This is a genomic window from Thiobacillus sp. 65-1402, from assembly GCF_001897685.1.
Taxonomy (GTDB): domain Bacteria; phylum Pseudomonadota; class Gammaproteobacteria; order Burkholderiales; family Thiobacillaceae; genus Thiobacillus.
The window spans coordinates 1-56897 of record NZ_MKUG01000001.1; the positions used below are offsets into that span (position 1 = coordinate 1).

A 56897-nucleotide genomic window follows, 5' to 3' on the forward strand; every position below is an offset into this window, starting at 1 on the left:
CACGTCTTTCGTCGCATGCATGACCTGGCAAATGGCGCTATTGCACCTGGACTCGGTCCGCAGGGCACGCACCGGCCAGCGGCTGCTGAGATGCAGCGCGCGGCGGTCGAACTCGTCCACTTCATCCGCGGGGATGCGCAGAATGAGTTCGCTGCTGGTGAATCCCAGCAGTTGACGGATGGCCTTGGACACCACGTCCAGGGTGTTGTCCAGGTCGAGCGAGAGCATCGCTTCCTGAACCATGCGGTTGCGTATCTCGAGTTCCCGGTTGACCTGGCGGATTTCCTGCTTGGAAAGCTTCAGCCGGCGGTTGATCTGGGCCAGCGAATGACGCGACGTCTCGATCGTGCGCAGCGCCAGCAGGAAGCCGACGAATACCGACAGCATGATGCCGAGGTAAAACAGCAGCTTGACGCCGTGCCACATCCACCAGGCCAGGTTCCACATGCTGGAAAAGCTGAACAGATAGGCGCTTTGCGCAAACACTACCAGCAGGCTGAACACCAGCAGCGCCAGAACCTGGTTGTGCTCGCGGAAATAGCGGTAGAACGCTATGGCCGCCAGCGCATAGAGCAGCCCGGCCAGATAATGCGTCGCATGGAGGACGGAGGAAAACCTGAGATTGCTTGCGGAATCGGGAAACAGGCTCGGGATGAAATAGCGGTAGAGCGCCGCCACCAGTACGACCACGGCCATACCGGCCGCGACCGTCGCCAGATCCGCCCTGGAAAAGCCATGATTGCGTTCGACCGCGATGCGGGCCGCCACGCCGGCGAAAATGAAGGCGCCGCCCAGAAAGGTGGAGAGCGTGTGGTACAGGACGAAACGCGCCTGCTGGGTATGGGGATCGCTCCAGGCATGCAGCATGTCGAACACGCCCATGGCCAGAAAGCCCAGGCCGAACAGGACCATGCTGGGGTCGCACCGCTTCAGGCAGGTCGACAGGATCATGCCGGCAATGGTCAGCGCCGTCAGGCCGCAGAACGCCTCGACCAGCAGATGGCTCTGCGGTTCGATGAAGATGTGTTGCTGGAAGGTGAGGGGCGCCTGCGAAAAAATCAGCACCGGCGCGCCCACCAGCAGCAGCAGCCAGACAAAGACGCCGATCTCCGGCAGGCTGAGCAGTGCAAGGCGCGCGCTGGCCGCACGCCTGATGTCGGCCAGAAATGCGGCAGTGAACGGGGCGGGAGATTTAGCGAACATGGTCTTCACCGTCGTCAAGCCGATGGGCTTTCATTTTACGTCGCGAACCGGGACTGGGCCATAGCGGCCCGCCCCGTCGAATCGCTCAGGCGGCCGCCGCAACGAACCGGTCCGGCCAGCGGGTGGCCAGCCAGCGGAACAGGATCGGGATGACCACCAGGTTCAGCAAGGTGGAGCTCAGCATGCCGCCCAGCAGCACGATGGCAAGCGGGCGTTCCATCTCCTTGCCGGTGGGGTCGCCGAGAATCAGGGGCGTCACCGCCAGCGCCGCCGTCAAAGCGGTCAGCAGGATCGGCACCAGGCGATCGCAGGCGCCCTTGACGGCGATCTCGGCCATGCTCAGCTGCGGCTGCGCCTGCATCAGGTGCTGGTAGCGGGAGATGAGCAGCAGGCTGTTGCGGGTCGCCACGCCAAACAGCGCCACCATGCCGATCATGGACGACACGTTCAGGGTTTCGCCCGCCAGGGCGAGGGCGAACACGCCGCCGATCAAGGCGAACGGCAGGTTGAGCATCACCAGCATCACCAGCGACCACTGGCGGAAAGCCTGGAACATGATGAGCGTCATCAGCACCAGGGCGGCGCTGCCGGACAGCAGCAGGTTGCGCGTGGCGCGCTGCTGGCCCTCGAAATCGCCGCCGATTTCCAGCGCGTAGCCGGGCGGCAGCTCGACCTTCTCCTTGATGCGGGCCTGGGCTTCGCGCACCACCCCGTCGAGGTCGCGGCCTTCGGTGTTCCATTGCACCACGGCGCGGCGCGCGCCGCTGTCGCGGTTGATCATGTAGGGCTCCTGCACGACCTTGATCCGCGCCAGATCCCGCAGCGGCACCACCACGCCCTCGGGCGAGATCAGGGGCATCTCGCCCAGCGTGCGGATGTCGGCACGGGCGGCTTCGTTGACGCGCAGGAACAGGTCGAAGGTGCGATCCTGCTCCAGCACCTTGGATGCCGTCACGCCGTTGAATGCCTGTTCCACCTGGGCCACGATGGACGCCGGCGTGAAGCCATAGGCGGCGGCGTCGGCCCGGTCGACATGCACATCCACTCCCGGCACCAGGATCATCGGCTCCATCTGCAGGTCGACGATGCCGGCAACGCCCTGCACCGCCTGATAGATCTCCTGCTGTTTCTGCTGCAGCACCGCGAAATCCTGGCCGTACAGTTTCACCGCCACCTGCGAGCGCACCCCGGAGAGGATTTCCGACATGCGATGGGTGATGAATTGCGAAACGTTGGTCGACATGCCGGGAATCTGCGCCAGCTGCTCGCGGATGCGCTGCATGACTTCCGGCACGTTGGGCGTTCCCGGCTTCAGCGCGATGTCGAACTCGCTGAAGTTGACCGGCTGGGCGTCCTCGTCCAGCCGCGAGCGGCCGGCGCGCTGCGCCAGGCTGGCGACCTCGGGCATTTCGCCGATCAGTTTTTCCACCTCGCGGCCCATCCGCAGGTTTTCCTCCAGCGAGGTGCCGGGCATCATGGTGGTGGCGATCACCAGGTTGCCTTCATGGAAGGGCGGGATGAAGGAGCGGCCCAGCCCCGCGAAGGTGACCGCGGCCGCCACCAGCAGCACCAGCGTGCTCGCGGCGACCGGCAGCGGCCACGCCTGCAGGTGCTGCAGCAGGCGTCGATAGCGCGCCAGCAGGAATTCCGAGATCGGACCCAGTCCGTATTCGCGCGTCTGCTGCTCTTTGCCCATCAGGTAGTAGCTCAGCACCGGCACCAGCGTGATGGCCACGATCAGCGAGCTGGCGATGGCAGCCAGGTAGGCGATCGCCATCGGCTGGAAGATGCGGCCTTCGATGCCCTGCAGGAAAAAGATCGGAGTGAACGCCACCAGGATGATGAGGGTGGCGAAGACCACCGAGTTGCGGATCTCCCGCGAACCTTCGTAGACGATGTCCAGGGCCGGCAGCGGCGCGTCGGCCAGCTTGTTTTCGCGCAGGCGGCGCAGGATGTTCTCGACGTCGATGATGGCGTCGTCCACCACCTCGCCGATGGCGAACACCAGCCCGCCCAGGGTGAGCGCATTGATGCTGATGTCCAGCGCCCACAACACCAGCACCCCCGCCATCAGCGAGGTGGGGATGGCGATCAGGCTGATCGCCGTCGGCCGCCAGCGGAACAGGAACAGCAGCAGCACCAGGGCGACGATGATGGACGAATGCAGCAGGGCGTCGCGCAGGTTGTCGATCGAGGCGTCGATGAAACTGGCCTGGCGGAACACGTTGGGGATCAGCTGCACATCCTTGGGCAGGTTCTCCGCCATGCTGGCCAGCACCTTTTCCACGTTGCGGGTGGTCTCCATGGTGTCCGCGCCCCACAGCTTGGACACCGTGCCGATCACCGCCGGGCCGCCGTATATCTGGCCATCGCCCCGCTTCACTTCGCTGCCGAAGCGCACTTCGCCGACGTCGCCGATGTGGATGGGCTGTCCGCCGCGCATCGCGACCAGCGTATCGGCCACGTCGCGCAGACTTTCCACCTTGCCGTTGGCGCGGATGAAATATTCCTCTTCCGAACTGGGGTAGACGAACCCCCCCGGCGCCACCAGATTCGCGCTGCGCAGCGCCTGCGCCACCATGTCGGTGGAAACTCCGTATTTGCGCATGCGCAGGGGGTCCAGCAGCACCTGGTACTGCTTCACGCCGCCGCCCACCGCGACCACCGAGGCCACTCCGGGCTGCGCCAGCAGCCGATTGCGGATGTCCCAGTCGACCAGGGTCCGCAGTTCGTGTTCGCGGTCGCTGCCCGACCAGTCCACCAGTCCGAACTTGAGCAGCCAGCTCACCGCCGAGGTCACCGGCATCATCTGCGGCGCCTGGGCGCCGGAAGGCAGCTGGCCCTGCACGGTCTGCATGCGCTCCTGAATGATCTGGCGCGCCCGGTAGATATCGATGCCCCACTTGAACACAATGGTGATGCGCGACAGTCCGACCGACGAGTTGGAGCGGATCTGGTCGATGTAGGGGGCGCCCTGCAGCACGATCTCGATCGGCCGGGTGACCAGCGTCTCCACGTCCTTGGCGGAGTAGCCGGGCACCTCGGTCTGGATCTGCACTTGCGGCGGCGCGTATTCGGGGAACACGTCCACCGCCATGCTCAGTGCCGCGACGATGGATGCGCCAGCCAGAATCAGATACAGCAGAACCACCGTCAGGCGGTTCCTGAGAGACCATCGGATAGCCCAGTCAAACATGTGTCAGCCCGTCGTTAAGTCAGTGATGATGATCGTCATGGCTGTGGCCGCCGGCGTTCGCCCCGGCCCCTGCCGAAATGCGGTAGAGGCCTTCCAGCATCATTTTTCCGGCCACCACGACCTTTTCGCCCGCCCCCACGCCCTGCACCTGAAGCAGTTCGGCGGTTTCGTCCAGCACCACCACGGGCTTGCGCAGATAGCGGCCGGGCGCCGCCTGCACGTACACCGCCGGGGCGACGCCCTGGCCCAGCACGGCCTGGCGCGGAACCCAGGTGCCCGAGCGGCTGCCCAGCTGCAGGCTGATGTTCACGGTCTGGCCCACCGCCATGCCCGCCGGCGTCCGCCCGAGATCGACCAGGAAACGCGCACGCTGGGTAACCGGATCCACCACCGGCAGCACCTGGGCAATCGGGCGCTCCAGCTGGCGGCCGTCGGGCAGGCCGATGCGCACCGACAGGCCGGGCCGCAACAGCGCCCGCTGGTCGGGATAGATATAGCCCTCCACCCACAGCGAGGCGTTGGCTGCCACCATCCGCGCCACCGCCCGGCCCACCACCACGAACTGCTTCATGGTTTTGTCCCCGGCGTTCACCAGGGAGCCGGGCTGCACGAACAATTCGGTGATAAAGCCGTCGCCGGGCGCATCGAGCATGATGTGCTCGACGACCTTGCCGTGATCGATCAGGTCGGCAACCTGCTTGTCGCTCATGCCCCACCAGCGCAGGTTTTCCTTGGCATCCTTGAGGTAGTTCGGCAGCCGCCCCTCTTCGCGCAGCACCTGCAGCTTGGCTTCGTTCTTGAGGAACTCGAGGTAGCCCTTCTGGGTGGTGATGAACTCCGGATTGAAGACGGAGGCGATGGGCTGGCCCTTGCGCACGCTGTCGCCCACCCGCACATAGACTTCCGCCACCTGGCCGCTGACGGCGATGTTGACGTCGACCATGGCCTGGCTGTTGGGGACGACCAGGCCATAGGTCTTGATCGCCGAGGCCTGCGGGCCGGTCCGCACCGGGGCCAGGCCAAACAGGCTTTGCTCCCGTTCCTTCGCGCTGGACGGCAACGTCACTTCGGCGCCGCCTGCAGGCGCCGGCGCAGCCGTTGCCGCAGGCGCGGCCTGGCCGAACATGCGCGGATCGCTATGTCCCTGCGACAGGGGCGCCAGCGCGACGCCGATGCCGCCGCAGGCCAGCAGGCAAACGCCCTGCAGCCACGTCTTCCGCCACGCGGATGACCCAAGACCCCGCCGTCCTGCCAGCTCAATGCGCATGATCAGCCCCCTCCAGACTCACGCTCGCCTGCAAACCAACCAAGAGATCCACCCCTGCCGGCGGATTGCCGACCAGTTTGAGCCGCACCCGCTGGCGCTGGTTGACCGGGTTGGCAAAGGCATAGATCTGCTGCACCACCGCCGGCATCGCCACCTGGCCACGGCGGGTGTCGGTCACGTAGACCGTGGCGCGCTGACCGGGTTTGAGCCTGGCGGCCTCGCGGACCGGCAGGCTGGCCTCCACCTGGATGGCCGACGGGCGCGCGATCGTGAGGATCGTGGTGCCGGTGGCGGTGTACTGGCCAACCTGCCCGCCGGTATTGAGAATCTGGTTGTTGACCACGTTCAGGCTGTAGATGAAGCCGGCAACCGGCGATTTGATGCGGATGCTCTTCAGCGGCTCGCGCTGCTTCTCCAGCAGCTTGATGTCGTCCTCCGACATGCCGCGCCACCCCAATCCCATGCGCGCGTCGATGAGCTTCTCGTTGCCCGTCATGGAGAATTCCCGCACCGCCTCCATGTTGGTGTACAGGCCCAGATAAGTGCTCTGGATGGTTTCCAGCTCGGCGCTTTCCATTTCGCCCAGCACCTCGTTGCGGGCAATCCGCTTGCCCACGTAGAGGTTGTTCAGCCGGGTGATGCGCGCATTGATCTTGATCACCACATCGGTCAGCTGACGCGTATCGAAGATCAGCGTGGCGGGGTAGCGGACCGCAGTCTCCACGGGATGATCGTGGCGATCGCCGCCGGCAGTGGGTGCGCCGAACATGGACGCATCGGAATGGGCATGCACCGACCCTTGCAGACCGAAAAACAAGGGCAGCGCCAGAACGAGCTTGCGCAGCATTTTCTTCAATCAGGAAAATTCTATGCCGCTATGCAAAGCAAGCCTTGTGCCAGATTCCGCACCCGCCGGTCGGGATCGTCCTCTGCGTCCGGCAAGCTGATGCCCTGCGCCATTCAGAGGCCATTTCGGGACGGCGATACGGCCCGTCGCCGCGCAGCGCGGGAGCCGGTTTGTCGCGGGCCGGCGAGACAAAAGATGTTTCACGCGTTCCGGAATGAAACGCGGCGACGTTTGCCTCGCCGCCGCCTGCGGGATAGCGCGGGGCGGCCCGGTGCATGAACGCCGCCAGGGTCTGAAGCGGCTTGCCGGTCAGCGGCGGCCCCGCACGCTCAGCTCGCCGCCGCCTGCCCCGCCTGGGCGAACCCCCGCGCATGCTGACTCAGCAAGGTGGTGGCTTCGTGGCCCGAAAGCGGGCCGCTGTAGAAAAAGCCCTGCATTTCATGGCACTGCATCTGCTGCAGCCGGGCGAGCTGGGATTCGGTTTCCACCCCTTCGGCGACGACGTTGAGGTTCATGCCGCGCCCCATCGCAATCATGGCATTGACGATGGACACGTTTTCCTCGCGGTCGAGCTCCTGCACGAAGGATTGATCGATCTTGAGGGTGTGGATGGGGAAGCGCGACAAATACTTGAACGAACTGTAGCCGGTGCCGAAGTCGTCGATGGCGAGCCGGAAGCCGGAGGCGGAGAGCCGCCCGAGCTTGATGGCATTGGCTTCGAAGTCCCGCATCAGCAGGCTCTCGGTGATTTCCAGCTCCATCTGCCGGCCGTCCAGGGCGTACACCTGCACGGCGCGCATGACGCTGTCGACGAAATCGGGGCTTTCGAGCTGGCGTGCGGAAATGTTGACCGACAGGCGCACCGGCGGCAGCCCGGCGCGGCGCCAGTCGGCCATCTGCGCGCCGGCCTGGCGCAACACCCAGTCGCCGATCGGCACGATGACGCCGGACTCCTCGGCCACCGGAATGAAGTCGGCGGGGGCCAGCAGGCCGCGCTGCGGATGCCACCAGCGCAGCAGGGCCTCGAAGCCGCGCACTTCGCCGGTGGCGGTGTCGACCTGCGGCTGATAGAACAGCACGAACTCGTTGCGCGCCAGCGCGCGGCGCAGGTCGGCTTCGACCTGCATGCGCTCGGAATAGGGCGCCTGCATGCCGGATTCCCAGAACAGCAGGCGGCTGCGTCCCTGCGACTTGGCCTGGTACATGGCGATCTCGGCCTGACGGATGAGATTGTCGATCATGTCGCCGTCTTCCGGCGCGACGCAGGCGCCGATGCTGACCGAGATGTAGATTTCGTGGCCCTTGACGTACACCGGCTTGGACAGCACCTGGATGATCTTGCGGCAGATATGCTCGACGTCGCTGCGCGACACCAGGGTCGGCAGCAGCACGGAAAACTCGTCGCCGCCGAGGCGCGCCAGGGTATCGCCTTCGCGCAGGCACTGGCGCAGCCGCGCGCCGACGGCGAGCAGCAGTTCGTCGCCGATGGCGTGGCCGAGCGAATCGTTGATCACCTTGAAGTGGTCGAGATCGAGGCTCAGCACCGCCAGCGGCTGCTGGGTGCGCCTGGCCTGCGCCAGCATGAGGCCGAGGTGGTCGCGGAACAGCGCGCGGTTGGGCAGCCCGGTGAGCAGATCGTGGTAGGCCTGGTAGTGCACGGTTTCCTCGGCCTGCTTGCGCTCGGTGACGTCCTTGGCGACGCCGTAACTGCCGATGAAGCGCCGCTCGAACGGGCCGGCCTCCTCGTCGTACATGCCGGTGGCGGTCAGCTCGACCGCCTTGCAGCGGCCGTTCATCAGGCGCGGGCGGCGGACGCCGGGATTGCACTTGAGGCGGATCTCGATGTTGCGCGCGCTGCGGTCGCCGGCGCGGCGTTCGTTGAACACATGCTCGGCGCGGGCGATGTCGTCCTCGTGGATCACCAGGCTGTAGTGCTGGCCGACCAGGTCTTCGCGGCGGTAGCCGAGCAGGCTTTCGGCGCGGTCGTTGACGAAGGTGAAACGGCCGTCGCAGTCCAGCGTGTAGATGAAATCGGGCGAGCTGTTGACCAGGAAGCGGTGCCACTTTTCCGATTGCTGCAGGCGCTGCAGGATGTGGTTGTTTTCCTTTTCCAGGCGCCGCCGCGTCAGCGTGTTGTCGATGCGGCGCAGCAGTTCTTCCGGCTCGTAGGGCTTGCGCACGAAATCGGCGGCGCCGCCGCGCAGCGCGCGGATCGCGGCGTCGATGGTGCTGTCGCCGGACACCACGATCACCGGCGTATCGACGCCGCGGTCGGCGACGAAGCGCAGCACCTCGTTGCCGTTGAGGTCGGGCATGCCGAGGTCGAGCAGGATCACGTCGAACTGCTGCTTGCCGATGGCGATCAGGGCTTCGCAGCCGCCGCTGGCAGCCACCGCCTCGTAATCGCGGGTGGCCAGCAGGCGGGTGAGGCCTTCCAGGATCAAGGGTTCGTCGTCCGCCACCAGGATGCGCGGGCGCACCGGAAAGCTGCTGACCGAGCTGCGTTGCGGGGATGCATCGATAAGATCGTCTGACACGGAGTTCTCCTCGGACTTGGGTTACATCGACCCGTAGCGTGTTGTTGTGAGCGGTGCCTGGCCGTTTTGCAGGGTAGGCAGATGAATCAGGAAATGGGTGCCTTGCGGCGTGCTGTTGCAGCCGAGGTGACCGTTCATGCGTTCGACCAGGCCGCGGCTGATGGCCAGTCCCAGCCCGGCGTGGTCGCCGCCCTTCTCGCTGAGCACCGGCTCGAACAGACGGGACGCCACCGCAGCCGGCAAACCGGGCCCGGTATCGGCCACCTCGATTTCGATCTGGCGCTGGCCGTCCGCATCGACCAGCCGCGTGGTGAATTTGAGATGGCCGCCCGCGTGCATCGCCTCGACCGCATTCTTGGCGAGATTGAACAGCACCTGCTTCAGCAGGTCTTTCTGCAGCGGCAGCGGCGGCACGTCGGGATTGAGGTCGATCTGCACGCTGACCTTGTTGGGGGTGAACAGGGTGCCGAGCGCCATCCGCACCAGCTCGGACACCACGCTGTTGACCGACACCAGTTCGAGCGCCGCCGCAGGCACGACGGCCTCTTCGGCCGCGGTGATGCCGCGCACGATGCGCGCCACCCGCTCGATTTCGTCGCCGATGATGCCGAGGTCGCGCTGCACCGCCGAATCCGCACCCAGGCGGCCGGACAGCAGATTGACGTAATTGCGCATGATGGTGAGCGGGTTGGCCACTTCGTGAATGGCGCGCCGTACCCGGTCGCGCGGGATGTCGTCGCTCTGCGCGGCGTGTGCCGGCGCGGCGGTCGCGGGCAGCGGGTGCGCCGTCGGCTGCAAGGCCTCGGCGCATTCAGCCAGGGCGAACCGCCACAGCGGCGCGGCGCTCAAGCCGGGCAGCGCATCGCCCGCGACCAGCACGGCCATGCGCCCATCGTCAAGCAACAGCGGCTGGCAAAGAAAAAGCGATGCGCCGAGCAGGCGGGCGATCTGTTCGTCGACCAGGGCAGCGCCCGCCTCGCCGCGCTCGAACTGCTGGGGCGCATTGCGCGCCAGCGCGCGCGCCAGCGCCGAATGGCCGTCGTCGGGGGGAATCGCCAAGGCGCCCAATCCGGCGGCGGCCGGAATCAGCGCGCTCGGACGCAGATAGCCGTCGGCGGCAGGCGCAAACAGACAAGCGCGCTCGATGCCGAACAATGCGCGCAAGGCGTCCTGTAACGCGGCAAACACCCTCCCGCCGCCCGCCGCATGCCGGAAATGGCCGTGCAGCGCAGACTGCGCCGCCTGCCCGGCGTAGAGGCGGGCGAGGCGATCGAATCCCGTGGCATTCGCCTGCGCCGCCGCATCGGCCAGCCCGAAGCGCAGCGCCAGCTGGCGCGCCTGCGCCTGACTGTCGGCCAGCAGCTGGGCGGCTTCGCCCGCGCCCATCTGCAGGGCGGCGAGCGCGGCGCGCACGTCCACGCTGTCCACGGCGTCGGCGCGGGTCGTCAGCTGGAAGGCCAGCTGGACAAGGCGCACCAGGGGATGCGCCGCCCGCCCGCGCGCCAGCGGCTCGGCGTGATAGCGCACCGCGTCGGCCAGCCAGCCGTCGGGATCGAGCCCCGCCAGCCAGTCGGCGGCATGCGCCGGGGCAATGGGGGTGGCGTCGAGATAATCCGCCAGATTGTGGGCAAGGCCCGCGGTCCAGGCGGCTTCGCCGTCCGCCCCGCTGGAGCGCACCGCCAGCGCCTGCGCCAGATGCGCCACGCCGATCGACTGCCGCCAGTGCGCCAGATACGCCGTCTGCGCCGCACCCGCCGCGACCGGCGCCGCCAGCAGCAGCGCGCGCAACAGATCCAGCCGCTCCAGACTGAAACTGTCGGGCAGCAGCCGCAGACGCAGCGCCAGCACGGGGTCGCAGCGCACGCAGGCGGCGAACTCCGCCCGGGCGGCCTCGCCTCGCATCAGGTGCTCCAGCGCCTCCGCCACCACGCCGGGGGCACAGAGAGCGCTCGTTAGCTCCGATATCTTCAGTAAATTATTCGGAAGGTCTTGCATCTCATTGCTATATATAATGAATTTTGCTACACCGTCAATCAGGGACTTAAAATAGTTGAGCCATTGCCATGAACTGTTGTTTTCAAGTTTCGGTCAACATGTCCGTACTGCGTACATGCTGCTACATTTCCATTGCCCTTCATTGAAGCAAATGCACATGAAAGCTGTTCTATCCGGATTGATCATGTTGTGCGTGCATACCGGTGCGGCCGCGCTCGATGGCCGCACCGCCCTGCCATTGCGCGACCCGCTCGGCACGCCGGCATCCGTGCCGCAATCGCTGCCCGACGCGGCGTCGCTGCCGGCGCTCAGCGCGCAATCGGTGCTGGTGTTCGACCAGGCCAGCGGACAGCCGCTGCTGGCGAAAAACCCGACCCTGCAGACGCCGATCGCTTCGATCACCAAGCTGATGACCGCCATGCTGGTGGTGGACGCCGCGCAGCCGCTGGACGAGCGCATCACCATCACCGCGGAAGACCGCGACACCCTCAAGGGCACCGGTTCGCGCCTGGCCATCGGCGCCAGCTACACGCGCGGGCAGCTGCTGCACCTGGCCCTGATCGCCTCCGACAACCGCGCCGCGCACGCGCTCGCGCGCAGCCACCCGGGCGGCCTGGAGCGCTTCGTCGCCACCATGAACCGGATGGCGCGCGCGCTGGAGATGCACGACACGGTGTATGTCGAGCCCACCGGGCTGTCGAGCGGCAACCGCTCGACCGCGCTGGACCTGGCCAAGCTCGCCGATTACGCCTACCAGAATTACCCCGAAATCCGCCACATCAGCACGACCGGCCACTACACCCTGGGCACCCAGCGCGTGGTGCTGAAGAAAAAGCGCCAGAAGGCGCGCGTGCTGTATCGCCCGGTCGCGTTCAACAACACCAATCGCTTCACCCGTGCGGATGACTGGCACATCGGCCTGTCCAAGACCGGCTTCATCAACGAAGCCGGCCACTGCCTGGTGATGCAGGCGCAGGTCGCCGACCGCGATGTCATCATCGTACTGCTCGACGCCCAGGGCACCAGCCGCCGCGCTGGCGACGCCGCCCGCATCAAGGCCTGGCTGGAATCCGCCCCGACGCATCACGTCGACAACCGCTACACGCCGGCCTCGCGCACCTGACCCGTCCGCGCAGGCGGGCTTGCCGCCCGCCTGCGCTTCGCTCCATGCCCACCGAACTCGCGCAGCAGCTGCTGCTGAAAACGCTGCTTCCCCTGTCGCTGCTGATCGCCGCGGGCGGCATCTGGCCACGCTGGCAGAGCGGCATTTCCATCGTCGGCCTGCGCGGCGAAATCAACCGGCTGGTGCTGAATTTTTTTGCGCCGATGCTGTTTTTCGCGGCCGGCGCGGCCGCCAGCGTCGACCTGGGATTGCTGCAGGTGCCTTTGCTCTTGGGCGCAGCCACGCTGTTCGGCCTGGGACTGGCGGCGCTGGCGCTGTTTGCCACGCCGCTCGGGCATGGCCTGTCGCGCCCGACGCGCGGCGCCATCATGCTGGCGTCCGGCTTCGGCAACGTGCTGTTCTTCGGCTACCCCTTTCTCTCCACGGTGTTCGGCGAACCGGGCGCGCGCTATCCCTTCTTTGCCGACATGCTCGCCACCACCCCGCTGCTGTGGTCGCTCGGCGTGTGGATCGCATTCCGCTGCGGACGCCATGAAGAGCACGCCTCCTTTCTGGCGATGTGGCTGAGGCTGCCGCCGGTGTGGGGGTTTGCCGCCGGGCTGGCGGTCAATCTGTCCGGCCTGTCGCTGGCGCCGCTGATCGAGGCCGCGCGCTGGGCCGGCAGCCCGACCATTCCGCTGATGCTGTTCGTGCTGGGGCTGACCATACCGTGGCACGATCTGCGCCCGCAAAAAGCCGTTTTTGTCGCGCTCGCCATCAAGCTGGCGCTGATGCCGCTGCTGGCGCTGGGGCTGGCGCTGGCCTGGCCGGGCAAGCTGTCCGAGCCCGCCCAGGCCGGGATACTGGAAGCGGCCATGCCGACCATGGTGATGGTGATCGCGCTGGCCGACCGCTTCGGCCTCGACACCCGGCTGGCGGGGCTCATTATGGGCTGGTCAACGCTGGCGGGATTGGCTACGCTGCCATTCTGGCTCGTCGTGGTGAAAGGGGTGGCGTCATGAAAATCGGATTCATCGGCAGCGGCATCATGGGCCGCCCGATGGCGGAAAACCTGCTGCGCGCCGGGCATCAGCTGGTCGTTTACGGCCGCCGCTTCGACCGCCTCGAACCGATGCTGGTGATGGGCGCACTCGGCAAGGGCACACCGGCCGAAGTCGCCGCCGAAACCGACATCAGCTTCACCGTCGTCTCCGACACCACCGACGTCGAACAGATCATTCTCGGCGACCGCGGCCTGGCCCACGGCGCGCGCCCCGGCCACATCGTCGTCGACATGAGCACGGTGGCGCCCGCCGCCACCCGCCGCATCGCCGCATCGCTGGCCGAACGCGGCGTCCACATGCTCGACGCGCCGGTGTCGGGCGGCGAGACCGGCGCCCGCGAAGGCACGCTGTCGATCATGGTCGGCGGCGAAGCGCCCATTTTCGACAAGGTGCGGCCGCTGTTCGAGGTGCTCGGCAAGAACGTCGTCCACGTCGGCGGCCACGGCGCCGGCCAGGTCGTCAAATGCTGCAACCAGATCGTCGTCGGCCTCACCTTCGAAGGCGTCGCCGAAGCGATTCTGCTTGCCCGGCGCAACGGCGTCGACCCGCTCAAGATGCGCGAGGCGCTGCTGGGCGGCTTCGCCGGCAGCCGCATCCTCGAGGTCCACGGCCAGCGCATGCTCGACTCCAACTACAAGCCCGGCTTCAAGGTCAAGCTGCACCACAAGGACATGTCCATCGTCATGGACAACGCGCAGGAAACCGCGACGCCGCTGCCCGGCGCCGCGCTGATCGCGCAGCAGATGAATGCGCTGATGGGCGCCGGCGACAGCGAGCTCGATTCCTCGGCCATCATGCGCGCGCTCGAGCGCCTGGTCAGCGGCAACGACGGCAAGTGAGCGCGAACGGGCGCAGCGTCTTCGCCGCGGACGAGCGCCGACCCCGCGTCATCCAGGCATCGGCACAGGCCCGCTGGCTGGCGTTCAGCTCAAGCAGCGCAGCGCGTCCACATCGTTGAAGACGATCTGATCGTCATGCACGTCGATCAGGTGCTTGCCGCGCAGCTTGGCCAGAACCCGGGAGAGGGTTTCCGGCTGGATGCCCAGGCGCGATGCGATGACGTGTTTGGGCACCGTCAGCCGCACGCTGGGCGGCGCGGTGCCCTCCGGCAACTGCTGCAGCAGGTAGCCGATCACCCGCTGGGCACCGCTTTGCAGGGTCAGGTTGTCTATCTCGTTGACCAGCCCGTGTATGCGCTGGCTCATGGTCGACATAAGCCGCATGCACAGATCCGCGTTGCTCCGCAGCAGTCCAAGAAAATGCTTGTTGTCCAGTTCGACCAGCCGCGTCGGTTCGAGCACGCGGGCATAGACCGGGTAACGGCCGCCCATGAACATCACCGCTTCGGCAAAGTAATGCCCGGGGCGAACCAGGTCCATCACCTTCTCCTCGCCGCTCGGCGCAATGCGGCACAGCTTGACGGTTCCCGACAGGACGAAGAAAAAATGCGTGGCCGGATCGCCCTGGTCGAACAGGCATTCGTTCTGCATCAATGTGAAGACGCCGGCATGCGTCAAGACCTCCTCGAACTCCTGCTGCGATAACGCAGCCAGTAGATAGCCTTCCTTTAAGAGTTTAATATCCGCAGAATTCATGTTTACAAGAATAGCATTACGCTCCGGAGCCCGGTTGACTTAAATCAATGCGCGCCGACGGCCCCGGCGGGAACATGGGCCCTGTTTCGATCGTGGCTGTGACTGCGCGGCCCGATCCCCCGGTAACGATGCGGCACCCCCATTCATAACCGCGATAGGCAAGTTTGGACACTCTGACTACACAGCGTTATCCGGGCTTCATCCAGGCCGTGCTTCTCGGCCTGCTGCTGTTGTTGGGCGCGATGCCTGGCGCCCGTGCGGATATCGGCGCGGCCCTTCCCCAGGTGCGCGCCCTGTTTCCGGCTGCCGATCGCGTCGACGAGCCCGCGGGCGATCCTCCCGCCCGCGCCGTTTATGCCAACGGGGAACTGATCGGCTACGCCTTCCTTACCGCGGACATGGTGCGCATTCCCGCCTATTCGGGGAGCCCGATCGACATCCTCGTCGGCATCGGCACCGACGGGCGCATCGCGGGGGCGCGCATCGTCCGGCACGAAGAGCCGATTCTCGCTGCCGGCATCAGCGAAGCGCGCCTGGCGGAATTTGTCGACCAGTACCGGGGCAAGCCGGCGAACGGCCGCATTGTCGTCGGCGCGGCGCGCGAAGGCTATGCCGCGGTCGATGCCATCTCCGGCGCCACGATCTCGGTCATGGTCATCAACGCCAGTATCGCCCGCGCGGTCAGGATGGTGGCCGAATCCCGCGGAATCCGCCCGTCCGAGGCCGAGCCGGCGCCCGCTTCCGTCGCGCCGCCGGCAGCGATGCCGGCGCGGATGGCGGCGCCGCCGCAGCGCAGCGCGGCGGCGCCCGCAGCCCACGCGCCCGCAGCGGGTCCGGCAGCCGCGCCGCCCGCCCAGCCGGCGCTGGCGCCGGCCGAATCGCGCGGCAGCCCGCCTCGCTTCGCCATGCCCCCCGACGACGAGGAGCCGATGTGGCGCACGCTCTGGCAACAGCGCAAGGCGGAGATCGCGCTGCTCGTGCTGGGGCTGTTTCTGCTCACCTGCATCCTGCTGTTCCAGGACTACCTGGCGCGCCGCCCCTCGCTGCTGCGCCGAGTCCGCCTCGGGTTCCTGGTCTACACCCTGTTCTTTATCGGCTGGTACGCGCTGGGCCAGCTTTCCATCATCAACGTGCTGACCTTCGTGCAGGCGGTCACCAAGCAGTTCAGCTGGGATACCTTTCTCGTCGACCCCATGCTGTTCATCCTGTGGTCCTTCGTGGCGGTGACCCTGCTGCTCTGGGGGCGGGGCGTCTACTGCGGCTGGCTGTGCCCGTTTGGCGCCTTGCAGGAGCTCGGCTTCCAACTCGCACGCCGGCTCAAGCTGCCGTCTTTCGAGATCCCCCATGTGGTGCACGAGCGCATGCTGGCGCTCAAGTTCGTGATCCTGCTGGTGCTGCTCGGGCTGTCCCTGCAGTCGATGGGAATGGCGATGCGCGCGGCCGAGATCGAGCCCTTCAAGACCGTGTTCGCCCTGCATTTTCAGCGCGAGTGGCGCTATGTGGCTTTTGCCCTGGGCGTGCTCCTGCTGTCTGCCTTGAACCGCAAGTTCTACTGCAAATACATCTGTCCTCTCGGCGCCTCGCTCGTCATCCCCGGCCGGTTCCATTCCTTCGAATGGTTGCGCCGCCGCAAGGAGTGCGGCAAGCCCTGCCAGGCCTGCGCCGTGGAATGCGAAGTCCAGGCCATCCGCCCCACCGGCGAAATCGTGGTCAACGAATGCCACCACTGCCTCGATTGCCAGGTAACCTACTACAGCGACCGCAAGTGCCCGCCGTTAATCGAGAAGCGCAAGCGCCGCGAGCGTCTCAGCCGCGCGCGCAATCCCGACCAGGAGACGGCGGCGACCCCCGCCGCAGCGCGGCTGGAGCGCATCCCGGTCGCGGTGAATCCCGACCGCCCCGAGCATGCCGGGGCGCCGGGTTCGGCGGATAAGGCCCTGCCTTTGATTTAAATCAAGGCGCAAACGTAATGCCACATTTAACCTAGTTTCGTCGTTGCAGGATTTTTACGTCAACCAGAAGGGAGGTTTTAAATGAATACCAGGCTGAGCATTCTGGCCGCAAGCATCTTTCTCATGGGCGCCACGCACGCCGCTTTTGCCGCGGATGCGCCCGCTTCGGGCCACCCCGGCACCGCCGATCCCGAATTGCGATACAAAGGCGCGCCCACATCGATCAAGGAGGAAGAGGCGCAGGAAGTCCTGACGCCCAAGGCGCCGCACCTCACGGCGAATGAATTCGCCCGTGCCAAGCAGATCTACTTCGAGCGCTGCGCCGGATGCCACGGCGTCCTGCGCAAGGGCGCGACCGGCAAGCCGCTCACCCCCGACGTCACCCTGCCGCGCGGAACCGAGTATCTGAAAGTGTTCATCGGCTTCGGCTCGCCCGGCGGCATGCCGAACTGGGGCAGCTCCGGCATCCTGAGCGACGCCGAAATCGACATCATGGCGCGCTTCCTGCAGCACGAACCGCCGATGCCGCCCGAATACGGCCTGGCCGAAATGAAGGCCACCTGGAAGCTGAAGGTGCCGCCTGAAAAGCGCCCCAAGAAGAAGATGAACAAGCTGGATCTGGAGAATCTCTTCTCGGTGACCCTGCGCGACGACGGCAAGGTCGCGCTGATCGACGGCAACAGCAAGAAGATTGTCACCACCATCGAAACCGGCTATGCGGTGCACATCTCGCGCATGTCGGCTTCCGGACGCTATCTCTTCGTCATCGGCCGCGACGCCAAGATCGACCTCATCGATCTGTGGATGAAAGAGCCGGCGGTGGTGGCCGAGATCAAGGTGGGCATGGAAGCGCGCTCGGTCGAAACCTCCAAGTACAAGGGCTACGAGGACAAGTACGCGGTCGCCGGCACCTACTGGCCGCCGCAGTTCGTCATCATGGACGGCGACACGCTGGAGCCGAAAAAGATCGTCGCCACCCGCGGCATGACCGTGGACACCCAGGAATACCATCCGGAGCCGCGCGTCGCCGCCATCATCGCCTCGCATGAGCATCCCGAGTTCATCGTCAACATCAAGGAGACCGGCAAGGTTCTGATGGCCAACTACGAGGACATCAACAACCTGAAGGTGACCGAGATCGAAGCGGCGCGCTTCCTCCACGACGGCGGCTGGGATTCCACGCACCGCTACTTCATGTCGGCGGCCAACGCCTCCAACAAGATCGCCGTGGTCGACTCGAAGAAGCAGAAACTGACGGCGCTGGTGGAAGTCGGCAAGATCCCCCACCCCGGGCGCGGCGCTAACTTCGTCGACCCGAAGTTCGGGCCGGTATGGGCCACCGGCCACCTCGGCGACGACAGCATTGCGCTGATCGGCACCGATCCCGTCAAGCACAAGGCCAATGCCTGGAAAGTGGTGCGCACGCTGAAGGGGCTGGGCGGCGGTTCGCTGTTCCTCAAGACGCATCCGAAGTCGAAGAACCTGTGGGTCGACAGCACGCTCAACCCGGAGGCGGGCATCAGCCAGTCGGTGGCCATCTTCGACATCGCCAATCTCGACAAGGCGCCGGAAGTGGTGAACATCGCCGAGCTGGCAGGTCTGGGCGAGGGGCCGAAGCGTGTCGTGCAGCCGGAGTACAACAAGGCCGGCGACGAAGTCTGGTTTTCGGTGTGGAACGGCCAGACCCAGGAATCGGCCATCGTGGTCATGAACGACAAGACGCGCAAGCTCAAGGCCGTGATCAAGGACAAGCGCCTGATCACCCCGACCGGCAAGTTCAACGTCTACAACACGCAGCACGACATCTACTAGGCAGGCGAGGCGGGGCAGGGATCTGCCCCGCCGCTTTCCCACAGCGGACAGCGAGAACACATGCAAAGCTTGACGACAGCGGGAACGGTGATTGCCATGGCCTTCAGCAGCGCTTTCGCCGCCTCGCCCCGGATCAACCCGGAACGGCAGAACGAGCTCGTTCACCTGGTGCGGCAGGACTGCGGCTCCTGCCATGGCATGCTGCTTCGCGGCGGCCTCGGCCCCGCGCTCACGCCCGAAACGCTGAAAGACAAACCGGCCGATTCGCTGGTCAGCACGATTCTTCACGGGCGGCCCGGCACAGCCATGCCGCCATGGAAAAACCTCCTCTCCGAGTCCGAAGCGGACTGGATCGTGGACCGCCTGCAAAAGGGGTTCCCCGATGCGCGCTAGGATTCCCGTACTTTTTCTGCTTGCCCTCGGCGCCCTGACGGGCTGCGCCGGCACCAACCTGCGCGGCACCGGCGACCTCGGCGTCGTCATCGAACGCGCCAGCGGCAGCGTGCAGATTCTCGACACCAGCCAGCGCACCAGCCTGGCGAAAGTGGAGGGCCTCGGCGATCTCTCCCACGCCTCCGTCAGCTACTCGCGCGACGCGCGCTATGCCTATGTATTCGGCCGCGACGGCGGATTGAGCAAGATCGATCTGCTGACCCAGCGCATCGATCGCCGCATCATCCAGGGCGGCAACAGCATCGGCGGCGCCATCTCGCCCGACGGCAAGCTGGTCGCGGTGGCCAACTACGAACCCGGCGGCGTGAAAATATTCGACGCGGACACGCTCGCGCTGGTCGCCGACATTCCCGCCAGCGGCGCCGATGGCACGCGCTCCAAGGTCGTCGGCCTGGTCGATGCCCCCGGGCAGCGCTTCGTGTTCAGCCTGTTCGAGGCCGGCGAGATCTGGGTCGCCGACATGCACGACCCGCAGCGGCCGGGCCTGCGCAAATTCGCCGCTGCCGGCAAGGAGCCCTACGACGGCATGATCACCTCCGACGGCCGCCACTACGCCGCCGGCCTCTTCGGCGAGGACGGGGTGGCCCTGCTCGACCTGTGGAACCTCGACGCCGGCGTCAGGCGCGCGCTGGTCGAGTTCGGCCGCCACGGCGAGAAACTGCCGGTCTACAAGATGCCCCACCTGGAAGGCTGGGCCGCGACCGGCGGCCGGATCGTGCTGCCCGCGGTCGGCAAGCACGAAGTCATCATCGCCGACCAGACCAACTGGAAGGAAGTCGCGCGCGTTCCGGTCGCCGGCCAGGCGGTGTTCGCGGTGGCGCGCCCCGACGGACGCCAGGTGTGGATCAACTTCGCGTTTCCCGACAACGACACGGTGCAGGTGCTCGACCTGCCCTCGCAGCGCATCGTGCAGACCTTGAAGCCCGGCAAGGGCGTGCTGCACCTGGAGTTTTCCCCGCGTGGCGAGCAGGTCTGGCTTTCGCTGCGCGACGAGAACCGCATCGAAATCTACGACCCCGATACCTTCGCCCGCATCGGCACCCTGCCTGCAGAGAGCCCGAGCGGAATCTTCTTCACCGTGCGTGCCCACAGGATCGGACTATGAGCGACCTCCAACTCAGCCTGCTCAACGATTTCCAGCGCGGCTTTCCGCTGACCCCACGGCCCTTCGACGGCATCGCGCAGCGCCTCGGGCTGGACCTCGAGGCGCTGCTCGACACCCTGCGCCGGCTGACGCGGGAAGGCGCCATCAGCCGCGTCGGCGCGGTGTTCCGCCCCAACCGCGTCGGCGTCAGCACGCTCGCCGCCATGGCCGTGCCGGAAGGACGGCTTGACGAGGTGGCCCGGCTCGTCAGCGCGCGCCCCGAGGTCAACCACAACTACGAACGCGAACACCGCTTCAACCTCTGGTTCGTCGCCACGGCCGCAAACCCGGCGCAGCTGGCGCAGGCGCTGCACGACATCGAGCAGCAGACCGGCCTTGCGGCCATGCGCCTGCCCATGGTGCAGGACTACCACATCGACCTCGGCTTCGACCTGCGCCGCAGCGTCGGCCTGACTGACCGGCACCAGCAGAAAGCCGCCCCTTCGCGCGCGCTCGAACTCGACGCCCTCGACTACGCCCTGGTCGAGGCGATCCAGGAAGGCCTGCCCCTGGTGGCGCGCCCCTATGCCGAAGTCGCGGCATTCATCGGGACGTCGGAAGCCGACGTGCTGATCCGGCTGGGGCGGCTGCTCGATCACGGCGTCATCAAACGCCTGGGCATCGTCGTTCGCCACCACGAGCTGGGCTTCCGCGCCAATGCCATGGCGGTGTGGAACATCCCGGACCGGCTGGTCGACGAATTCGGCCGCTGCGTCGGCGCCTCGGGCCTGGTGAATCTCTGCTACCAGCGCCCGCGCCGCCTGCCCGAGTGGCCCTACAACCTGTTCTGCATGATTCACGGCAAGGATCGGGACGCGGTGCTGGAACACCTCGACCATCTGCGCGACCAGTGCGGGCTGACGGAGTTTCCCTGCGAGGTGCTGTTCAGCAAGCGGCGCTTCAAGCAGACCGGCGCACGCTACCTCGCGGCGCAGCCGAAGGCGGTGGCGGAGGCGGAGACGACTTGATGGACGAGCTTGACCGCGCCCTGATCAACACCCTGCAAGGCGGCTTCCCGATCTGCGAACGGCCCTATGCCGAGGTGGCGGCGCGCGTCGGCAGCGACGAGGCGACCGTCATCGCCCGCGTCGACAGCCTGCTCGCGCGCGGCCTGCTGTCGCGCTTCGGCCCCATGTACCACGCGGCGCAGATGGGCGGCGCGCTAAGCCTGGCGGCGATGGAGATCCCGCCCGCGGACTTCGAGCGCGTGACGGAAATCGTCAACCGTCAGCCCGAGGTGGCGCACAACTACGAACGCTGCCACCGCCTCAGCATGTGGTTCGTGCTCGCCACCGAAACCGCCGCCGCGCAGCAGGACGCGATCGCGCGCATCGAGCGCGAGAGCGGCTATCCGGTCTACAACATGCCGAAGATCCGCGAATATTTCGTGGAACTGAAACTGCACGTATGAACGCCCGCGACGACTTCCGCCCGCTCGACGACACCGACCGCCGCATCATCCAGGCGACGCAGGCCGGGCTGCCGCTGACGCCGCGCCCCTACCACGCCGTCGCCGAACAGCTCGGCGTGGCGGCGGACGAGGTGATGCGGCGCATGCAGCGCATGCTCGATCTCGGCGTCATCCGCCGCATCGGCGCCGTACCCAACCACTACGCGCTGGGCTACCGCGCCAACGGCATGACGGTGTGGGACGTCGCCGATGAGCGCATCGACGAACTCGGCGAGCGCATCGGCCAGCTCGACTTCGTCACCCACTGCTACCGGCGCCCGCGCCATCTGCCCGACTGGCCCTACAACCTGTTCGCCATGGTGCACGGCAGGACGCGCGAGGAAGTGGAGGCGAAGGCCGCGCTCATCGCCGAGGCGCTGGGCACGGCGAGCCGCGCGCGCGACATCCTGTACAGTACGCGCATCCTCAAGAAAACCGGACTGCGCATCGGCGCCTAGGAGATCAGCCATGTTCCGCATCTCTCGATACATGCAGGAACTCGCCCAGCCGACCCCGCTCGGCCCCGAGCGCAAGCCGCCCGGCCCGGTGGTGATCTGGAACCTGGTGCGGCGCTGCAACCTCACCTGCAAGCACTGCTATTCGATTTCCGCCGACAAGGACTTCCCGGGCGAGCTCGGCACCGACGAGGTGTTCGCGGTGATGGACGACCTCAAGCGCTTCCGGGTGCCGGTGCTCATCCTCTCCGGCGGCGAGCCGCTCTTGCGCCCCGACATCTACGCCATCGCGCAGCGCGCCAAGGACATGGGCTTCTACGTCGGGCTGTCGTCGAACGGCACCCTGATCGACGAGACCAACATCGAGCGCATCGCCGCGATCGGCTTCGACTACGTCGGGGTTTCGCTCGACGGCATCGCCGCGACCCACGACCGCTTTCGCCGCATGGACGGCGCCTTCGACGCCTCGTTGCGCGGCATCCGCCTGTGCCGCGACCGCGGCATCAAGGTCGGCATCCGCTTCACCCTGACCCAGGACAATGCGCAGGACCTGCCCGCGCTGCTGCAGCTGATGGAGGACGAGCGGCTCGACAAGTTCTACCTCTCGCACCTCAACTACGCCGGCCGCGGCAACACCAACCGCAAGCACGACGTGGTGCACCGGGCTACGCGCCAGGCGATGGACCTCTTGTTCGACACCTGCTGGCGCCACCAGCAGGCCGGGCTGCACAAGGAGTTCGTCACCGGCAACAACGACGCCGACGGCGTCTACCTGCTGATGTGGATACGCCGGCACTTCCCGGCGATGGAAGGCCACATGCGCGCCAAGCTCGCGCAGTGGGGCGGCAATTCCAGCGGCGTCAACATCGCCAACATCGACAACCTCGGCAACGTGCACCCGGACACCTTCTGGTGGAACTACAGCCTCGGCAACGTCAAGGAGCGGCCGTTCTCGGACATCTGGCCCGATACCAGCGACCCGCTGATGGCCGGGCTCAAGGCCAGCCCGCGCGCGGTCAAGGGGCGCTGCGGCGAATGCGCCTACTTCGACATCTGCGGCGGCAACACCCGGGTGCGCGCCTACCAGCTCACCGGCGACCCCTGGCAGGAGGACCCGGCCTGCTACCTCGACGACGAGGAGATCGGGGTCACCACACCACACGAGCGGCTGACCGTGACGCCCTATGTGCCGCTGCGACGGGTGGCGCGCTGATGCAGCACTTTTCCCGCCTCTGCATGCTTGCCGCCGCCCTGCTGGCAAGCTCGCCCGTGTCCGCCGCCGAACCGGTGCCCGCCGTCTACGCGCAGCACTGCGCCAGCTGCCACGGCGCCGACCGCCTCGGCGGCAGCGGCCCCGCGCTCTTGCCGGAGAACCTGGAGCGGCTGCGCAAGCCCGAGGCGCTGAAGGTCATCGCCAACGGCCGCGCCGCCTCGCAGATGCCGGGCTTCGGCGACAAGCTCAGCGCCGCCGAGATCCAGGCGCTGGCCGATTTCGTCTACACGCCGCCGGCGAGTGTGCCCGCGTGGGGGCTCGCCGAGATCGCGGCCTCGCGCATCGAGCATTTCAAGGCCGGCAGCCTGCCGGACACGCCCGCATTCAAGGCCGACCTGCTCAACCTCTTCGTGGTGGTGGAAACCGGTGATCACCACGCCACCCTCTTCGACGGCGACAGCTTCACGCCCATCCACCGCTTCCAGACCCGCTTCGCCCTGCACGGCGGGCCGAAGTTCACGCCCGACGGGCGCTACGTCTATTTCGCCTCGCGCGACGGCTGGATTGCCAAGTTCGACATCTGGAACCTGAAGACCACCCACGAGATCCGCGCCGGCATCAACACCCGCAACCTGGCGGTGTCGGGCGACGGGCGCTACGTGATCGTCGGCAACTACCTGCCGCAGACCCTGCTCGTGCTCGACGCCGCCGACCTCACGCCGCTCAAGCTGATCGAGGCGAAGGACGACACCGGCAAGCGCTCGCGCGTCTCCGCCGTCTACGACGCGGCGCCGCGCAAGAGCTTCATCGCCGCGCTGAAGGACGTCAAGGAGGTGTGGGAAATCCCCTACAGCGACGACCACGAGCCGATCTACCCCGGGCTGGTGCACGACTACCGCATGGCCGAGGCGCTCGCCGACAAGGGGCCGTTCCCGGTGCGGCGCATCCCGCTCGCGGACTATCTCGACGATTTCTATTTCGACCAGTCCTACACCCACCTGATGGGCGCCTCGCGCGAAGGCGGCAAGGGCCAGGTGATCAATCTCGATGCGCGCATGAAAGTCGCCGACCTCGATCTGCCCGGCATGCCGCACCTCGGCTCCGGCATTACCTGGGAGTATCAGGGGCGGCCGGTGATGGCGACACCCAACCTCAAGTCCGGCGTGGTCAGCATCATCGACATGAAGAACTGGCAGGTGATCAAGCGCATCGACACCCTGGGGCCGGGATTCTTCATGCGCAGCCACGAGAACACCCCCTACGCCTGGACCGACAATTTCATGAGCCCGGCCAAGGACACGCTCAGCATCATCGACAAGCGCAGCCTGGAAGTGGTGCGCACGCTCACGCCTGCGCCCGGCAAGACCGCGGCGCACGTCGAATTCACCCGCGACGGCCGCTACGCCCTGGTCAGCATCTGGGAGATGGACGGCGCCCTGGTCATTTACGACGCGGCGACGTTCGCAGAGGTCAAGCGCCTGCCCATGAGCAAGCCCTCGGGCAAGTACAACGTCTACAACAAGACCACGCGCTCGGCCGGCACCAGCCACTGAGCTTGCGCCGCGGCGGCGGGCGTCCGCCGTCCCGTGCGCGAGCCAGCGGCAGCCTCGAAGCAGGGACCGTTGCCTTAGGGCCGGTTGACTGGGTAAGCTGTTCTTTTGACAGCGTCGCCTTGCAAAACAGGGCTTTCTGGCGTGAAGCAATCCGACCCCTTGCTATTCCGGCAGCAGGCGCTGATCGACGGCGAATGGCGCGATGCCGCCGACGGCGCGCGCTTCGCCATCCACAATCCCGCCACTGCGGAAACCGTCGGCCACGCGCCACGCTGCGGCGCCGCCGATGCCGAGCGCGCGGTCGCAGCGGCGCACGCAGCGTTTGCCGGCTGGCGCGCGACGCCGGCCAAAACCCGGGCACAGTTGCTGCGCCGCTGGTTCGACCTGATGCTTGCCCACCGCGACGACCTCGCCGCGATCATGGTCAGCGAGCAGGGCAAGCCGTTCGCCGAAGCGCGCGGCGAGATCGACTACGCGGCGAGCTTCATCGAGTGGTTCGCCGAGGAGGCACGGCGCGTCTACGGCGACGTGGTGGCGTCGCCGTGGGCGGAGCGGCGCATGCTCACGCTGCAGCAGCCGGTGGGCGTGGCGGCATTGATCACGCCGTGGAATTTCCCTGCCGCGATGCTGACCCGCAAGGCCGGCGCGGCGCTCGCCGCCGGCTGCACGGTGGTGGCGAAGCCGGCTTCGCAGACGCCGTTCACCGCGCTGGCGCTGGCCGAGCTGGCGCAGCGCGCAGGGCTGCCGCCCGGGGTGTTGAACGTGGTCACCGGCGATGCGGCGACGATCGGCGGCGTGCTGACCGCGCACCCGCTGGTGCGCAAGCTGTCGTTCACCGGCTCGACAGCGGTAGGCAAGCAGCTGCTCGCGCAGAGCGCCGCCACGCTCAAGCATGTGTCGCTCGAACTCGGCGGCAATGCGCCCTTCATCGTGTTCGACGACGCCGATCTCGACGCCGCGGTGGCGGGCGCGCTCGCCAGCAAATACCGCAACAGCGGACAGACCTGCGTGTGCGCCAACCGGGTGCTGGTGCAGGATGCGGCGTTCGACGCCTTCGCCGAAAAATTCGCCGCCGCCGCCGCCCGCCTGAAGGTGGGCAACGGCTTCGAAGCCGGGGTGGAGATCGGCCCGCTGATCAGCGCCGCCGCATTGCGGAAAGTCGAGGCGCACATCGCCGATGCGCTGGCGCAGGGCGCGACACTGCTCGCCGGCGGCAGCCGCCATGCGCTCGGCGGGCAGTTCTTCCAGCCCACGGTCTTGCGCGACTGCACGCCCGGCATGCAGGTGTGCCGCGACGAGACCTTCGGCCCGGTGGCGCCGCTGATCCGCTTTACCGGCGAGGCGGAAGCGATCCGCATGGCCAACGACACCGAGTTCGGGCTTGCCGCCTACGCCTACACCCGCGACCTCGGCCGCGCCTGGCGGCTGGCGGAGGCGCTCGACTACGGCATGGTCGGCATCAACGCCGGCCTCATCTCCACCGCCGAAGCGGCGTTCGGCGGCGTCAAGCAGTCGGGGCTGGGCCGCGAAGGCGGCCGCAGCGGCATCGGCGAATATCTGGAAAGCAAATACGTCAACCTGGGCGGGCTGGGGTGAAGCCGGCCCACCGCGCAGCCGCGCGCTCCGTCGTCGTCATCGGCGCCGCCAGCGGCGCCGGCGCGCCCGACCCGGCCACCGGCGAGGGGCCGGACGCGCTGCGCCGCTGGCGGGTGTTTCGCGGCTCGCCGCTGCAGCATGTGGAATGGAACGCGATCCTGCGGGTGCCGCGCGCGCAACGGGACACGCCGCTGCATGCCGTCGCGGCGCTCGGCGCCCGCCTGGCCGGGGAGGTGGCAGCAGTGCTGCAGGCCGGCCATTTCCCGCTGGTGGTGGGCGGCGACCATTCCTGCGCCATCGGCACCTGGAGCGGCGTGCGACGTGCTTTGGCCGAGCGCGGCCCGATCGGCCTGATCTGGATCGACGCCCACATGGACAGCCACACCTTTGCCACCACGCCGAGCGGGCAGATTCACGGCATGCCGCTGGCCGCCCTGCTGGGCCACGGCGAGGCGGAACTCACCGCCATCGACGGCGCGGAAGCCAAGCTGCGTCCGGAGCACGTCTGCCTGATCGGCGTGCGCAGCTTCGAGGCGGGCGAGGCGGCGCTGCTGCACCGGCTGGGGGTGCGGGTGTTCGACATGGAGGAAGTCCGCCGGCGCGGCCTGGCCGAGGTGTTCGACGACGCCGTGGCCATCGTGCGGCACGGCACCGCCGGTTTCGGCGTGAGCGTCGATCTGGATGCGCTCGACCCCGAGGAGGAGCCGGGGGTAGGCAGCCCGGTGCCCGGCGGCCTGCGCCGCGCTGAGCTCGCCGCCGCGCTGTCCCGTTTGCGCGGCGACCCGGCTTTCGCGGCGATGGAAATCGTCGAGTACAACCCGCGGCGGGACCGCGGGCGCGCCACCGCCGACGCCGCCGGCGCGCTGCTCGACGCCGTCGTGCCGCTCAAGCCGCCGGCGCGCTAGCGCCTACTCGAACTCCATCGCCCGGTACACCCGCCCGGCATTGCTGCGCGCCAGCTCGTCGGCGGTATGCAGGTGCAGGTAGGCCGACTGGTCGACCTTGTAGGCGTCGTCGAGCGAGCCGCCGTTCTTGATGACCTCGGCGACCTTGGCCCGCAGGTGCACCAGGTAGTCGCGCGTCCACTTGCGCACGGTCGCCATATCGGTCGGGCCGCCATGGCCGGGGATGACGATCGCGGCACCGAGCGCCTCGAACTTGTCCCAGGTCTCGATCCACTTGGCGGTATCGGTGTCCTCGAAGATCGGCAGCATGCGCACGTGGAAGGCGGTGTCGCCGGCGATCACCAGCTTCTTCTCGGGCAGCCACACCATGGTGTCGCCGTGGCTGTGCGAGGAGCCGAGATGCAGGATCTGCAGGTTCCACGAGCCCATTTTGAGGTCGAGCCTGTCGTCGTAGAGCGTGTCCGGCATCACGAACTCGGTCTTGAACGCCTTGTCGCGGGCGCGCGCGCGCATCGTCTCCAGCGCATCGTAGCCGGTCTTCTCCATGTAGGCCGCGGTATCGCGCTGCGCGATGATGGTGGCGCCCTGTTCCTTCCAGTATTTCGAGCCGAGCATGGCGTGGCCCTGGCTGTTTTCCAGCACCACGTATTTCACCGGCTGCGTGGTGCGCTTCTTGATCTCCTCGTGCAGGCTTTGCGCCAGCAGGTAGTTGTCGCCGGCGTTCACCACCAGCACGCCGTCGTCGGTGATGACGAAGGAAAGGTTGTTGTTGTGGCCGGAATTGTCGTAGCTGCCCGGCGCGGTGGCGCCGATCGCCGACCACACGCCGGGGATGACCTCCTGCGGCAGGTCGTACAGAAAGGACGCCGGCGCCTTGTCGAATTGCTGGATCGGCAGGCCGGCACGCTTCCAGTTGAAGAAGCCGTCGCGGTAGTTTTTGACGTTCGTGTAGCCGAGCCTGATCAGGGTGTCGGCGGCGAGCGGGCTTCTCTGGCTGACGCCGCAATAGACGACGATGGGCGTGGCCTTGTCCGGCACCGCGGCTTCGATCTGGAATTCCAGCTGGCCGCGCGCGATGTTGAAGAAACGCGGCGCATCGACGTAGCCCGACAGGTTCAGCTCGGCCGGGGTGCGGACATCGATCACCACCGTTTGCGGCTGCGCCTTCAGCTGCGCAAGGAGGCCGGCGGTATCGAGCTGCGGCACCCGCGCATTCACCGCATCGAGCATGCCTTGCGCGGCCTGGGTGACCGCGGGCGCTTCGGGCGGCGGGGTGACGATGGCGGAAAGGGTTTGCGCCTGTGCCGCGGCGCCCAGCAGCAGCGCGGCCGGGAGCAGGGCATGCGGAAAACGGATGGCTTTCATGGCGGTCTCCTTGGGTTTCTGGTGCGGTACGCAGGCCCGATGTCAGTCTGACGCCGGGCCGACGAAGGGGTTCTCGCGACGTTCGTGTCCGAAAGTGGACATCGCGCCGTGCCCCGGCACGAAGCGCACGTCGTCGCCGAGCGGGAACAGTTTGGTGCGGATGGCCGCCAGCAACGCCGCATGGTCGCCGCGCGGGAAGTCGGTGCGGCCGATCGAGCCCTTGAACAGCACGTCGCCGACGAAGGCGAGCCGCGCCTCCGGCTGATAGAACACCACATGGCCGGGGGTGTGGCCAGGGCAATGCAGCACGTCGAGGCGCACGCTGCCGACCTCGACCCGGTCGCCGTCGGCGAGCCACTGGTCCGGGGTGAACGCCTGCGCGGGCGGAAAGCCGAACAGCTCGGCCTGCTGCGGCAGGCTGTCGAGCCAGAACTGCTCCTCGCGCTGCGGGCCGATGATCGGGATGCCCAGCGCAGCGCGCAACTCCAGCGCGGCGCCGACGTGGTCGAGATGGCCGTGGGTGAGCAGGATGCTTTGCAGTTTCAGATCGCGCCGCGCCACTTCCGCCAGCAGGCGGGGCGCCTCGCCGCCGGGGTCGATCAGCGCGGCACGGCCCGCTGCGTCCCACAGCAGCGAGCAGTTTTGTTGGTACGGGGTGACGGGGAGGATGGTAAATTCCATGCACCGATTATCCGCCGAATCCTCCCCGACATGCCCGCACCCGACGCCCTGCTGCTGCTTTCCACCCACTGCCCGCACTGCCCGGCGATGCTCGCCGCGCTCGCCGATCTGGTCAAGCAGGGCACGCTCGGCCGCCTCGAAGCGGTCAATCTGGAGCAGCATCCCGAGGTGGGGCAGGCGTTGGGGGTGCGCTCGGTGCCCTGGGTGCGGATCGGCCGCATCGAACTCACCGGCGCGCACGCCAAGGCCGAGCTCGCCGAGTGGGCGGCCAAGGCCGACAGCGACGCGGGGATGGCCGACTATTTCCACATGCTGCTGAAGCAAGGCCAGCTGCCGCGCGCGCAGGCAATGATCGAGGCCGAGCCCGCCCTGCTGGCGGCGGTGCTGCCCATCGTCGGCAATGTCGACGCCAGCCTCAACGTGCGGCTGGGGGCGGGCGTGCTGCTGGAAACCTTTGCCGGCACCGCTTCCCTGCGCGCGCTGCTGCCGCACCTGGGGGCGCTGTCGCAGCATGCCGACGCGCGGGTGCGGGCGGATGCCTGCCATTACCTGGGACTGACCGGCGAAGCCGCGGCACGGCCGTGGCTGGACGCGCGTATCGCGGACGACGATGCGGACGTGCGCGAGATCGCGGCGGAAAGCCTGGACCGGCTGCCCGAAACCTGAGCCCGCTGGCGGGGCTGGCTTGACACCTCCTTCGGTGCTACAGTCTTACTTGTACCGCCTGGGCTTCGCCCGGGCGGTTTTCATTTGCGCTTTGATGCAGGAGCACCCCATGGAAATCACCAATCGGCCCGCCATTACCGTATCCGAAAGCGATCTGGATCGCCTGGAAGCGATGCTCTCGGCCTTGCCCGACGACCACCCCGGTGTGGATGCACTGCGCGAAGAGCTCGATCGCGCGCAGATTCTCCCCTCCGACAAGATGCCGGCCGATGTCGTCACCATGAATTCGCGTATCCGCTTCGTGGTCGAACCTGCCGGCAAGGAGGTGGAAATGACCCTGGTTTATCCGCGCGACTTCACCGGCGCGCCCGGCCAGTTGTCGGTGATGGCCTCGGCCGGCATCGCCGTGCTCGGCCTCACGGTCGGCCAGCACGTCGAATGGCTGGCGCCGGGCGGGCAAAGCGTGCGTGCGCGCATCGTCGAAGTCACCTATCAGCCCGAACGCACGGGGGACTACACCCTGTAACGCCGCCCGGGGTCGCGCCCCGCGCGCTGCGATCCCACCCGCCACCCGAGCCTGCGCCCGATGTCCGTCCCCGCTGCCTACGCCGGCGTGATCCTGATCTGGTCCACCACGCCCCTGGCCATCCAATGGAGCGCACAAGGCGCCGGCTTCAGTTTCGCGGTGATGGCCCGCATGCTGATCGGGCTGGCAATCTGCCTGCTGCTGCTGCGCGCCCGCCGCATCCCGTTTCCGTTCACCCCGGCCGCGCGGCAGCTTTACGCGATCAGCGGCCTGTCGCTGTTCGTGTCGATGCTGCTCACCTACTGGGGCGCGCTGCACATTCCCTCGGGGCTGATTTCGGTCATCTTCGGGCTGTCGCCGCTGGTCACCGGCGTGTTCGCGGCGCTGTGGCTAAGCGAGCGCACCTTCACTCCGATGCGTCTGGCGGGCCTGGGGCTGGCGCTGGCCGGACTGTGGCTGATTTTTGGCCAGCCCTGGCCGGGAGACAGCCAGGCCACCGCTGGCATCGCCGCCGTGGTGGCGGGCATGGTCATGCAGGCGCTGGGGCTGGTGTGGATCAAGCGGCTCAACCTGCGCGCCTCGTCGCTCGCCATCACCACCGGATCGCTCGGCGTCGCGGCACCCTGCTTCGTGCTGGCCTGGCTGCTGAGCGACTCCGTCCAGCCGCCGTCCGCCACCACGCTGCGCGCCGGCGCGGCCATCGTCTATCTGGGCATTCTCGGCTCGGTGGTGGGTTTCACCCTGTACTACTTCGTCATCAAGCATCTGAACGCCGGGCGCGTCGCCCTGATCACACTGATCACGCCGGTTTCCGCGCTGCTGCTGGGGCAGGCCCTCAATCACGAATGGATTCCGGGAAGCGGCTGGGCCGGCATCGCGCTGATCGGCGCGGGACTGCTGCTCTACGAATGGCAGGCCCTGCGGCAATTGCGCGGACGCCGGGCGAGGCCGCAAGACTGACTTCCCGAATCGACCCCGGGGCACGCCACGCCCGCCCTGCGCCTGCCCCAAAGTGAACCATTTATTGATATCATTATCTTTTTAAGATATTTAGAACCCCCCATGTCCTTGACCCGCTTTTCCTGCACCTTCAGCCTGCTGCTCTTCGCCGCGTGCGCCCACGCCGCCCCGAGCCGCAGCGCGGAAAAACCCGTCGCGCCGTCGCCCGAAGCGATGCACGAAAAGCTGGCGCAGATCAGCCAGGACCCGGCCAGGCTGTCGGCCGCGATTCAGCGCGGGCAAAAGGATGCCGCGGTCTGCCGGCACTGCCACGGCAGCGGCGGCAACAGCGCAATGGCCGAGGTGCCCAATCTGGCCAGCCAAAATGCCGGCTATCTGCTGGAGCAGATGAACAAGTTCGTGCAGGGGCAGCGCAAGTCGTCGGCCTTCATGGAAGGGATGATCAAGGCCCTCAGCCCGGACGAGCGCATCGACATTGCGCTGTTCCTGTCGCAGCAGCCGGTCACCCGCAAGCCTGCCGGCATGAACCCGCAGAGCCTTGCCGGCAGGCAACTGTACGCCACCCTGTGCGTCGCCTGCCATGGTGCCGACGGCGGCGGCAGCGGCAAGATTCCGCGTCTGGCCGGACAGCAGATCCAGTACGTGGAGGACTCGCTGAAACGCTATCGCAGCGGCGGCGGCGAGCGCATCGATCCGAGGATGGCCGCCTCCACGCGCAAGCTGAAGGACACCGACATCCGCAATCTGGCCGCCTACCTGGCCGCCATGCAGCCCTGAGCCGCAAAACCGGGGGCCGCTCCCCGCAAGGTCCACGACGGGTTTGCCTGAATCTCGCGGCCGGTCATTTCTTGAACAGGTCGTCCAGCGAGGCGGCGGGCGCGGGCGCGGCTTCGCCGCCGCCGGCCTGGCCGGCAAACAGCGCATCGAGCGCGCCGCGGCTGGCCTGCGCCATCGCCGCGCCGCCGCCGCGATAGGCCTCCAGCCGCGGCACGAACCAGCCGCAATCGTTGGCGCGCGTCTTGTCGGCGACGCGTTCGGCCGCCAGCTCGCGGCACTGCCCGGCACGGTGCGCGTCATGGTGGCGGCACGCCTTGCAGACGTGCAGTTCGGCACGACAACTCGGACAGACCTCGCGCCGCCCCAGCGGCAGCGGCATCCCGGCCAGGCTGGCACCGCATTTCCAGCAGACCAGGCTCATGGCGTGGGCAGCGCGCGGTACGGCAAGCCGGACGGCGCGGTAAAGGCCGGCGTCAGGGCGAGCATGTCCGCCGCGGCTGCGGCGGCACGGGTTTGTTCGATATGCGCCAGCACGCTGGGGGCCGGATAGCCGTCGGCCGGCAGTTGGTGCGTCACCTGGTAACGCCGGACGGCGCTTTGCGTGCGCGGGCCGGGCAGGCCATCCGCGCTGCCGGCGTCGAAGCCCATTTCGTTCAAGGCCTGCTGCATGGCTTGCAATTGCGCCGTGCTGAGCGCGCCCGCTTCGCCCGCCTGGGCCGCCAATGCGCCGCCGCCCGCCACCTGTCGCGCCAGCTGCGCCACCGCCAGCGCGTAGCTCTGCGAACGGTTCCACTGCATCACCACGTCGAAATTGTCGAACACCATGAAAGCCGGCCCCTGCCAGCCTTGCGGCAGCACGATCGCGGCCTTGCCCGCCGTGGCGGGCAAGGCCGCGCCGTCCGCAGGCAGCACCCCAAGCGCCGTCCACGCCGCCGCCGGCAGGCGGTGGGCCGCGCGGGCTTTGCGCCAGTCGAAGTCCTGCGGCAGGCGCACTTCCAGCGCCACCGGTTCATCCGCACGCCAGCCGGCACGCTGCAGATAATTCGCAGCGGAATGCATGGCGTCGGGCAGCGACTGCCGCAGGTCGATGCGGCCGTCGCCGTCGCCATCCACCGCGTAGGCGCGGAAGGTCGACGGCATGAACTGCATGTGCCCCATCGCGCCGGCCCACGAACCGTTCATGTCGGTTGCGGCAACGTGCCCGGCATCGATGATGCGCAGCGCGTCGAGCAGCTGGCTGCGGAAAAAATCGCTGCGCCGTCCGTCGTAGGCCAGCGTGACCAGGCTGGCCGGAATGTTGAGGCTGCCGAGCGTGGCGCCGTAGTTGGTTTCCAGCCCCCAGAACGCCGTCAGCACCGCCCGGGGAACGCCGTACTGCCGCTCGACCGCATCGAACAGCGCGGCATGCTCCTGCAGCAGGGCCTGGCCGCGCGCGACCTGGCGCGGGGTGACGCGGCGCCCCAGATAATCGGCAAAGGTTTGCAGAAACTCGGGCTGGCGGCGGTCGAGTTCGACCACGCGCTCGACCGGCGCGATGCCGCTGAGCGCGGCATCGAGGGTGGCGGCGGAAATGCCCTGTGCGCCGGCGTCCAGGCGGAAGGCGGCGAGCCAGCTGTCGAAGCCGCTCTGCGCGTGGGCAGGAAAGGCCGCCAGCGCGGCCAGCAGCAGAAAACGCTTACGCATTTTTTTGCAGCCAGTATTCGAGCAGCGCCAGATGCCACAGCTTGCTGCCCTGGATGCGGGTGTGGTGCTGCTCCGGCGCGGCCAGCAGCCTGTTCACATAGGCACGGTGGTACAGGCCGCGCTCGCGGCAGGCCTGCGAATTCAGGATGTCCTGCATGAAGCCCAGAAATTCGCCACGCACGTATTTGAGCGCCGGCATGGGAAAGTAGCCTTTCTTGCGGTCGATCACCGCGTCGGGGATCAGCCCGCGCGCAATTTTTTTCAACACATGCTTGCCCTCGGAAGCCAGTTTCAGTTCGGCCGGCATTGCCGCCGCAAGTTCCACCAGCTGGTGATCGAGGAAGGGCACCCGCGCCTCCAGCCCCCACGCCATGGTCATGTTGTCGACGCGCTTCACCGGATCGTCGGTGATCAGCATGGTCGTATCCATGCGCAACACCTGATCGATGAATTCGTCGGCGAAAGGCTCCGCCAGGTGCGCGGCAACGATCTGCGCCGTGTAGTCGGGGCCGTGGTAGGCCGGCATGGTCATCTCGATGAATTCGTCGTGGTCGCGGTCGAAATAGTGGCGGCGAAAGCGCTCCAGCGCGCTGTCCGAGGGGTCGGCCGCCATCCGCGGATACCAGAAATAGCCGCCGAACACCTCGTCCGCGCCCTGCCCGCTTTGCACCACCTTCACCGTCTTGCTGACCTGCTCGGCCAGCAGGTAGAACGCCACCGCGTCCTGCGCGAACATCGGCTCGCTCATCGCATCGACCGCCTCGGGCAGGCGGCGCAGCACTTCGCTGTTCGGGATCAGGTACTTGTGATGACGGGTGCCGTACATCTCCGCCACCGGGTCGGAGTATTCGAACTCGTTGCCGCGCTCTTCCGGCTGGTCCTCGAAACCCACCGAAAACGTCATCAGGTCGGGCACCCCCTGCTCCGCCAGCAGCGCCACCAGCAGGCTCGAATCGAGGCCGCCGGAAAGCAGCACGCCGACCTTGACGTCGGCGATCTCGATGCGCTTTTTCACCGCCTGCCTGAGGCTTTCGTGAATCGCCTCGGTCCATTCGGCCTCGCTCTTCGGCACCGCCGGACGCTGCGCCTTGAGCGACCAGTATTTGCGATGGCTGAGTTCGCCGCGCGCGTTCACCGTCAGCGTCGTCCCTGGCGCCAGCTTGCGGATGCCGTTGAAAATGGTGCGCGGCGCCGGCACCACCGCATGCAGCGTAAACAGATGATGCAGCGCGACGGCGTCGATGCCGGTGTCGACGCCGCCTGCGGCGATCAGCGCCTGCGGGGTCGAAGCGAAGCGGAAGCTGCCGAGATTCTCGCTGTAATACAGCGGCTTGATGCCGAGGCGGTCGCGTGCCAGCAGCAGCGTCTCGCGGTTCCAGATGGCGAACGCGAACATGCCATGCAGGCGCTCGACGCAGGCGTCGCCCCACTCCAGAAACGCGCGCAGGATGACTTCGGTGTCGCCGTCGGAATGAAAGGCATGGCCGCGCGCGATCAGTTCGGCGCGCAGTTCCGGGTAGTTGTAGATGGTGCCGTTGAACACCAGCGCGGTGCCGGTCGCGGCGTCGAGCATCGGCTGGGCCGAGCGCGGCGACAGGTCGATGATCGCCAGCCGCCGGTGGCCCAGCCGCACCGGCCCGTCGGCGTGCTGGCCTTCGGCATCCGGCCCGCGCCGCGCCAGTTTCGCCAGCATGCGCGCCATCGCCGCCGCCTCGGGCGCCGTGTTGTCGAACCGGAATTCACCTGCTATGCCGCACATTCTCTACCCCTTTTATCCGCGCCCTTCGCGGATAAATGTTGTCTTTCAAACCACCAGCGGCGGCTCGTCCATCAGCGCGATCTGCTCGCGCAATTCGAGGATGCGCGCCTGCCAGTATTGCTGCGTATTGAACCACGGAAACGCGGCCGGAAACGCCGGGTCGTCCCAGCGGCGCGCAAGCCAGGCCGCGTAGTGGAGCAGGCGCAGGGTTCTCAGCGCTTCGACCAGATGCAGCTCGCGCGGATCGAATTCGGCGAAGTCCTCGTAGCCCGCCAGGATCTCGTTCATCTGCGCCTGCTGCTCGCCGCGCTCGCCCGACAGCAGCATCCACAGATCCTGCACCGCGGGGCCCATGCGGCAGTCGTCGAAATCGACGAAATGCGGTCCGGCCTCGGTCCACAGCACGTTGCCTGCATGGCAGTCGCCGTGCAGGCGGATGGCACGGACGTCGCCGGCGCGCTCGTAGCAATACGCCACGCTTTGCAGGGCATGCGCGACCACGCTGTCCCACGCCACGGCCAGATCGGCGGGCAGCCAGCTGCCGCTGCGCAGGAAATCGCGCGACGCATAGCCGAAGGTCTCGATGTCAAGCGGCGGCCGCTGCGAAAACCCCGCCGTCGCACCGACGGCGTGAATGCGCCCGAGGAAGCGCCCCATCCGCTGCAGGGTGCCGGCGCGGTCGAATTCGGGCATGCGCCCGCCCTGCTTCGGGTACACCGCGAAACGGAAACCGGCATGGGCATGCAGGGTGGCGCCATTCAGTTGCAGCGGCGCCACCACCGGAACTTCGCGCGCGGCGAGCTCGATCGTGTACGCGTGTTCCTCCAGGATCGCGGCGTCGCTCCAGCGCTCGGGGCGGTAGAACTTGACCACCACCGGGGCGGCATCCTCGACGCCCATCTGGTAGACGCGGTTCTCGTAGCTGTTCAAGGCCAGCAGGCGGCCATCCGCGCGCAAGCCGGTGCTGTCGAGCGCATCGAGCGCGCAGTCGGGGGTCAGCGCGGAATAGGGGTGGGACGAAACCATCATGGGAAGGGGCAAAGCGGCTATGCTCAATAGACGAACGTAGACAGATGATGCCTCAAACGCCGCTTCCATCGCCGCATGAGCACACCCGATCCCTTCAGCATGGAGATCTCCCGCCACATCTGGGAGACCCGCTATCGCGCGCCGGGCGAAGCCGGCATCCGCGCCAGCTGGCAGCGCGTGGCGCTGGCGATTGCGGCGGCGGAAAGCTGCGAGCGCGAGGCCTGGGCCGGGCGCTTTCTCGCACTGCTGGAGAATTTCCGCTTCCTCCCCGGCGGGCGCATTCTCGCCGGCGCCGGCAGCGGCCACCGGGTGACGCTGCTCAACTGCTTCGTCATGGGCGGGATCGCCGACGACCTGGTGAGCATTTTCGAGGCGCTGAAGGAAGGCGCGCTCACCATGCAGCACGGCGGCGGGGTGGGCTACGATTTTTCCACCCTGCGCCCGGCCGGCATGGTGGCTGCCGCCACCGGCAGCATCGCCTCCGGGCCGGTGTCGTTCATGCACATCTGGGACGCCATGTGCGCCACCATGCTGTCGACCGGCGCGCGGCGCGGCGCGATGATGGCGACGCTGCGCTGCGACCATCCGGACATCGAGACCTTCGTCGATGCCAAGCGCGACCCCGCGGCGCTGCGCCATTTCAACCTGTCGGTGCAGGTCAGCGACGCCTTCATGGCTGCGGTGGCGGACGACCGCGACTGGCCGCTGGCGTTTCCCGGCCTCGCGAACGCGCGCACGCTGAAGGCGCGCGAGCTGTGGCAGCGCATCCTGCGCGCGGCCTACGACACCGCCGAACCGGGCGTGCTGTTCGTCGACGCCATCAACCGCGACAACACGCTGGCCGACCGCGAAACGCTCACCGCCACCAATCCCTGCGGCGAAATTCCGCTGCCGCCCTACGGCGCCTGCGACCTCGGCTCGCTCAATCTTGCGGCGTTCGTGGTGTCGCCGTTCGCCGCCGATGCCCGGCTCGACGCGGACGCGCTGGCCGCCGCGGCGACGCTCGCGGTGCGCTTTCTCGACGACGTCATCGAGGTCTCGCGCTACCCGCTGCCGGCGCAGGCTGAGGAGGCGCATCGCAAGCGGCGCATCGGGCTGGGCATCACCGGGCTGGCCGATGCGCTGGTGCTGCTCGGCCTGCGCTACGACAGCGAGGCTGCACGCACGCTGGCGACGCGCGCGATGCAGACGGTCCGCGATGCCGCCTATCGCGCATCGATCGAGCTGGCGCGCGAGAAGGGCGCCTTCCCGGAATTCGACGCCGGGCCGTTTCTGGCCAGCGGCTTCGCCGCCCGCCTGCCGGCCGATATTCGCGCCGCCATCGCCGCGCACGGCATCCGCAACAGCCATCTGCTGGCGATCGCGCCGGCCGGCACCATCAGCCTGCTGGCCAACAACCTTTCCAGCGGCATCGAGCCGGTTTTCGCGGCCGCCGCCGAACGCCGCGTGCTGGCAAGCGACGGCGCCTATCGCAGCCATCGCGTGGTCGATTACGCCTGCCAGCTGTGGCAGCAGCGGGGCGGGGCGGGCATCCCGCCGGCCCTGATCGAGGCGCACCGGATCGACCCGCTCGCCCACCTGCAGATGCAGGCCGCGCTGCAGCCCTTGGTCGACAACGCGATCTCCAAGACCATCAATGTCGCCGCCGACACGCCGTTCGAGCGCTTCGAGGATCTCTACCGCCAGGCGCACGCGCTCGGCCTCAAGGGCTGCACCGTATTCCGCCCCAATCCGGTCACCGGCGCCATCCTGAGCCAGCCGCCCGCGGCCAGCCAGATTCAGTGCTGCAGCCCCGAGCGCGAAGCGGATTAAGCCGCGCTGCATGAGCGCGGCCAGCCCTCGTCCGGCAGGCCAGCCTCGCCCGGCTACATTTTTCGGCGCAGCTGGCCGACAATGGGCGGGCCGCGCCTGCCGGCGCCGGCTGCCTGTTCGACACCCTGGGAAAGGATCCTGAATGCTGCGTTTTCTGTTGTCTGCCCTGGCCATCCTGGCCTGGCTGCCCGCCGTCTCGGCGGCAAGCCTCGATGCCCTGCTGGCGCGTGGCGCGGCGCCGCCCGGGGTGGTGTTCGAAATCGTCGACCGCGACCCGCAGGCGCTCGACCAAGCGCTGCCCTGGGTCAAGCGCGCCGCGCAGCGGCTGAAGGCGCGCTTTCCTGGCATGCCGATGGCGCTGGTGGCCCACGGACAGGAAATGTTCGCGCTGCAAACCGCGCAACGCGAGGGCAACGCGACGGCGCACCAACTGGCCGAGAGCCTGGTGCGCGACGAAGGCATCCCGCTGCATGTGTGCGAAACCTATGCCGGCTGGCGCGGCGTGGCGCCGGAGGCCTTTCCAGACTATGTCGATGTGGCGCCGTCGGGGCCGGCGCAAATCCGCAATTACGAAGCGCTGGATTATGTGCGGCTGGTGGTGCCGCGGGCGGCAGCGCTGCAATGAGCCCGCGCATCGGCCTCGCCCTCGGCGGCGGCTCGGCGCGCGGCTGGGCGCACATCGGCGTCATCCGCGCGCTGGCCGACGCCGGCATCGAGCCCGATCTGGTCTGCGGCACCTCGATCGGCGCGCTGGTGGGCGCCGCCTACGTGGGCGGCGAACTCGACCGGCTGGAGGCCTGGGTACGCAGCCTGCGCGTACAGACCGTGGTGAGCTTTCTCGACTTTTCGCTCGGCGGCGGGCTGATCAAGGGCGACAAGCTGATCGAATTCTTCCGCAGCCACTTCGTCGATCGCGACATCCGCGAACTGGCGCGCCCGTTCGGCGCCGTCGCCACCGACCTGCAGCGCGGCCGCGAAGTGTGGCTGCGCGAGGGCGGGGTGTCGGACGCGGTGCGCGCCTCGATCGCGCTGCCCGGACTGTTCACCCCAGCGCAGCGCGACGGCAGCTGGCTGGTCGACGGCGGCCTGGTCAATCCAGTGCCGGTGTCGCTGTGCCGGGCGATGGGGGCCGACCTGGTGATTGCGGTGGATCTGAACGCCGACCTGCTGGGGCGCCACCTCAAGCCCCGGCCCGCCGCCGCAGCGCGCAAGCGCGCCCCGGCCAATCCCGAAAACCTGACCGACAGCGTGATGGCACGCATCCAGACCGGCATGTCGCAGCTCGGCCTCAATTCCGGCAACGGCCCCAGACCGCCGGCCATGCTCGACGTGCTGGCGAGCAGCATCAACATCATGCAGGTGCTGATTACCCGCAGCCGGCTGGCCGGCGATCCGGCCGACGTGATGGTGACGCCGCTGCTCGCGAACCTGGGCCTGATGGAATTCCACCGCGCCGACGTCGCCATCGACGCCGGACGGCGCGCGATGGAGGCGGCCATTCCGCAACTCAACGCACGCCTGAACGGCATGAACGGCGCCTGAAACGGGCGGGAAGGCTTACGCGACCGGCGCGCACAGCGCCAGCTTGCCTGCGCGATCCAGCTGCTTGATCGCCGCTTCGCGCCGCGTCGCCTCGGCGCGGTTGGCGGCGGCTTCGGCATAGACCAGCTGCACCGGACGGCGACTGCGGGTGTAGCGCGCACCCGCCGCGCCGGTGCCGTTGTGTTCGGCGACGCGGCGCACAAGGTCGGTGGTGATGCCGGTGTAGAGCGAGCCGTCGGCGCAACGCAGCATGTAGACACACCACGCGGCGGCGGCGGCGCCGGAAACGGCCGCCATGTTCAGTTCATACGTCGGCGGACAGCTGTTGCGCCCACAGCAGCGCATCCATGTGCACGGCGTTGATGTCGGCCACGTCGCGGCCGATCTGCCCGGCCAGGGCATCGAGACTGCTCTGGTCGTCCTGCTCGCAGGCGATCGCCAGCGCCAGATAGGGCGCATACGGCCCGCGTTGCGAGACGATGGCCTCGGTGATTTCGGCGGGCAGGCTGATCTGCTTCAACACCTGCTCCATCGGCATGCGCATCACCACGTCGAGCAGCGAAAACAGCCCGGCGACGAAAATCTCGTCGCGCGCCTTGGCGAACAGCGCGCGCCCGGCCAGCTGCTCGGCCACCCGGCCGCGCACCAGGGCATTCTCCAGCACCGCCTGATCGAGTTCCTGGGTCTGGCCGCCGGTAAACAGGATCAGCGTCAGCCAGCGATAGAGCTTGTCCTGTCCCATCACCATCAGCGCCTGCTCGATGCCGCCGATTTTGCTCATCAAGCCCATGCCGGGGGAGTTGACGTAGCGCAGCAGACGCACCGACAACGCCGGATCCTGGCGGAAGTGCCCGGCCAGTTCAGGCTGCTCGGCGCCGGTGCGCACCCGGTTCATCAGGTCCAGCACCTTGGCGCGGGACGGCCCCATGACCGGGGTGTCGAGCGTTTCGCGGCGGGTGATGAAAGGCCCCATGAACAGGGCGAACTGCAGCTTGTGGCACATGTGGAACGCTTCCAGCGTTTGCACCTCGGTCGCCACAAAGCGTTTTCCGGCCGCCACCTTGGACACCGCTGCCATTTGCGCGGTGATGGCGGGAATGTCCTCGCTGCCGACGTCCATCAGCACATAATCCGCAAGCTGCAACAGCGCATGCCGCCCGGCCCCCACCGCCATGTCGGCATGCAGGGCGAAACCGAATCCGCGCGCCTTCAGCTCGGCCAGCCGGGCAAGCAGGGAATCGTCGATCGGGGTCTGGCTGTCGATCTTCAGAACCCACACCGTGCCGGCAGCGGGCCAGGTATCGATCAGCGGAAGCGACAGGCTGGCCGGCACAACCGGCACAAATGCCAGGCGTTGCCCCAGCAGGCGCGCGATATCCATGCGCTGCAGGTTGCCGAGCAAGGTTTCGTCGTAGAGCCGCTGCATGTCGGGCAGAGCCATATCGCGCTGGTCATCCGGCGCGCGGCGCAACATGAAGGTGTAAGCCGCCACCTTCTGGTCGCGGCCCAGCATGGCCTCGCGACGCATCACCGAAGGCGCTTTGGCCACCGGCCTGGCTGCCGACTCCGGTGCGGACGGCACGGCACCCTGCGGCGGCGGCGTTGCATTATCCCGGCCCCCCGACCACATTCCGACAAGACGATTCAGCACGCTACATTCCTCCACAACAAGCTTGGGCGCATCAGCATAATTATCGGCGCCACCGCGCAGGACTGAAGCCCGTTCACGCAAATTTTGCCGGCCGGTTTACAGCGGGCGCTTGATCGAGACGATGCCGCGCACCATGCCGGGGGCATAGCCCGTGGCCTTGTCGAGCGGGTAATCTGCGGCAAGGCGCGCTTTCACGCCAGCGGGAATCGCGGCCGGGTCGCCGTGGCAGGTCAGGCACAACGGCAGCACCGGCAGCGCCTTGGCGTAGCGGAACTGCTTGCCGGTCGGCGTGGCGACGATTTGCCAGGTGTCGAGCGTCTCGGGCTTTTCCCCCGCGGCCAGCCGTTTTTCCAGCCCGGTCTGGACTTCGGCCTCCCACGCGTCGGGCACGGCGGCCGGATTGCGGTTTTTCGGGCTGACGCGCGTAGCCTGCAGGCCGAACTGTTTCGATACCTCGGCCGCGATCTGCGGCGCACGCTCCTTGCATACGCCGATCGCCCCCTCCGCGCCCTTTTCGCCGAGCGCCGTTTTCAGTTCGCCGCCGAGCCTCTGCGTCAGCGCGGCGGCGGCCTTGCGCGCGTCCGCCACCATGGCGGCCTGTTCTTCGGCGCTGGGGCCGCTGGCACAACCGGCAAGCAGCACGGGCAAGGCAAGGGCGATCAGGGCAGGGGCTTTCATGGGGGTTCTCCGGAGAATGAACACGTGCGGGAATTCTAACAACGCCCCGCTATTATGCTAGTGACAACGGGCAGCCCGGTTTCGGCAACACTTGCGGAGTCCAGAATTGACCAAGCACCTCTATCAATATTTTTTTCGCGGCCTGATCACCGCCCTGCCGCTCGGGCTGACCATCTATCTGCTTTATGTTTTCCTGCGCTGGACCGAGACGCTGGCCATGCAATTGATCCGGCCCTTCATCGGCGAATTCTACGTGCCGGGGATGGGCTTGCTGCTGGGTATCAGCGGTATCTTCCTGCTCGGTTTTCTGGTGTCGCAACGCGGCGCGGGCAGGCTGCTGTCGCTGGTGGAACTGCCCTTCACCAACCTGCCGGTGGTCAAGAGCATCTATTCTTCGCTGAAGGATTTTGCCGATTATTTTTCACCGCGCCGCAGCCCGGCCAGCCAGCAAATGGTGGTGGCGCTCAGGATACCGGGGCAGGATCTCGAACTGGTGGGACTGCTCACGCGCCAGCGCGTCGATGACCTGCCTGGCGGTTTCCTGCAGGGCGACCGCGTGGCGGTTTATCTGCCGATGGGCTACATGATCGGCGGCTACACGGTTTTCGTGCCGCGCGGCTGGGTGCAGCCGATCGACATGCCGGTGGAAGAGGCGATGCGCGCATCGCTGTTTGCCTGGATGAGCGCGAGCGGAAACGACGCGTCGTCCGGCCAGACCAGGCCATGATCTGCGGGACGACCAGGCATGCCGGCAGTTGATGTAGAGTCCGCTTTCATGCAGATCGAATGCTACGCCCAGCGCCTGCTCAACCCGTTTCGCGGGGCAGTGCACGTCATTCGCTACCGCTCGGCCGAGGCAGTCACCACCGACGGCATCGAGTGGGACATCTATGTCGCCAACGACGCGCTGCTCGACGACCTGGGGCGCGCCGGACGGCGGGCGCAGATTTCCGACATCCGCTACGGCCACTGGTCGGCGGAAACGGGGCTGAAGCGCGGGCCGCTGTACCCGTCGGACGATTTCAGGCGGCTCGAAGACATGGGCGCGGTGATCTACGAGCACCTGCTCAAGGCGCATCGCGCGGTGCCGTTCGCCTTCCGCGATCAATTCGAGCTCTGGCTGCTCGACCGCCGCGACCAGCCGCTGGCGCTGCTGCACAGCGTGTGCACCGACAGCGAAACCGACACTAGGCCGCCGCTCGACTGGCGCGCCGGCATGGCTGCGAAGGAACATTTCCGGAGCGCGGCGATTGCCGGTCTCGACGGATCCGCCGGCGGCTACCTGACGCGCTATGTGAACAGTCTCGCCAGCGGCGTGGCGCAGTGGTTCCGCCGCTCGGACGACGGTGCCGGGCTGGGGCTGCACACGCTGCCAGGCGGCAACGCCCTGCACGGACGCGTGCTGGAGGCCGACGCCTTCCCGCCGCTGTTCATCGCCACCGCCGGCATGGATGCCGCCCACGCCCGGCTGGTGCACGACTACCATGCCTGGCAGGCGCCCTGGATGCTGTTGCTGCCGCATCTCGATGCCGCCGCCCGCGGCGCGTTCGAGGCCTGCGCCTGCCGCCAGGCCGAACTGCTCGAAAAGCACTGCCGCCTGTATCCCGCCGTCATCGACCGTCCCGCCTTGCAGGCCGCGCGCGTGGAAGCGGCCCTGGTGCGCGGCCTGCCGCTCACCAACCGGCAGGACGATGCGCTGTCGCTGTTCTACAGCGAACTCGGCGTCAGCGAAGGCGAATAATCAGGCAACTGCGTTGCGGACGGCGGGCAGCGCTGCCGCCGCATGCTGCGTCACATCCGCACCGGCTCGAAGGTCGCATCCAGATTCTGGTCGTCGCAGTAATCCAGAAAATCGCCGCGCAGGGTGGCGATGTGGGCGTCGGCGGGGATGCCCAGCGTCATGTGGACGGCGAACATCGGCGCGCCGGTGTGCGGGGCGGGGTAGGTTTCGGTGTCGAGCGCTTCGATGTTGATGTGCAGCCGCGCGAAGAAGTTGGCGAGGCTGTTGACGATGCCGGGCTGGTCGAGCGCGGCGACTTCGACGGTGTAGGGAATCAGCGGCTTGTCGGCACGCGTGGGGCGGGTGCGCTGCTGGGTGAGTGAGAGGCCCAGCTCTTCGGCGACGGCGGGAAGCCGCGCTTCCAGCTTGGCCAGCGCGTCCCAGCTGCCCGAAACGCGCATCAGCAGCGCGAAACGCCCGCCCAGCGCGGCCATCCGCGACTCCTCGATGTTGCAGCCGCTGTCCGAAATGCGGCGGGTGAAACCTTCCACCAGGCCTATTTTGTCTTCCCCGCTGGCGGTGATGACGAGTGATTCGGTGTCGTTGGACATTAAATGAGCTCCCGGTCGGACAATTCTTTTTTGATATACGCGTAGATGATCGGCGCGGCAATGACGCCCTGCACGCCGAAGGCGGCCTCCATCACCAGCATGGCGATCAGCAGTTCCCACGCACGCGCCTGGATCTGCCCACCGATGATACGGGCATTCACGAAATATTCGAGCTTGTGGATGACGACCAGGAACGCCAGCGAAGCCGCCGCGACGTGCAGCGAATGCGACAGCGAAATGACGACGATGACCGTATTGGAAATGAGGTTGCCCAGCACCGGCAGCAGGCCGACGACGAAGGTGACGACGATCATGGTTTTGGTGAAGGGCAGATGCACCCCGAACGCCGGCAGCACCAGCAGCAGGTAAGCCGCGGTCAGCAGCGCATTGAGCGCCGAGATGCGCATCTGCGCAAACACCACCCGGCGAAACGCCTCGCCCAGGCGGTTCACCCGTTCGCACATGGCCTGCGCCAGCGGTGCCAGCGCCTGATGCGGACGCGCTTCGCGCAGCGCCACGAAGCTGCCGATGATCAGGCCGATGATGAAGTGCAGCAGGCCGCGCCCGGCGTCGCCGCTGAGCTTGCGGATATCCTGCGCATGGGTGCGCAGCCATTCGACCAGCCCCGCGCGGATCACCGACTCGTCGCCCTGCGGCAGCCACTCGGCCGCCCACAGCGGCAGCAGTTCGCGCGAATTTTCGATGATCTCGGCCATTTTCGTCAGCAGCCCGGCGAGCCCGCCTTCGGTGCGCAGATACAGGATCACCCCCGCCGTCAATCCGCCCAGCGCGCCCAGTACGGTCAGGGTGATGAGCGACACCACCAGCACCTTGGCCCAGATGTGGTCGAGGCGGCCGATGACAAAACGCGGCGCCAGCAGATGCACCAGTTGCGCCACCAGCAGGCCGGCCAGCAGCGCAGGCAGCAAGTGGAGCTGCAGGACGAGCAGCAGCCCGGCTGCCATCATCAGCCAGGCGGCGAACTGGTAGCGGGTGGCGGCGAAAGGTGCAGGGTCGGCGGTCATGGCCGCCACATTGCCAACAAAGACCTCGCGCGGCAAGGGTTTTGCGCTGCCGCCCGGGTTCTCAGGCGTCGCCGCGATAGCCCAGCGCCGCGCCACTGCGCTCAGCCGCCTGCTTGAGCGCCTCGGCCCAGCCCGGTTTGTGGCGATCGGCCGGCGCCGAGATCGACAGCCCGGCAACCAGCTTGCCGTCGGCATCGCGCACCGGCGCGCCGATGCAGGCAACGCCCAGCTCGGCTTCCTCGCGGTCATGGGCCAGCTGCTCGCGGCGTATGGTTTCGAGTTCGGCCTTGAGGCGCTCCAGCGTGGTCAGCGTGTTCGGCGTGTAGGCCGGCAGGCCGGTGCGCTCGGCGTAGCCCATCACGCCGCTGGCGCTGTCCTCGGCGAGGAAGATCTTGCCGACGGCGGTGACGTGCAGGGGTGCGTGCGCGCCGACCACCTGCACCACCTGGATCAGCGTCTGCCCGCCCGACACGCGTTCGACGTAGACCGCCTCATCGCCGCGCCGCACGATCAGGTTGACCGTCTCGCCGGTCAGTTCGGCCAGTTGCTGCATGAACGGCATCGCCACCTGCCTAATGTTCAGACGCGAGCGCAAGCGATTCCCCACTTCGAGCCAACGCACGCCGAGGTCGTATTCGCCGGCGCCGGTTTTCTCGACCAGGCCATGCGCCATCATTGCGCCGAGGATGCGGTGCGCGCTGGCGGTGTGCAGATCGGCCTGTTCCGCCAGGCGGGTCAGGCTGATCGGACCCGGCGCGCGGGAAAGGACGCCGACCAGCGCCATGGCGCGGTCGAGCACTTGTATGGAGGAGCTTGCGTTTTTCATAAAGTGAAAATTTATCACGCATAGTGAAAGTTCATGCAATTTACTGCTTCAATAGGTCATCGTTTCACATGACGCGAAACATTTTCATATTGTGAAAGGCCATACCATGAGCGCCCAGATGCAGCCCACCCCCGAAACCTTGCCCGCCTTCTGCGAAGGCATCCAGTATTTCGCCGACAGCTTCCCCGAGATCGACCGCCTGGGCGCCGCGCCGCTGCTGGGCCCCGGCCAGCCCGCGCTGCCCGACGCCACCAGCGAAGCATCGGTCTACCAGACCCTGCTCGCCGCCGACGCGCTGCGCTACCTGACCCTGCAGGTCACCGGCAGCAAGTCGTCCGGCCACCCCGGCGGCTTCGCCTCCAGCGCCGACGCGGTCGCCGCGCTGCATCTCCTGGGCCACCGCAACATGGTGACCGAGGTCGGCCACCACGCGCCCGGCTTCTATTCGGCGATGTTCCTCGACACCTCGCTGGAGGACATGGGCATCCATTCCGTTTCAGAGATGCGTACGCGCTTCCGCGAGCGCCACGGCCTGCTGGGCCACCTCTCCGGCGCGATCCCCGGCCTGCTGGCACCCGCCGGCCCGCTCGGCCAGGGCCAGCACTTCGCATTGGCGGGCGCCTACCTGTACCGCGACAAGCTGTTCCCGGTCACCATCGGCGACGGCGGGCTGGGCGAGCCCTACATCATGAGCGCGTTCCAGCACTTCGCTACCGCCTACCCCGACGTCACCAACTACCTGCCGGTGCTGGTGTGGAACGGCTATTCGCAGGAGCACCACAGCATGGTGTCGCTGTGGGACAACGGCCGCATGGCCGCCTACTGGCGCGCCCACGGCTTCGACGAGGTGCACCTGGTCGACGCCCGCGACTTCGGCGGCGCCGACGCACCGGTGTACGCCGACTCGACGACGTTCGATTTCAAGCAGCGCATGGCCTTCACCGGCGCGATCCTGAAAGCCGCCGACACTGCCGCGAAGAGCGCACTGTCCGGCCGCCGCGCCTGCCTCATCGTCAAGCAGCTGAAAGGCGCGGGCGTGCACGCCACCGGCGCCAAGTCGCACAACCTCTACGCCCACCACACGCTCGACTCCGACGACGTGAAATCCGGACTGCAGCGCCGCGCGCTGCCGATCCAGGCGTGGAAAGTGACCCGCGAGAACTTCCGCCACGCCGGCGGCGGCCCTGCCGCCAAGGTCGCGGTGACCGAAACTGCGCGCGCGCTGCCCAGCCTCGACGGCCTGCCGCTCACCGAATTCGCGGTCGGCGAGAACCACATCCCCACCACCGCCTTCGGCCACGTGGTCGGCGAAGTCGGCAAGCGCGACCCGCTGTTCGTGGTGACCAACGCCGACGGCAACGAAGCCTCGGGCATGGCCAACATCAACAAGGCGCTGACGATCCGTCACCCGACTGCCGACGACCTGTATTTCCAAGGGCCATCCGGCCAGGTCTACGAGCCGCTCAACGAGGACGCCTGCGCCGGCCTCGCGGTGGGCGTGTCGCTGTTCGGCGGCCGCAGCCTGTGGTGCAGCTACGAATCCTTCGCCATCAACGGTCTGCCGATCTGGCAGACGGTGACGCAGGCGATGGCCGAACTGCGCCGCGCCACCCCCGCCACGGTGTGCCTGTTCACCGCCGGCGCGCTGGAGCAGGGCCGCAATGGCTGGACCCACCAGCGCCCGGAGATCGAAAGCTACTTCGCCGCGATGATGCGCAACGGCAACGTCTATCCGCTGTTCCCGGTCGACGCCAACATGATCCAGGCGAGCTACGACTGGGCCTTGCGCCAGCACAACAAGGGCATCGTCATCACCGCGTCGAAGTCGCCGCTGCCGGTCCACGCCACGATGGCGCAGAGCCGCCAGGCGATCGACGACGGCGCGATGGTGCTGCAGGAACGCCCGGGCTCGCACAGCGTGGTGTTCGCGGTGACCGGCGACATGGTGCTGCAGCCGGTGTTCGCCGCCGCCGACAAGCTCGCCGAAGCCGGCATCGGCTCGCGCATCGTCGCCGTGGTCAACCCGCGCCGCCTCTACCGCCCGACCGACGTGCTGTGGGACAGCGTGTCCGAACCCGACGGCCGCTTCATGGGCGACGACGCCTTCCGCGCGATGTTCCACGGCGACGTGCTGATCGGCGTCACCGGCGGCCCATCGGCGCCGCTCGAGCCTGTTTTGCTGCGCAGCCAGGCGCGCGAGCGCGACGTGTTCTGCTGGAAGCGCGGCGAGACCACCGCCAGCCCGCAGCAGCTGTTCGACTTCAATGGCATGAACGCGCAGGCGATGCACGAGCGCGCGCTGGCAATGCTGGAGTGGGCGGCGGCGTGAAAGCTCTCCGCGAATGCGCGCCCGCGCATTCGCGGACATGAAAGGTCAACACCATGAACCCGAAAATCATCGTTCTCGACGACGACCCCACCGGCTCGCAGACCGTGCATTCCTGCCTGCTGTTGACGCGCTGGGACGTCGCCACGCTGAAGACGGCGCTGGCCGACGCGGCGCCGCTGTTCTTCGTGCTGACCAACACGCGCGGCATGGACGCCGCGCGCGCCGCCGACGTCACGCGCGAAGTGTGCGGCAACCTCAAGGCCGCGCTCGCCGATTACGCCGGGCCGGTGCTGTTCGTGTCGCGCTCGGATTCGACCCTGCGCGGCCACTATCCGGTCGAGACCGACGTCATGGACGAGATCCTCGGACCGTTCGACGCGACGCTCCTGACCCCCGGCTTCTTCGAGGGCGGACGCATCACGCGCGACGGCACCCACTACCTCATCGTCGACGGCACGCCGGTGCCGACCCACGCGACCGAGTTCGCGCGCGACTCGGTGTTCGGCTACACGACCGCGTTCCTGCCCGACTACGTCGCCGAGAAGACCGGCGGCCGCATCGCGGCCAAAGATGTGGCGCGCCTGACGCTTGCCGACCTGCGCGCCGGCCGTGCCGGCGCCTGGCTCGCTTCGCTCGCGAACAACGCCGTCGGCGCGGTCGACGGCGAAACGCCGGACGACTACCGCGTCTTCGCCGACGCCGTGCTGAAGGCGGCAGCCGGAGGCAAACGGCTCTTGTTCCGCAGTGCGGCTTCGCTGCTGACCGCGCTGGCGAAGCTGCCGCCGCAGCCGGTCGCCGCCGAATCCTTCGCCGCCCTGGTGCGCGACGGCCGGCCCGGCGCGGTCGTGGTCGGCTCGCACGTGGCGAAAACCACGGCACAGCTGACGCAGCTGCTGAAAGAGCGCGGCGTGATCGGCCTGCCGCTCGACGTCGCCCGCCTGCCGGCCGGCCGCGCCGCGGTGGTCGAGGAACTGGCGGCGAGCATCGCCCACGCCCACGCACAGGGCCTCACGCCAGTCGTCTTCACCAGCCGCAGCGAACTCAAGTTCGCTGGCACCGCCGAGCGCCTCGCCTTCGGCGAAGCGGTCTCCGCAACGCTGATGGACGTGGTGCAGCGGCTGCCGGAAACGCTCGGCTTTCTCATCAGCAAGGGCGGCATCACCTCCAACGACGTGCTGTCGACCGGGCTCGCACTCACCGCATCGCGCGTGCTGGGGCAGATCCTGCCCGGCGTCACGGTGGTGCAGACGCCGCCGTGGCATCGGCTGCCGACCCTGCCGGTGGTGATCTTCCCCGGCAACGTCGGCGGCGACGCCGCGCTGGCGGAGGCCTACCGGCGCCTCGCGCCCTCGCGCGCGCAGGCGAGCCCGGCTAAACTCGCAGCCTGACCGCTTCCGTTTTGGCCATGATCAGCCCCGCCTTTCTCTCCCAACTGCGCAGCCTGCTGCCGGCCCATTGCGTGCTCAACGAGCGCGAGGATCTGCTGCCCTTCGAGAGCGATGGCCTTGCCGCCTACCGCAACGTCCCTGACGTGGTGGCGCTGCCGGAGAACGAGGCGCAGGTGGCGGCGGTCCTGCAGCTGTGCCATGAGAACGGGGTCGCGGTGGTGGCGCGCGGCGCCGGCACCGGCCTTGCCGCCGGCGCCCTTCCGGTCGACGGCGCGGTGCTGCTGGTGCTGGCCAAGCTCAACCGCATCAAGGCGATCGACCCGCTCGCCCGCACCGCGGTGGTGGAGCCCGGCGTGCGCAACCTCGCGATCTCGGAGGCCGTCGCGCAGCACAACCTCTACTACGCGCCCGATCCCTCGTCGCAGATCGCCTGCTCGATCGGCGGCAACGTGGCGGAGAACTCCGGCGGCGTGCACTGCCTGAAATACGGCCTCACGGTGCACAACATCCAGAAGCTGCGCGCCTGGACCATCGACGGCCAGCTGCTGGAAATCGGCAGCGACGCGCTCGACGCCCCCGGCTACGACCTTCTCGCGCTGTTGACCGGATCGGAAGGCATGCTGGCGGTGATCACCGAAGTCACCGTCAAGCTGCTGCCGCGCCCCGAGCGCGCGCAGGTGGTGCTGGCGGCGTTCGACGACGTGGCGAAGGCCGGCGCGGCGGTCGGCAACATCATCGCCGCCGGGGTGATCCCGGCCGGACTGGAAATGATGGACCGCCTCGCCATTCAGGCCGCCGAGGCCTTCGTCCACGCCGGCTATCCGCTCGATTGCGAGGCGCTGCTGCTGTGCGAGGTCGACGGCGTCAACGAGGAAGTGTCGGCCGACATCTACACCGTGCGCCAGGTGCTCGAAGCCTCGGGCGCGACCGAGATCCGCACCGCCGACAGCGAGGAACAGCGGCTGAAATTCTGGGCCGGGCGCAAGGCGGCCTTCCCCGCCGTCGGGCGGCTGGCGCCCGACTACTACTGCATGGACGGCACCATCCCGCGCGCCCAGCTGCCCCACGTGCTGCAGCGCATCAGCGAGATGAGCGCGGAATTCGGTCTCGCCGTCGCCAACGTGTTCCATGCCGGTGACGGCAACCTGCACCCGCTGATCCTGTTCGACGCCAACCAGCCCGGCGAGCTCGAAAAAGCCGAAAGCTTCGGCGGAAAAATTCTCGAACTGTGCGTCGAAGTCGGCGGCACCATCACCGGCGAGCACGGCGTCGGGCTGGAGAAGATCAACCAGATGTGCGCGCAGTTCGCCACGCCCGAGCTGACCCGCTTCCACGAGGTGAAGGCGGCGTTCGACCCCGCCAAACTGCTCAACCCCGGCAAGGCCGTGCCCGAACTGCACCGCTGCGCCGAGTGGGGCGCGATGCACGTCCACGGCGGGCAACTGGCGCATCCGGAATTGCCGAGGTTTTGATGTTGAGCGAATTTCTTGATCGCATTCGCTCGGCCCATGCGGCGAATACGCCGCTCGTCATACAAGGCGGCGGCAGCAAGACCTTCTACGGCAATGCCGATGAAGGGGAAGTCCTGAGCACGCGCGCGCTCACCGGCGTGGTCGACTACCAGCCGAAGGAGCTGGTGCTGACCGCCCGCGCCGGCACCCCGCTCGCCGAGATCGAGGCGTTGCTCGCCGAACAGAAGCAGATGCTGGCGTTCGAGCCGCCGTACTTCGGCGATGCGGCCACGCTCGGCGGCAGCATCGCCGCCGGCCTGTCCGGCCCGCGCCGGCCCTACGCCGGCGCGGTGCGCGACTTCGTGCTCGGCGTGCGCCTGATCGACGGCACCGGCCAGCCGCTGCGCTTCGGCGGCCAGGTGATCAAGAACGTCGCCGGCTACGACGTGTCGCGCCTGATGGTCGGCGCGCTCGGCACGCTCGGCCTGATCACCGAAGTCTCGCTCAAGGTGCTGCCGCAACCGTCGCTGGAAACCACCCTGCAGTTCGAACTCGACGAAGCCGCCGCGATCCTGAGGATGAACCAGTGGGCGGGACTGCCGCTGCCGCTGTCGGCAAGCTCGTGGCACGCCGGCCTGCTGACGCTGCGGCTGTCGGGCGCGGCATCCGCGGTGCACGCCGCGCAGGCGAGGCTCGGCGGCGAACCGCTGCAGGACGCCGGCGCGTTCTGGCAGCGCCTGCGCGACCAGGCCACGCCCTTCTTCGACCAGCGTCCGCTGTGGCGACTGGCGGTGAAGCCCACCACGCCGCCGCTGAAGCTGGGCGACGCGCAGTGGATCGAGTGGGGCGGGGCGGTGCGCTGGCTGGCGTCCGACCTGCCCGCCGCGGCGCTGCGCGAGGCCGCCGGGCAAGCGGGCGGCCACGCCACCCTGTTCCGCGGCAAGACGCCGGCCGACGGCGCCTTCGCCCCGCTCGCCCCGGCGCTGGCGACGCTGCACCGCAGCCTCAAGCAGCGCTTCGACCCCCGGGGCATCCTCAACCGCGGCCGGCTCTACCCCGACTTCTGACATGCAGACCCAGATCGCCGATTCCTACCGCAACACCCCCGATGGCGAGGTCGCCGAGCGCATCCTGCGCAGCTGCGTGCATTGCGGCTTCTGCCTCGCCACCTGTCCCACCTACCAGGTGCTCGGCAACGAACTCGATTCGCCGCGCGGCCGCATCTACCTGATGAAGCAGGTGCTCGAAGGCGCGACGCCGACGGCCAAGACCCAGCTGCATCTGGACCGCTGCCTGACCTGCCGCAACTGCGAGACCACCTGCCCGTCGGGCGTCGAATACGGCAAGCTGCTCGACATCGGCCGCCACATCGTCGAGGAGAACGTCGGCCGCAGTCCCCTCGCAAGCGCCACGCGCGCGGCCCTGAAGAGCGGCCTCGGCAGCTCCCTGCTGTTCAACAGCGCACTCAGGCTCGGCCAGGGCGTGCGCGGCCTCATGCCGGGTTTCCTGAAGGCGCGGGTGCCGCCCGCCGAGCACGCCGGCGCATGGCCCGCACCGCGCCATCAACGCCGCATGCTGGTCTTGCAGGGCTGCGTGCAGCCCGGCCTCAAGCCCAACATCAACGCCGCCGCCGCGCGCGTGCTCGACCGCATCGGCATCTCGCTGGTCGCCGCGGACGAGGCCGGCTGCTGCGGCGCGCTGGCGCATCATCTGAACGACCGCGACGATGGCCTGAACGCCGCACGCCGCAACATCGACGCCTGGATTCCGCATCTCGACGCCGGGGTGGACGCCATCGTGATGACCGCCTCCGGCTGCGGCGTGATGGTCAAGGACTACGGCTGGCTGCTGCGCGACGACGCCGCCTATGCGGACAAGGCGGTGCGGGTTTCCGCCGCGACAAAAGACATTTCCGAAATCCTCGTTGGCGAAGCGGCCGCGCTGAAACCCCTCGCGCCTCGCGCCTCGCGTCTCACCCAGAAACGCATCGCCTACCATCCGCCCTGCACCCTGCAGCACGGGCAGAAGCTCACCGGCGGCGTCGAAGTGCTGCTCACCGACGCCGGCTTCGAACTCACGCCGGTGGCGGAAAAACACCTGTGCTGCGGCTCGGCCGGCACCTATTCGATCCTGCAGCCCGAGATCGCCAGCCAGCTCAAGGCCCGCAAGCTCGGCCACCTGCAGGCCGGCGACCCGGAACAGATCGTCACCGCCAACATCGGCTGCCTCACCCATCTGCAATCGGGCAGCCCGATCCCGGTGCGACACTGGGTGGAACTTCTGGACGAGGCGCTGGCCGCACCCTGAATACCCTCAAGGAGACGCGCCATGATTTTCAAGCAACTGTTCGAGCCTGTTTCCAGCACCTACACCTACCTCGTCGGTTGCGGGGAAACCGGCCAGGCGCTGCTGATCGACCCGGTGCTGCCGACCTGGGAACGCGACCTCGCCGAGGTCAATAAGCTCGGCCTCAAGCTCGCGTTCACGGTGGAGACGCACATCCACGCCGACCACATCACCGCGGCGAAGAAGCTGAAGGAAGCCGCCGGCAGCCGCATCGCCGGCCCCGCGCTCGACGCGCTGCCGTGCACCGACATCGGCATCGTCGACGGCACGCCGTTCAGAATGGGCTCGGTCGAGTTGACGCCGATCCACACCCCCGGCCATACCGACAACCACTTCGCCTACGCCCACGCCGGCCGGCTCTACACCGGCGACGCGCTCTTGATCGAAGGCTGCGGGCGCACCGACTTCCAGAGCGGCGATGCGGCCGCGCTGTACCGCTCGGTGCGCGGCAAGCTGTTTGCCTACGACGACGACACCCTGGTCTATCCGGCGCACGACTACGAGCAGCGCCGCATCAGCACCATCGGCCAGGAAAAGGCGCGCAATCCGCGCCTCGGCGGCGAACGCACGCTGGAGGATTTCGTCGCGCTGATGAACGGCCTGCAGCTCGCCTACCCCAGGTTCATCGACTACGCCGTTCCCGGCAACCGCGACTGCGGCACCTGTCCGCCCGGCGTACCGGAGCATTTGCAGCAGTATTGCGCGCAGATCGCAGAGAGCCGGCAGGGCTAGCCGGGCGGGAGATCGTCGGGCTGGTTGAAATTGGCGAACCCGGCGGGGTCGAAGCGCACCGTCGTCGAAGCCAGTCCCGCCTGCCAGTGGCGCACCGCGCGTTCGCCGCGCGCGAGAAACGCGGCCAGATTCTCGCCCTGATCGGTGCGCACGATGAAGCAGGTGTGGTGCACGCGCGCACCGTCTTCCGCCACCGCCAGCGGCACGCTTTCCAGCTGCGCCGCGCCCAGCAGGCGGATCACCAGATCGGCGGGCAGATGCGGCGTATCGCACGGCACCACTACCAGCCAGTCCGCCTCCACCGTCTGCAGCGCCGCCAGCGCGCCCGCCAGCGGGCCGGGAAAGCCGGGCAGGGGGTCGGGTAGCACGCGGCGGCCGTAAGTCGCGTAGCGCTCGGCATTGCGGTTGGCGCTGATGACGATTTCCCCAACCTGCGGCGCCAGCGCGGCAAGCGCCCATTCGATCAGCGGACGCCCCCGGTATTCGATCAGCCCCTTGTCGGCCCCGCCCATGCGGCGGCCCAGCCCCCCCGCCAGAACGACGGCGGCGACGCGCGCCGTTGCCGGCCCGCTAGTGGCGGGCATACAGATGGAAGCGGTCCGAACGGTCGCCCGGACGTGCGCCTTCCCACTGCTTGACCCAGCCGCCCGGGATAGGCGGCCCGGCCTCGCGGCGCCGGGTTTCCACCAGCAGCCAGCCGCAGCCGATATCGGCCGGGGCAAGCAGGCGCCCGCTGTGATAGGCAAGCAGCAGACGCTGCTGGCTGCGTACCTGGTAGGTCTGGATGCAGGCGGTTTGCGGCACCCGCGCCGCCAGCGCTTCGCCCACGCTGGCATAACTCAGGCGGCGGTCGAGCGGCGTCAGAAACAAGGCCATCAACAGTGTCCAAATGAAGGTCATGCCGGCTGTCCACGCCAGCATGGGCCGCAGCGGCGAACGCCGGAGGCGCGCCAGAAAGACGATCCAGGCCAAGGTGACGGCGATGCCCAGCGCCAGCGCCCACGGACGCAGCCCGCCGACATGGGCCATCCCCAGCTTGCCGAGCCGCACGGCCAGCCGCGCCGGGCTGCCGAGATCGTGCGCGCTCCAGTAGATCCAGAACAGCAGTCCGATAAAGCCGAACAGCATGACCGCAAACCACAGCAGGGCGTTGGCCGCGCCGCGCCGCAGCGTGAACAGTCCGGCGCCGCCCAATAGCGCCAGCGGCAACAGCAGGATGAGGCCTTGCTCCTCGCCGGGTTCGGCCGCCAGGGCGTACAGGCCGAGCAAGCCCGCCAACGCCGCGAGCGGCAGCGCCATGCCCGGCGTACGCCATTGCCGCCGTCCCCGATATGCCGCCCACGCCGCCAGCGGCCATGCCGGCCAGGCGTACCAGCCGAGGATGCCGGGGTAATAGCCGGGCTGCAGGCTATCGCCGCCCAGCCAGCGTTGCAGATTGAATGCGCGCATCAACGGAATATGCTGGGTTGCCAAAAACGCCAGCCATGCTGCGCCGAACAGCAGCGCACCGCCCACGCCCCAGGCCAGCGAACGCCGCGCCGCCGGACTGCGGTACTCAGTCAGCAACAGCGGCAGCAACGCCGCCAGCAGCAGAAACAGCAAGGCTTCCGCCGCGCCGCCGGCAAGCAGCATCAGCGCCGCGCCGCCCCCCAGCATCCAGCCGCTGCGGGCACCCTGCGGCAGGCTAGCGACGCCGTACAGCATCGCGGCAGCGGCGGCAAACTGGGCGGTATAGGCATTGAGCTCGTGGCCGCGCACCAGCAGGCCCACGCAGCCCAGCAAGGTGAGCACCGCAGCCCAGCCGGCCTCGTCACCGTAGAGCACGCGCGCCGTGCGCGCCACAAAAAACAGCGCCAGCGCGATGAACAGGCCCGAAGCCAGGCGGGCGCCATCAGCCAAAGCCAGGACGGGCGAAGTGAGCCAGGCGGTGGCGGCGGCGACCCAGTAATACAGGGGCGGCGTAGCCGGGGCGGCCTGGGGCGCAATCCCGCTTTGCAGCAG

49 protein-coding genes and 1 pseudogene (1 of these 50 running past the window's edge) are annotated in these 56897 nt (G+C 67.8%); 29 read left to right on the forward strand and 21 right to left on the reverse strand.

The features are described 5' to 3' along the window. From BGO62_RS00005 to BGO62_RS00030, 6 genes and pseudogenes are all read right to left on the reverse strand, one after another. A pseudogene (locus BGO62_RS00005) lies at positions 1–1203 on the reverse strand (histidine kinase); the annotation flags it as partial. Positions 1204–1288: 85 nt separating this feature from the next. Beyond that, the gene (locus BGO62_RS00010; protein WP_296638148.1) at positions 1289–4399 is read right to left on the reverse strand and encodes an efflux RND transporter permease subunit; all 3111 of its coding nucleotides are present in this window, start codon (positions 4397–4399) and stop codon (positions 1289–1291) included. A gap of 19 nt (positions 4400–4418) precedes the next feature. Next, positions 4419–5666 carry an efflux RND transporter periplasmic adaptor subunit gene (locus tag BGO62_RS00015; RefSeq protein WP_296638149.1) on the reverse strand — a complete coding sequence of 416 codons (1248 nt, stop codon included), beginning with the start codon at positions 5664–5666 and terminating at the stop codon, positions 4419–4421. Further along, complete coding sequence (locus BGO62_RS00020) at positions 5656–6513, reverse strand: efflux RND transporter periplasmic adaptor subunit (protein ID WP_296638416.1); 858 nt, start codon at positions 6511–6513, stop codon at positions 5656–5658. The genes BGO62_RS00015 and BGO62_RS00020 overlap by 11 nt, the downstream gene beginning before the upstream one ends. 329 nt (positions 6514–6842) lie before the next feature. After that, entirely contained in the window at positions 6843–9050 is a 2208-nt protein-coding gene (locus tag BGO62_RS00025) for an EAL domain-containing protein (protein WP_296638151.1), read from the reverse strand. A 21-nt stretch (positions 9051–9071) separates the two neighbouring features. Then, a complete protein-coding gene (locus BGO62_RS00030) occupies positions 9072–10952 on the reverse strand; it encodes a HAMP domain-containing sensor histidine kinase (protein ID WP_296638153.1) in 1881 nt (626 codons plus the stop codon). 250 nt (positions 10953–11202) lie between these two features. Here BGO62_RS00030 and BGO62_RS00035 point away from each other — a divergent pair, with 250 nt between their 5' ends. From BGO62_RS00035 to BGO62_RS00045, 3 genes are read left to right on the forward strand one after another with little or no spacing between them, the layout of a single operon-like run. After that, entirely contained in the window at positions 11203–12168 is a 966-nt protein-coding gene (locus tag BGO62_RS00035) for a serine hydrolase (RefSeq protein ID WP_296638154.1), read from the forward strand. 44 nt (positions 12169–12212) lie between these two features. Further along, the gene (locus BGO62_RS00040; RefSeq protein ID WP_296638157.1) at positions 12213–13169 is read left to right on the forward strand and encodes an AEC family transporter; all 957 of its coding nucleotides are present in this window, start codon (positions 12213–12215) and stop codon (positions 13167–13169) included. Continuing rightward, positions 13166–14050, forward strand: a complete 885-nt coding sequence (locus BGO62_RS00045) for a 2-hydroxy-3-oxopropionate reductase (protein WP_296638158.1) — start codon at positions 13166–13168, stop codon at positions 14048–14050. Before BGO62_RS00040 ends, BGO62_RS00045 begins: the two co-directional genes overlap by 4 nt. An 84-nt stretch (positions 14051–14134) precedes the next feature. Here the strand turns inward: BGO62_RS00045 and BGO62_RS00050 are convergent, their stop codons facing one another. Next, positions 14135–14806 (reverse strand): Crp/Fnr family transcriptional regulator, encoded by a 672-nt coding sequence (locus BGO62_RS00050; protein WP_296638159.1) that lies wholly within the window; start codon positions 14804–14806, stop codon positions 14135–14137. 164 nt (positions 14807–14970) lie between these two features. Between BGO62_RS00050 and BGO62_RS00055 the strand changes: the two genes are divergently transcribed. The 11 genes from BGO62_RS00055 to BGO62_RS00105 all read left to right on the forward strand — a co-directional run bounded on the left by BGO62_RS00055 (position 14971) and on the right by BGO62_RS00105 (position 27339). Further along, positions 14971–16758: a 4Fe-4S binding protein gene (locus tag BGO62_RS00055; RefSeq protein ID WP_296638161.1), complete on the forward strand. Its 1788-nt coding sequence runs from the start codon at positions 14971–14973 to the stop codon at positions 16756–16758. An 81-nt stretch (positions 16759–16839) separates the two neighbouring features. Then, complete coding sequence (locus tag BGO62_RS00060; protein WP_296638163.1) at positions 16840–18570, forward strand: nitrite reductase; 1731 nt, start codon at positions 16840–16842, stop codon at positions 18568–18570. A 96-nt stretch (positions 18571–18666) separates the two neighbouring features. Continuing rightward, positions 18667–18963, forward strand: a complete 297-nt coding sequence (locus BGO62_RS00065) for a cytochrome c (RefSeq protein ID WP_296638167.1) — start codon at positions 18667–18669, stop codon at positions 18961–18963. Next, the gene (locus tag BGO62_RS00070) at positions 18953–20128 is read left to right on the forward strand and encodes a cytochrome D1 domain-containing protein (protein WP_296638170.1); all 1176 of its coding nucleotides are present in this window, start codon (positions 18953–18955) and stop codon (positions 20126–20128) included. The genes BGO62_RS00065 and BGO62_RS00070 overlap by 11 nt, the downstream gene beginning before the upstream one ends. After that, a complete protein-coding gene (locus BGO62_RS00075) occupies positions 20125–21135 on the forward strand; it encodes an Lrp/AsnC family transcriptional regulator (protein WP_296638173.1) in 1011 nt (336 codons plus the stop codon). Before BGO62_RS00070 ends, BGO62_RS00075 begins: the two co-directional genes overlap by 4 nt. Then, a complete protein-coding gene (locus BGO62_RS00080) occupies positions 21135–21578 on the forward strand; it encodes an AsnC family transcriptional regulator (RefSeq protein ID WP_296638177.1) in 444 nt (147 codons plus the stop codon). The genes BGO62_RS00075 and BGO62_RS00080 overlap by 1 nt, the downstream gene beginning before the upstream one ends. Beyond that, on the forward strand, positions 21575–22075 hold the full coding sequence (locus tag BGO62_RS00085; RefSeq protein ID WP_296638179.1) for an AsnC family transcriptional regulator: 501 nt from the start codon (positions 21575–21577) through the stop codon (positions 22073–22075). The genes BGO62_RS00080 and BGO62_RS00085 overlap by 4 nt, the downstream gene beginning before the upstream one ends. Positions 22076–22085: 10 nt before the next feature. Next, entirely contained in the window at positions 22086–23285 is a 1200-nt protein-coding gene (gene nirJ, locus BGO62_RS00090; RefSeq protein WP_296638181.1) for a heme d1 biosynthesis radical SAM protein NirJ, read from the forward strand. Then, positions 23285–24838 carry a nitrite reductase gene (locus tag BGO62_RS00095; protein WP_296638183.1) on the forward strand — a complete coding sequence of 518 codons (1554 nt, stop codon included), beginning with the start codon at positions 23285–23287 and terminating at the stop codon, positions 24836–24838. The genes nirJ and BGO62_RS00095 overlap by 1 nt, the downstream gene beginning before the upstream one ends. Positions 24839–25021: 183 nt before the next feature. Beyond that, a complete protein-coding gene (locus BGO62_RS00100) occupies positions 25022–26434 on the forward strand; it encodes an NAD-dependent succinate-semialdehyde dehydrogenase (RefSeq protein ID WP_363923445.1) in 1413 nt (470 codons plus the stop codon). After that, on the forward strand, positions 26431–27339 hold the full coding sequence (locus BGO62_RS00105; RefSeq protein ID WP_296638191.1) for an arginase: 909 nt from the start codon (positions 26431–26433) through the stop codon (positions 27337–27339). Before BGO62_RS00100 ends, BGO62_RS00105 begins: the two co-directional genes overlap by 4 nt. A 3-nt stretch (positions 27340–27342) precedes the next feature. Here BGO62_RS00105 and BGO62_RS00110 read toward each other — a convergent pair whose 3' ends face one another. Then, positions 27343–28704 carry a rhodanese-like domain-containing protein gene (locus BGO62_RS00110; RefSeq protein WP_296638194.1) on the reverse strand — a complete coding sequence of 454 codons (1362 nt, stop codon included), beginning with the start codon at positions 28702–28704 and terminating at the stop codon, positions 27343–27345. 42 nt (positions 28705–28746) lie between these two features. After that, positions 28747–29385 (reverse strand): MBL fold metallo-hydrolase, encoded by a 639-nt coding sequence (locus tag BGO62_RS00115; protein WP_296638197.1) that lies wholly within the window; start codon positions 29383–29385, stop codon positions 28747–28749. Between the two features lie 30 nt (positions 29386–29415). On the opposite strand from BGO62_RS00115, the gene BGO62_RS00120 reads away from it, so the two are divergent. From BGO62_RS00120 to BGO62_RS00135, 4 genes are all read left to right on the forward strand, one after another. Then, positions 29416–30051: a thioredoxin family protein gene (locus BGO62_RS00120; RefSeq protein ID WP_296638199.1), complete on the forward strand. Its 636-nt coding sequence runs from the start codon at positions 29416–29418 to the stop codon at positions 30049–30051. A gap of 109 nt (positions 30052–30160) precedes the next feature. Then, the gene (gene rnk / locus BGO62_RS00125; protein WP_296638202.1) at positions 30161–30577 is read left to right on the forward strand and encodes a nucleoside diphosphate kinase regulator; all 417 of its coding nucleotides are present in this window, start codon (positions 30161–30163) and stop codon (positions 30575–30577) included. A gap of 60 nt (positions 30578–30637) precedes the next feature. Further along, positions 30638–31537 (forward strand): DMT family transporter, encoded by a 900-nt coding sequence (locus tag BGO62_RS00130; protein ID WP_296638204.1) that lies wholly within the window; start codon positions 30638–30640, stop codon positions 31535–31537. A gap of 102 nt (positions 31538–31639) precedes the next feature. Then, the gene (locus tag BGO62_RS00135) at positions 31640–32314 is read left to right on the forward strand and encodes a c-type cytochrome (protein WP_296638207.1); all 675 of its coding nucleotides are present in this window, start codon (positions 31640–31642) and stop codon (positions 32312–32314) included. Between the two features lie 64 nt (positions 32315–32378). Here BGO62_RS00135 and BGO62_RS00140 read toward each other — a convergent pair whose 3' ends face one another. Genes BGO62_RS00140 through BGO62_RS00155 form a run of 4 tightly spaced genes read right to left on the reverse strand, consistent with a single transcriptional unit; the run spans position 32379 to position 36785 of the window. Continuing rightward, positions 32379–32735, reverse strand: a complete 357-nt coding sequence (locus BGO62_RS00140) for a hypothetical protein (RefSeq protein ID WP_296638208.1) — start codon at positions 32733–32735, stop codon at positions 32379–32381. Further along, positions 32732–33997, reverse strand: coding sequence for a lytic murein transglycosylase (locus BGO62_RS00145; RefSeq protein ID WP_296638212.1), 1266 nt, complete (start codon positions 33995–33997; stop codon positions 32732–32734). The genes BGO62_RS00140 and BGO62_RS00145 overlap by 4 nt, the downstream gene beginning before the upstream one ends. Beyond that, positions 33990–35756: an N-acetylglutaminylglutamine amidotransferase gene (locus BGO62_RS00150; RefSeq protein ID WP_296638215.1), complete on the reverse strand. Its 1767-nt coding sequence runs from the start codon at positions 35754–35756 to the stop codon at positions 33990–33992. Before BGO62_RS00150 ends, BGO62_RS00145 begins: the two co-directional genes overlap by 8 nt. A gap of 45 nt (positions 35757–35801) precedes the next feature. Beyond that, positions 35802–36785, reverse strand: coding sequence for a serine/threonine protein kinase (locus BGO62_RS00155; protein ID WP_296638218.1), 984 nt, complete (start codon positions 36783–36785; stop codon positions 35802–35804). A gap of 75 nt (positions 36786–36860) precedes the next feature. Between BGO62_RS00155 and BGO62_RS00160 the strand changes: the two genes are divergently transcribed. The 3 genes from BGO62_RS00160 to rssA all read left to right on the forward strand — a co-directional run bounded on the left by BGO62_RS00160 (position 36861) and on the right by rssA (position 40139). Beyond that, positions 36861–38597 (forward strand): adenosylcobalamin-dependent ribonucleoside-diphosphate reductase, encoded by a 1737-nt coding sequence (locus BGO62_RS00160; RefSeq protein ID WP_296638220.1) that lies wholly within the window; start codon positions 36861–36863, stop codon positions 38595–38597. A gap of 142 nt (positions 38598–38739) precedes the next feature. Next, entirely contained in the window at positions 38740–39222 is a 483-nt protein-coding gene (locus BGO62_RS00165) for a hypothetical protein (protein WP_296638223.1), read from the forward strand. Continuing rightward, a complete protein-coding gene (gene rssA / locus BGO62_RS00170; RefSeq protein ID WP_296638225.1) occupies positions 39219–40139 on the forward strand; it encodes a patatin-like phospholipase RssA in 921 nt (306 codons plus the stop codon). Before BGO62_RS00165 ends, rssA begins: the two co-directional genes overlap by 4 nt. A gap of 15 nt (positions 40140–40154) precedes the next feature. Here rssA and BGO62_RS00175 read toward each other — a convergent pair whose 3' ends face one another. The 3 genes from BGO62_RS00175 to BGO62_RS00185 form a co-directional block, all read right to left on the reverse strand. Continuing rightward, entirely contained in the window at positions 40155–40436 is a 282-nt protein-coding gene (locus tag BGO62_RS00175; protein ID WP_296638228.1) for a GIY-YIG nuclease family protein, read from the reverse strand. Between the two features lie 7 nt (positions 40437–40443). Further along, complete coding sequence (locus BGO62_RS00180; protein ID WP_296638231.1) at positions 40444–41721, reverse strand: HDOD domain-containing protein; 1278 nt, start codon at positions 41719–41721, stop codon at positions 40444–40446. Between the two features lie 165 nt (positions 41722–41886). Further along, positions 41887–42468, reverse strand: coding sequence for a DUF3365 domain-containing protein (locus BGO62_RS00185; protein ID WP_296638234.1), 582 nt, complete (start codon positions 42466–42468; stop codon positions 41887–41889). 106 nt (positions 42469–42574) lie between these two features. On the opposite strand from BGO62_RS00185, the gene BGO62_RS00190 reads away from it, so the two are divergent. Then, on the forward strand, positions 42575–43195 hold the full coding sequence (locus BGO62_RS00190; protein WP_296638237.1) for a DUF502 domain-containing protein: 621 nt from the start codon (positions 42575–42577) through the stop codon (positions 43193–43195). Between the two features lie 18 nt (positions 43196–43213). After that, a complete protein-coding gene (locus BGO62_RS00195; RefSeq protein WP_296638240.1) occupies positions 43214–44209 on the forward strand; it encodes a hypothetical protein in 996 nt (331 codons plus the stop codon). 50 nt (positions 44210–44259) lie between these two features. Here BGO62_RS00195 and BGO62_RS00200 read toward each other — a convergent pair whose 3' ends face one another. The 3 genes from BGO62_RS00200 to BGO62_RS00210 form a co-directional block, all read right to left on the reverse strand. Then, positions 44260–44799 (reverse strand): glycine cleavage system protein R, encoded by a 540-nt coding sequence (locus BGO62_RS00200; RefSeq protein ID WP_296638244.1) that lies wholly within the window; start codon positions 44797–44799, stop codon positions 44260–44262. Beyond that, the gene (locus BGO62_RS00205) at positions 44799–45824 is read right to left on the reverse strand and encodes a hypothetical protein (RefSeq protein ID WP_296638247.1); all 1026 of its coding nucleotides are present in this window, start codon (positions 45822–45824) and stop codon (positions 44799–44801) included. The genes BGO62_RS00200 and BGO62_RS00205 overlap by 1 nt, the downstream gene beginning before the upstream one ends. 61 nt (positions 45825–45885) lie before the next feature. Further along, positions 45886–46650: an IclR family transcriptional regulator gene (locus tag BGO62_RS00210; protein WP_296638251.1), complete on the reverse strand. Its 765-nt coding sequence runs from the start codon at positions 46648–46650 to the stop codon at positions 45886–45888. A 106-nt stretch (positions 46651–46756) separates the two neighbouring features. On the opposite strand from BGO62_RS00210, the gene BGO62_RS00215 reads away from it, so the two are divergent. The 6 genes from BGO62_RS00215 to BGO62_RS00240 are packed head-to-tail and all read left to right on the forward strand — an operon-like array spanning position 46757 to position 54896. Next, positions 46757–48979 carry a phosphoketolase gene (locus BGO62_RS00215; RefSeq protein ID WP_296638255.1) on the forward strand — a complete coding sequence of 741 codons (2223 nt, stop codon included), beginning with the start codon at positions 46757–46759 and terminating at the stop codon, positions 48977–48979. A 53-nt stretch (positions 48980–49032) separates the two neighbouring features. Beyond that, positions 49033–50367: a four-carbon acid sugar kinase family protein gene (locus BGO62_RS00220; RefSeq protein ID WP_296638258.1), complete on the forward strand. Its 1335-nt coding sequence runs from the start codon at positions 49033–49035 to the stop codon at positions 50365–50367. Positions 50368–50384: 17 nt separating this feature from the next. Continuing rightward, the gene (locus tag BGO62_RS00225; RefSeq protein WP_296638262.1) at positions 50385–51839 is read left to right on the forward strand and encodes an FAD-linked oxidase C-terminal domain-containing protein; all 1455 of its coding nucleotides are present in this window, start codon (positions 50385–50387) and stop codon (positions 51837–51839) included. Continuing rightward, a complete protein-coding gene (gene glcE / locus BGO62_RS00230; RefSeq protein ID WP_296638264.1) occupies positions 51839–52885 on the forward strand; it encodes a glycolate oxidase subunit GlcE in 1047 nt (348 codons plus the stop codon). Before BGO62_RS00225 ends, glcE begins: the two co-directional genes overlap by 1 nt. 1 nt (position 52886) lies before the next feature. After that, positions 52887–54125 (forward strand): glycolate oxidase subunit GlcF, encoded by a 1239-nt coding sequence (gene glcF, locus BGO62_RS00235; protein WP_296638267.1) that lies wholly within the window; start codon positions 52887–52889, stop codon positions 54123–54125. 21 nt (positions 54126–54146) lie between these two features. Continuing rightward, positions 54147–54896, forward strand: coding sequence for an MBL fold metallo-hydrolase (locus BGO62_RS00240; RefSeq protein ID WP_296638269.1), 750 nt, complete (start codon positions 54147–54149; stop codon positions 54894–54896). On the opposite strand, the gene mobA is transcribed toward BGO62_RS00240, so the two are convergent. Together mobA and BGO62_RS00250 are read right to left on the reverse strand one after the other, a co-directional pair. After that, positions 54893–55480 (reverse strand): molybdenum cofactor guanylyltransferase MobA, encoded by a 588-nt coding sequence (gene mobA / locus BGO62_RS00245; RefSeq protein WP_296638271.1) that lies wholly within the window; start codon positions 55478–55480, stop codon positions 54893–54895. The two genes, BGO62_RS00240 and mobA, sit on opposite strands and share 4 nt — an antisense overlap. Further along, a protein-coding gene (locus BGO62_RS00250) for a glycosyltransferase family 39 protein (protein ID WP_296638274.1) crosses the window boundary here: on the reverse strand, positions 55467–56897 show its 3' portion. The gene runs 135 nt beyond the window's last position; 1431 of the gene's 1566 nt are visible here — the last part of the coding sequence; its start codon lies off the right edge, out of view — the gene reads right to left on this strand; it ends in the stop codon at positions 55467–55469. The genes mobA and BGO62_RS00250 overlap by 14 nt, the downstream gene beginning before the upstream one ends.

What these genes read in the sequence shown, in the direction of transcription:
- mobA (WP_296638271.1), bottom strand. Translation starts at nt 55,480, where the DNA reads ATGCCCGCCACTAGCGGGCCGGCAACGGCGCGCGTCGCCGCCGTCGTT.
- BGO62_RS00225 (WP_296638262.1), top strand. Translation starts at nt 50,385, where the DNA reads ATGATCAGCCCCGCCTTTCTCTCCCAACTGCGCAGCCTGCTGCCGGCC.
- BGO62_RS00075 (WP_296638173.1), top strand. Translation starts at nt 20,125, where the DNA reads ATGAGCGACCTCCAACTCAGCCTGCTCAACGATTTCCAGCGCGGCTTT.
- BGO62_RS00085 (WP_296638179.1), top strand. Translation starts at nt 21,575, where the DNA reads ATGAACGCCCGCGACGACTTCCGCCCGCTCGACGACACCGACCGCCGC.
- BGO62_RS00050 (WP_296638159.1), bottom strand. Translation starts at nt 14,806, where the DNA reads ATGAATTCTGCGGATATTAAACTCTTAAAGGAAGGCTATCTACTGGCT.
- BGO62_RS00120 (WP_296638199.1), top strand. Translation starts at nt 29,416, where the DNA reads ATGCCCGCACCCGACGCCCTGCTGCTGCTTTCCACCCACTGCCCGCAC.
- BGO62_RS00080 (WP_296638177.1), top strand. Translation starts at nt 21,135, where the DNA reads ATGGACGAGCTTGACCGCGCCCTGATCAACACCCTGCAAGGCGGCTTC.
- glcE (WP_296638264.1), top strand. Translation starts at nt 51,839, where the DNA reads ATGTTGAGCGAATTTCTTGATCGCATTCGCTCGGCCCATGCGGCGAAT.
- BGO62_RS00015 (WP_296638149.1), bottom strand. Translation starts at nt 5,666, where the DNA reads ATGCGCATTGAGCTGGCAGGACGGCGGGGTCTTGGGTCATCCGCGTGG.
- BGO62_RS00135 (WP_296638207.1), top strand. Translation starts at nt 31,640, where the DNA reads ATGTCCTTGACCCGCTTTTCCTGCACCTTCAGCCTGCTGCTCTTCGCC.
- BGO62_RS00160 (WP_296638220.1), top strand. Translation starts at nt 36,861, where the DNA reads ATGAGCACACCCGATCCCTTCAGCATGGAGATCTCCCGCCACATCTGG.
- BGO62_RS00040 (WP_296638157.1), top strand. Translation starts at nt 12,213, where the DNA reads ATGCCCACCGAACTCGCGCAGCAGCTGCTGCTGAAAACGCTGCTTCCC.
- BGO62_RS00150 (WP_296638215.1), bottom strand. Translation starts at nt 35,756, where the DNA reads ATGTGCGGCATAGCAGGTGAATTCCGGTTCGACAACACGGCGCCCGAG.
- BGO62_RS00020 (WP_296638416.1), bottom strand. Translation starts at nt 6,513, where the DNA reads ATGCTGCGCAAGCTCGTTCTGGCGCTGCCCTTGTTTTTCGGTCTGCAA.
- BGO62_RS00185 (WP_296638234.1), bottom strand. Translation starts at nt 42,468, where the DNA reads ATGAAAGCCCCTGCCCTGATCGCCCTTGCCTTGCCCGTGCTGCTTGCC.
- glcF (WP_296638267.1), top strand. Translation starts at nt 52,887, where the DNA reads ATGCAGACCCAGATCGCCGATTCCTACCGCAACACCCCCGATGGCGAG.
- BGO62_RS00045 (WP_296638158.1), top strand. Translation starts at nt 13,166, where the DNA reads ATGAAAATCGGATTCATCGGCAGCGGCATCATGGGCCGCCCGATGGCG.
- BGO62_RS00095 (WP_296638183.1), top strand. Translation starts at nt 23,285, where the DNA reads ATGCAGCACTTTTCCCGCCTCTGCATGCTTGCCGCCGCCCTGCTGGCA.
- BGO62_RS00220 (WP_296638258.1), top strand. Translation starts at nt 49,033, where the DNA reads ATGAACCCGAAAATCATCGTTCTCGACGACGACCCCACCGGCTCGCAG.
- BGO62_RS00030 (WP_296638153.1), bottom strand. Translation starts at nt 10,952, where the DNA reads ATGCGAGGCGAGGCCGCCCGGGCGGAGTTCGCCGCCTGCGTGCGCTGC.
- BGO62_RS00035 (WP_296638154.1), top strand. Translation starts at nt 11,203, where the DNA reads ATGAAAGCTGTTCTATCCGGATTGATCATGTTGTGCGTGCATACCGGT.
- BGO62_RS00155 (WP_296638218.1), bottom strand. Translation starts at nt 36,785, where the DNA reads ATGATGGTTTCGTCCCACCCCTATTCCGCGCTGACCCCCGACTGCGCG.
- BGO62_RS00175 (WP_296638228.1), bottom strand. Translation starts at nt 40,436, where the DNA reads ATGGCGGCCGTTTCCGGCGCCGCCGCCGCCGCGTGGTGTGTCTACATG.
- BGO62_RS00060 (WP_296638163.1), top strand. Translation starts at nt 16,840, where the DNA reads ATGAATACCAGGCTGAGCATTCTGGCCGCAAGCATCTTTCTCATGGGC.
- BGO62_RS00215 (WP_296638255.1), top strand. Translation starts at nt 46,757, where the DNA reads ATGAGCGCCCAGATGCAGCCCACCCCCGAAACCTTGCCCGCCTTCTGC.
- BGO62_RS00165 (WP_296638223.1), top strand. Translation starts at nt 38,740, where the DNA reads ATGCTGCGTTTTCTGTTGTCTGCCCTGGCCATCCTGGCCTGGCTGCCC.
- BGO62_RS00070 (WP_296638170.1), top strand. Translation starts at nt 18,953, where the DNA reads ATGCGCGCTAGGATTCCCGTACTTTTTCTGCTTGCCCTCGGCGCCCTG.
- BGO62_RS00065 (WP_296638167.1), top strand. Translation starts at nt 18,667, where the DNA reads ATGGCCTTCAGCAGCGCTTTCGCCGCCTCGCCCCGGATCAACCCGGAA.
- BGO62_RS00140 (WP_296638208.1), bottom strand. Translation starts at nt 32,735, where the DNA reads ATGAGCCTGGTCTGCTGGAAATGCGGTGCCAGCCTGGCCGGGATGCCG.
- BGO62_RS00240 (WP_296638269.1), top strand. Translation starts at nt 54,147, where the DNA reads ATGATTTTCAAGCAACTGTTCGAGCCTGTTTCCAGCACCTACACCTAC.
- BGO62_RS00145 (WP_296638212.1), bottom strand. Translation starts at nt 33,997, where the DNA reads ATGCGTAAGCGTTTTCTGCTGCTGGCCGCGCTGGCGGCCTTTCCTGCC.
- BGO62_RS00110 (WP_296638194.1), bottom strand. Translation starts at nt 28,704, where the DNA reads ATGAAAGCCATCCGTTTTCCGCATGCCCTGCTCCCGGCCGCGCTGCTG.
- BGO62_RS00200 (WP_296638244.1), bottom strand. Translation starts at nt 44,799, where the DNA reads ATGTCCAACGACACCGAATCACTCGTCATCACCGCCAGCGGGGAAGAC.
- BGO62_RS00010 (WP_296638148.1), bottom strand. Translation starts at nt 4,399, where the DNA reads ATGTTTGACTGGGCTATCCGATGGTCTCTCAGGAACCGCCTGACGGTG.
- BGO62_RS00195 (WP_296638240.1), top strand. Translation starts at nt 43,214, where the DNA reads ATGCCGGCAGTTGATGTAGAGTCCGCTTTCATGCAGATCGAATGCTAC.
- rssA (WP_296638225.1), top strand. Translation starts at nt 39,219, where the DNA reads ATGAGCCCGCGCATCGGCCTCGCCCTCGGCGGCGGCTCGGCGCGCGGC.
- nirJ (WP_296638181.1), top strand. Translation starts at nt 22,086, where the DNA reads ATGTTCCGCATCTCTCGATACATGCAGGAACTCGCCCAGCCGACCCCG.
- BGO62_RS00210 (WP_296638251.1), bottom strand. Translation starts at nt 46,650, where the DNA reads ATGAAAAACGCAAGCTCCTCCATACAAGTGCTCGACCGCGCCATGGCG.
- BGO62_RS00115 (WP_296638197.1), bottom strand. Translation starts at nt 29,385, where the DNA reads ATGGAATTTACCATCCTCCCCGTCACCCCGTACCAACAAAACTGCTCG.
- rnk (WP_296638202.1), top strand. Translation starts at nt 30,161, where the DNA reads ATGGAAATCACCAATCGGCCCGCCATTACCGTATCCGAAAGCGATCTG.
- BGO62_RS00205 (WP_296638247.1), bottom strand. Translation starts at nt 45,824, where the DNA reads ATGACCGCCGACCCTGCACCTTTCGCCGCCACCCGCTACCAGTTCGCC.
- BGO62_RS00130 (WP_296638204.1), top strand. Translation starts at nt 30,638, where the DNA reads ATGTCCGTCCCCGCTGCCTACGCCGGCGTGATCCTGATCTGGTCCACC.